The sequence below is a fragment of the Nonomuraea insulae genome (assembly GCF_042656245.1).
Map to the genome: position 1 here is coordinate 1 of NZ_JBHSPA010000024.1, position 56,020 is coordinate 56,020.

Consider the following 56,020-nt stretch of genomic DNA (forward strand, 5'->3'; position numbering starts at 1 on the left):
CCACGGCGACCTCACCGTCACCAACGCCCCCGACGGCGGCGCCATCTTCACCCTGCACCTACCCCACCAAACACCCGAACCCGACAGAACCCCCACAAGAGCACCCGACCCGGACGGAGCCCCCACATGAGCACCGGACCCGCCCGCCGCGCGCTCACCACAGGCCCCGCCTCACTCATCACCACGACCGCCCGCCGCACGCTCGCCGCGGACCTCGTATCCCTCGTCGCCGTGGCCGGCTGCGGCGTGCAACCCAGCGACGCCATCCCATGGAGTGGAGGCCTCGCGTCCACCACCACAACGATGAGCCTCTTGCCGGCCTAAAGATCCGAACTCCGTGCAGGTTTTAGGACGCGGAGAATCGCCAGCCTTCGGAGATGGTTGGCGCGTTGGTAGCCCCCCGTTGTGTGCCCTGGTCGTGGCATCGCTGGATCCTGTTTGGGATCGCCGGCCAGGCTCGCAACGTTTGGACGTCATAAACCACGTCGAACGCATAAACGCCGTACTCCCCGGTCACCCGGCTGTGCGGAGCGACGACAAGGCTGGCGTTCACGCCAATGGCAGTGGTCCGTTCCTGCACGATCTGGGTGCTGACGCTGGCCTGAAGGGTTTTGGCCAATTCCCCGGCGGTGCCCACCGTGGCCGTGATCTGGACCCGCCAAGTCCGTGACTGCGCTGAGGTGAATGTCGCGTTGATCGGTGTGTCGAGGGCGTTGTCGACGACTCGGGCGTCGCTGACGTTGAACGTCGAGGCCGCGGAGACCGCAGAGTATCGATATCCCTCGTAGATGGGTGCGCGGCCGACGAAGACCGTCCGCCACACGATGTCGGAGTAGTTGGGGCATGGAATCACCGGACCGTTGTCGGCGGCGTTCGCGACGCCTGGAGTGGTGACCACCGCCAGTCCGGAGAGCAGGGCGGCGAGCCCGGCAAACGCAGCGAGTCGCCTGCGCCACCTGTTCAGCTGCTCGACGATCACCCGATCATGCGCTTTGTTTCGCACGCCGACCACCTTTACTCCGCCTCGGCCAGTCCGGGTATTCGATGGGGTTTGGCCACCCGGCTGCGCTCTCGAATGCTGGGTTGGAGATCGCAAACATGCATACTGTGATCGTCATCAGGGTGGCTGTCAACGGCCTGAAACGAAAACCTGCCGCTGCTGTTTATGCTTCCTGAAGTGAGCGAACAGCCAAGTTACGGCAATGGGTCAACTCTTATTCCCGGCGGACGTAACATTCGTGAAATCCCCGAGGGATATCTCGCTCCCATTGCTCTCGCGCGTTTTCGGAAACACCCGTACAACTGTCGGTGGTTCATGGTGCGGCGGGACGTACGCGGGCCAGGGCCAGCCCCAGCGCCCCGAACGCGAGCAGTCCGATCGCCCCGAACACCCCGCCGAGCAGCGAATCGGGCAGCCGTCCCGACGCCGAGACGACGAGGTACAGGGTGGGCACGGCGGCGTTCAGCGCACCGTGCCCGATCACCGCCGGCCAGACGCTGCCGGTACGGAGCCGCAACCACCCGAGTACGGCTCCGATGACCACGCAGAACACGGTGAACGGCAGCACCGCCCAGGGGCCGAGGCCGGGGTAGTTCCAGCCGAGGAGGGTCAGGGGCGCGTGCCACAGGCCCCAGATGAGGCCGGAGGTCAGGATGGCGCGGCCGTACCCGAAAGGGAGCAGGCGGGGCAGCAGGAAGCCGCGCCACCCCCACTCCTCGCCGAATGCCGTCACCGACGTGAACAACGTCGTCACCACGATCCCGGTGAGGGTGCCGACGGCGGCTGTGGCATGCGTACCCTGCGGGAAGGCCAGCCGGTAACCGGAAAGCCCGGCCAGATCGGTGGGGAAGACCCCGAACAGCGCGCTGACCGCGATCACGACCGCGATCAGCACGGGGATCCCCGCCCAGGTGGCGGCGAGGTACCCGATGGTCCGGCCCGGCCTGTCCCCGAACGTCAGGCCGGTCAGGCGCGCCCACCGCCGCGCGGCCGGATCCTTCCGCAGCGCCGTCACCGACCACACGGCGAGCACCCCCAGCGTGGGTGACACCTGCATCGCGGCGAGGGACAGCGGAAGCGCGGTGCTCTGGAGCCCCTGGGTCCACAGGGGGATCGCGGCCAGCCACGCGCCACCGAAGGCGATGACCAGGTAGACGATGAGATCGACTCTGTTCCTCATGTCCGCAACGCTGCAGGTCGCCGGCCTCAGCGGCCAGTGAATAATTCACGACCTGCGCGGCCGGGCACGACGTTCGCCTACCCGGGCTCCGTCCATCACCTGACGGCCGCCCGCACCCACGTCCGGTGTGCTGCCGTCGCAGGGCACCCCGCTCGGGCAGAGCGTCGAAGGCAGCCAGGATCCGTGCCTCGCAGGCCTTGGTGATCTGGGCGCCCCGCCGGCGTGACTACGCCGGCTTGCCTGACAACACCTTCGCCAGGGCCTCGGCGATGTCGCGCGCGCCCGCCGGATCCATGAGCATCGACTGGCGCACCCACACCACGGTTCTGGCCGCCTCCTCCGCGGCCGGGCACGGCTCGGCGCGGGCCCCTTCGGCGGTGAGCGCGTCCATGGCGCCGAGCGGCGGGTATCCGGCGTCGAGCGGCGCGCCCTCCGCGGCCATGGCGGCGAGCAGGAACTCGCGGTCCACGCCGGGATCCACGCGGAGCATGAGGAGGTGACGGGAGTCGCGTGTCGTGCCTTCGGGCTGGGGCAGCACGCTCACCCCGGGGACGGTGGCCAGCTCGCGCTCCAGGGCGGCGCAGCAGGCGTTCCTGCGGTCGATCTCCTCGTCGAGGCGGTCCAGCCAGGGCAGCAGCAGGGCGGCCTGGATCTCGGTGAGCCGCAGGTTCCAGCCGACGGACGGGTGACCGTACCACTGGCCGCCGAGCTTGCGCCCGAGGTTGCAGGTCGACCAGATGCGCTCGTACACGCTCTCGTCGCGGCAGACGATCAGGCCGCCCTCACCCGCGGTCATCGCCTTGCTCGCCTGAAAGCTGTAGACGCCCGCGTCGCCAAGCCCGCCGACCGGGCGGTCCTTGTACGTGGCGCCGTGCGCCTGCGCGGCGTCCTCGACGACCGCGAGGTTGTGGCCGGTGGCGAGGTCGTTCAGCGCATCCATGGCGGCCGGGCTGCCCGCCAGGTGCACCGGCATGATCGCCGCCGTCCTGCCGGTGAGCGCGGCCCGTACGGCGTCAGGGGACAGGTGCAGGTCGGCGGGGTCCACGTCGACGATCACGGGCGTAGCACCGGCCAGCAGCACGGCGGTGGCCGAGGCCACGAACGTGTACGCCGGCACGATCACCTCGTCTCCCCTGCCGACCCCCAGGCCGCGCAGGGCGGCGAACAGGCCGAGGGTGGCGTTGCCGACGGCGACGCCGTACCGGACGCCCGAGCGGCGGGCGAACGCGCCGGTCAGGTCCGCCACGACGGAACCGCCCTGGGTGGCGCCCCAGAGGCCGCTCTCCAGGACCTTGGTGACGAGGTCGCGCTGCGCCGGGTCGAGGGGTGGCGGCCAGACGGGCCACGGGGTGGTGCGGACGGGGGTGCCGCCGTGGATGGCGAGCGTCATTCGAGTGGTCCCTTCGCGAGCGAGCCGTCGGGATCTGCCGACACGGCGGTGCCGGTGGGTGGGAGGCCGAGGAGGCGGGCCAGGTTCCCGCCCTGGATGAGGGCGCGGCTGCTGTCGGAGAGCGGCGCCAGGGCGACGCGGCCGTAGCCCGTACGCAGGTCGAGGAAGCAGGCGTCCGAGCCGAACAGCACCCGCTCTGGCCCCGCCAGCTCCGCCAGCCTGGCGAGCCAGCGGCCGGTCATCTTCGAGCCGCACGTCTCCAGGAACACGTTCGGATGATCGGACACGAGCCGGGCCGCGCGGCCGAACCCGTACGGCCATAGCCCCGTGTGCCCCATGAGCAGCCGGACGTGCGGATGCCGGGCGGCGACGGTGGCGAACTGGGCCGGGTCACTCCACGGAGAGTCGGTCTGGCCGTGCGCGAGGACGGGCAGGCCGAGCCGCCAGACCGGCTCGTACAGGGGGTCGTCCAGGCGGCACTGGTGCACGTCGGGGTGGAGTTTGACGCCCCAGACGCGACCCCGGTGGCCGGCCGGGTCGAGCGGCGTGCGGTGGTGCGGGTTGTAGACCTGCCAGACCCCGAAGCGTCCTGGGAAGCGCTCGGCGATCTCCAGGGCCAGCGCGTTGCCGCGTACGGCGTCCGGCCCGACGGCGAGCAGGTGGCTGATGCCCATCGCGGTGACGCCGATCCGGTCCATGGTGGCCACGAGGTGCTCGGCGGCAGGCCGCGGGATGAGGAAGTCGGGCCAGGTGCCCACGTGGCCGTGGGCGTCGAGGATCACAGCAGTTCCTCCAGCGACCCGGCGGCGATCCTGGCGACGTCCTCCGGGGGCAGGTCGAGGTGGTCGAGCAGGAAGCGAGGGCCGCAGTCGTCGGACACCGGCGCCCCGGTCCCGAACACCAGCCGCCCCGCCCCGAACCGCGCGGCCAGCCATTCGACGCCGCCCTGGGTGTTGACGGTGCCGATCTCGGCCCGCACGTTGGGCGCCTCGTCCATCAGCTCGGCCAGTGCGCGCAGCCGGCGGTAGCCGGGGTTGAGGAGCAGGATCCGCAGGTCCGGCAGGCGTTCCGCGAGGTGGCGGAGCTGGGCGGGCGAGGTCTCGTCCAGGTCGATCGCCACGGGCACGGCGATGGCGGCCAGCAGGCGCAGGGCGGCGGGGCCCGTGAGGTCGAAGCGGTGGCGTTCCGGGCATAGCCGGACCATCCGGACGCCCCACGCGGCCACCTCAGACGCCGGCCCGACCTCTCCCGGCACCACTACGGGCACCGGGATGAGCCGGGGGTCGCCGAGCGCGAGCAGGGCCTCGTTGCCCGCTCGCGGATCGGAGTAGAGGCTGAGCGTGTGGGTCACGCAGGCGCGTTCGATGCCCAGCCGGTCCATCTCGGGTCTCGGATCCTGCGGCAGGTCGTCGAACGGGACGGGACCGACCAGTCGATGGGCGTCGATCACATATTTCGGCACAGACCGAAAACCTAATCGGTTCTTTCAGTGACGGTCAAGGGCGGGCACCGCGGGTCAAGCCTGATCCGCGCCAGGTCCCGTCCCACCAGCGCCCACGCCCGCCAGGAGCCGGGCTCGAAGTGGAGCTGCGGGTTGGTGTACCACTCGTCGCCGAGACCGGTGGCCAGCAGCTTCTCCGTGGCGCCCAGTTCGTAGGCGTTCCCGCCGCCGAAGAACGTGGAGGCGAACACCTTGCCCCTGTGCGTGGTCAGCTCCCCGTACCCGGAGAGCTTGCCCTGCCTGATCACCTTCCTGGTCGCCAGGTCCAGCGCGATCCAGGTGCCCGAGTCGCGCTTGTAGACGGCGTACAACAGCCCGCCGTTGACCTTGATGTCCTGGAAGGTCCGGTGTCCCGCGATCGGATCCACCTGCCAGAGCACCTCGCGCTTCCTGAGGTCGAACGCGGCGACGGACGCGGACGTCCTGACCGGCGGGGTCCCGCCGCCGCCGACCACGTCGCCACCCAGGTAGACGATGCCGCGGCGCGGATCGAGCGAGAGGCTCATCAAGCTCTGGTCAGGGATGACGCCCTCGTAGACGTCGATGCGGCCGGTGCGGGGGTCGATCACGGACAGGGCGCCGTTCAGCTTGGCGCCGAGCGGGGCACTGGCGACGACCAGCTTGTCGGTGACGGGGTCGTACTCGATGTCCCAGGGGCGCTGCTGGCCGTGCCCGAGGTAGCCGACGCCGCGGACCTCGTCGGTGCGCAGGTCCACGGAGACGATCTGGCCGCTGGGGTAGATGGCGGCGTAGATCTTGTCGCCGCGCCGTACGAGGTCCTTGGGCTCACCGGGCATCCGGAACCTGCGCCGCTCCCCCGTCCGCAGGTCGCGCACCTCCATCGAGAAGTGGCCGCCGACGTAGAGCGCGCGGCCGGGGACGAGGAGCATGCTCTGCGGACGCTCGGAGCCGCTGGGCAGCCCGGCGTCGATCAGGTCGACGTACTCGGAGGTGCCGGTGCGCAGGTCCAGCCACCACATGCCGCCGCTGCCCGCGAAGCCGAGGAGGGTGTTCTCGTCGACCAGCTGCAGCCGCCTGGTCTCGTCGCCGAGGGAGGGCGGGTCGGCGACCTTGGTGAACGCGGTGTCGCCCGTCCGGTAGCGGTGGACCGCGCCGTCGGGGCGGGAGGTCGTGTACACGGTGCCGTCCTGGGCCTCGGTCAGCACGTCGATCGTGCCGCCTTCCAGGGTGGCGCGGCGCTCGTCCGTGCCGTCCGCGCGTACGTCGATCAGCACGTTCCCGCTCGCCGCCAGGACGCGGTCGCCGTGCGTCGCGACGGTGCCGATGCCGGTCGGGCCGGACGCCAGCTCCTTGACCTCGCCGGTCGCGCGGGTGATGCGGATGAGCTTGCCCTTGTCGAGCAGGCCCGCGTACACGTAGGTGGCGTCGGCGGCGACCGCGCGGACGTATCGCTCGCCCTGGGCCAGCACGCCGAAGTCGCGCACCGCGCCGGTGGCGGGCGTGTACTCCCAGACCCGGCCGTCGGGGTAGGTGCCCGCGTAGAGCGTGCCGTCGGGCGCGGCGGCCAGGCTCCAGACGAACCCGCCGTTCTTCCCGAACGTCCTCAGATGCCGCACCTCACCTGTGGCCGGGTCGAAGCTGTAGAGGTCGGGCACCGGGTACGTGCCGACGTAGATCTTCCCGCCGGACACCGCCGTGGCCCATCCACCCTCCGGCTCCCCCGTGGCCGGGCCGTCCGGCAGCGTGACGCTCCTGACGACCTTGCGGGTGGCGAGGTCGATCTCGGCCAGGACGGGCGGCTTCAGTCCCCTGGTGACGACGTACGCGTGGCCGTCGTGCACGGTGGCGCCGACGATCGCACCGGTCACCGACGCCGGGCCGAACCGCTCCACCGCCGGCGCCTCACAGGTCGCCGCCCGCGCGACCGGGCCCGTGAACAGCGCGGGTAAGAGAGCCGCCAGGATGATCAGGAGGGAGCGGAGCATGGGGCACCTCACGGTTCATTGCTGATCAATTTTGGTCCAGACCGTAACCTTATGCGCAACGTTTCGTCAATGGCATGATGTCGGCCATGGCGATTAAGGATGGGACCGGTACGCCTTTCGACGCATGGCGGCTGGTGGACGGGCTAGAGGTGGCGCTGGACGTGGACGTGTTGTTCGGGGCGTACCCGGACCGCGAAGGACCGCCGGGCACGCCCGCGTCCGTGCTGGGCACGCTGGGCGAGCACCGCATCAGGGCGGGGGCGGCGGCGAACCTGCGGGCGGCGCTGTTCGACGTGCGCTCGGGCAACGACGAACTGCTCGCCCTGGCCGCGTCTTCCACCGGAGCTCCGGCGTCGGTCGTGCCCGTCGGGGCCGTGGACCTGCGGGACCCAGTCGGCGCGGCGCGCGAGATGGACCGGCTGGCGCAGGCGGGCATGCGAGCCGTCCGGTTGTTCCCCGACGAGCAGGGGGTCGAGGCGGGTTTCCCCTCCGTCCGGCACGTCGCCCGCAGGGCGGCCGGTCTCGGGCTGACGGTGCTCACCGGCGGTGACGTACGGCGGTTCTGGCAGCCCTTCGCGGGGGCCGGGGCCACCGTGGTCTTCCTCGACACGCACTTCTACCACCTGGGCGACTTCCTCGTCGCCGCCGCCGACGAGCCCGGCTTCCACACCTCCACCCGCCTGCTCAACTCACCCGACGCACTGGAGCTGGCCGCCGCCGAGCTGGGCGCTGACCGCCTCCTGTACGGCTCCCGCACGCCTCACTACGAGCCCCTCGTCCCCCTGCTCCGCCTGGCCACCAGCGGCCTGAAGCCGGAGGAGATCGCGGCCGTCGCGGGCGGCAACGCGCGGCGGCTCCTGTCCGCCGAGGCCGCGAGGAGGCCGACGTCATGATCATCGACGTGCACGCCCACTGGGGCCCGTGGTTCTTCACCATGGACGTGGCCGAGGCGAATCTCGCCACCATGGACCGCTACGGCATCGACCGGGCGATCGTGTCCGCCACCGAGGGCGTCATCTACGACGCCCCGGCGGGCAACCGGGCCCTGGCGGCGCAACTGGAGAGGCAGGATCGCCTCCTCGGCTACGTCACCGTCAACCCGCGCCGGCTGCGGGAGGCGGCGGCGGACCTGCGGGCGTACCTGCCCGGCGGCAGGTTCGTCGGCGTCAAGATCCACACCGACTACACGGGCTCGCCGGTCGACTCCCCGCAGCTCCGCGAGGCCCTGACGCTGGTGGCCGAGACCGGCAAGCCCGCGCTCGTGCACACGTGGGGCGCCTCCGTGCTCGGCCTGGCGCGCCTGTGCCTGGACATCCCCGGCCTGCGGGTGATCGCCGGGCACATGGGGGCGGACGGCTTCAGGCACGCCATCGAGGCGGCCAACGCCTGTGACCGCCTCTACCTGGAGCCCTGCTGGTCGCACGCCCCGGCGGGCCGCATCGCCGAGGTGGTGTCCGCCGTAAACCCGGCCCAGCTCCTCTTCGGCACCGACGCGACCCTGATCGACCCTTCTTCGGCGTACGGCGCGGTCGCGGCGGCGGGCCTCACCGGCGAGATCGCCGAACGGATCGCCTGGCGCAACGCGACGGCCCTGTTCGGGCTCCAGGCGGGCCGTGACGGCGGCCTGGACGGGACGTAAGAGCGGCCTGCACGGGGCGGGAGGGTGGTCTGGACGGACGTAAGAGCGGCCTGCACGGGGCGGGAGGGCCGTCTGGGCGGGACGTGAGGGCGGTCTGGACATTACGGACCCGGCCGTTATAGCGTGCGGCGAAACTTCACAAGGGAGCACGCGCATGATCCCCCGCCGCCGTTTCCTCCTGGCGGCCGCCGCGACCACAGCGGCCGCCACCCTCACGGCCCAGCCCGCCCACGCCGCCACCGATAGGGACGTGACCTGGAGAATCCAACCTCAGCCAGCAGAAGGCACGATCACCGAGATGGGCCCCGCGAGTGTGGCCAGCCCGCTCGGCAACGGCGAGTTCGTCGGCGGCGTGCTGTACGCGGGCTCGCGCGGCCTGTCGCCCAACGTGGTCGGCGCATACGACCTGGCCAAGGATTCGGTCACGGCCCATTTCGACATCCCCACCGGCGTCGGCATCTGGGCGATGGCCAAGGTGGGCACCGACGTCTATGTCGGCACCCATGCCAGGTCCGACCTGTACAAGCTCGACACCGTCACCGGCCAGGTCACCAAGGTCGCCGAGTACCCCGACCACTACATCTGGACCATGACCGCCTCCCCCGACGGCAAGGTCTACATGGGCACGTCGGAGCCCGGCCGCGTATGGGAGTACGACCCGGCCACGGGCACGAGCCGCGACTTGGGCCAGCCCGCCCCAGGCGAGGCGTACGTGCGCAGCATTCAGGCCGACGACACCCACGTCTACGCCGGCATCGGCGCCAACGCCCACCTCATCGCGATCGACCGCGCGACCGGCGAGAAGCGTGAGCTCCTCCCGCAGGAGGTGGCCGACCGCGACTGGGTCTCCAGTATGGGCATGTCCGACACCCACCTGGCCGGCGGCATGAACTCGCTGGCCGAGCTGGTCGTGCTGGAGAAGGCCGCGCCGCAGAACTACAAGGTCGTCAAGGCCACCGCTCCCGGCGAGAAGTACGTCGTCTCGGTGCTGATCCACGACGGGTACGTCTACTTCGCCGGCCGTCCCTCGGGCACGTTCTACCGCTACCACCTGGCCACGGAGCAGCTGGAGGTGCTCGGCGTCCCGTACTTCGAGGCGCTCACCCACCGCCTGCTCGCGCACGAGGGCCGGATCTACGGCATTCAGGACAGCGCGGTCTTCGTCTACGACCCGGCGACCGGCTCGCTCGACTACGTCAACCTCGTGCAGCGCGGTTTCAAGTCGGCCCCCGAGGAGCCGATGTCGGTCCACTCCGACGGCCGGCGGGTCTATGTCGGCGGCAAGGGCGGCGCCGACCTGCACGACCTCGCCACGGGCCAGGTCACCAGGCTCGGCATCGCGGGCGAGCCCAAGACGCTGCTCACCGTCGGCCGCACCACGTACCTGGGCGTCTACACCCAGGCCGCCCTGTACGCGCACCGCGCGGGCGAGAGCGAGGCCGAACTGGTCGCGCGCACCGGCAACCAGCAGGACCGCCCGCGCGACCTGGCCCACGACGCCACGACGGGCCTGATCGTGATGCCCACCCAGCCGGAGCCCGGTCACATGAACGGCGCGCTCTCCCTCTATTCACCACGCACCGGCAAGTACGAGACGTACCGCCCGATCGTGGAGCGCCAGACCGTCTACTCGGTCGTGGCCAGGGGCGGCGTCGCCTATCTCGGCACCCTCATCCAGGAGGGCCTCGGCCTGCCGCCGGTCACGACGACCGCCCGCCTGGCCGCGTTCGACCTGGTCAGGCGGAAGCTCCTCTGGCAGGTGGAGCCCGTGCTGAACGCCCGCCAGATCTCCTCGTTGTCCTTCGGCAGGACCACGATGTTGTACGGCATGGCAAGCACGGGCGAGGTGTTCGAGTTCGACCTGCGGCGCAAGAAGGTCACCAGGACGCTCAAGGTCGGGGCGAAGGGCGGCGAGCTGTACGTCACCGGGCAGGTCGCGTACTGCACCGACGGCGACAAGATCTACAAGATCGACCTCAGGGCGTTCACCGCGGAGCCGATCGTGGAAGGACTGGCCGGGCAGTGGTTCGGCGGCGAGCCCAAGCTCGCGCTCGACCCCTCGCACCGGGCCCTGTACGCCGTGCGCGGCCGTGACCTGGTCCGGGTGGCCATCACCGGCCGCTGACGCCCCTCCCCCCGGGCCCGGGTCGCTCTCCAGGCCCGGGGTCGCTCTCCGGGCTCGGGGATGACGAGCGGCCACGCGGGTTTCGACGGGACCTGGCGAGCCGCTCAGCGGGAGGCGGCGACCACCGCGGCCCGCTCGCCTTCCGGCAGGGCCGGGCCGTAGGGGTCGTGCGCGAAGGACCACGGGATGCGGCCCTCGGCGGCGGCCAGCCAGAGCATGCGCCGCACATACCCTTCCATGGGATCGGTGAACGTGGCCGCCGCGAGCCGGTCGAGCCGCCCCGACGCCTCCTCGAAGGCCCGCAGATCGCTTCCCTCGAACGCCTTCATGACGGCGGCCGTCACGCCCACGCTGGCCGCCGCGATCCCGACGAGCGCCGCCTGCGCGCCCCAGAGCAACGATGGGCCGAACATGCGGTCCTCGCCGGTGATCGCCAGCCGGCCCGCCGCCCTGGTGAGCTCGATGGCGCGCTGGCAGCCCATCGCGTCCGACAGCAGGGCCGTCTTCAGGCCCGCGACGCCCGGGTGCTCCAGGAGCGCGCCCATCGTCGCGGCGGGGCACGGGAGGGTGTAGAGGTCGAAGGCGATCATCGGAAGGCGGGCCGCCCGCCATACCTCCTCGTGCAGCGCTACCCGGTCGCCCGCGGAGGGGAACACGAGCACGCCGTCCGCCCCCAGCTCGGCAGCCACCCGCGCCTGCTCAGGCGGGTCCTGAACGCCGTCAGGACCGGAGCCGCCCACGCCCACCAGCACAGGTACGCCCAGCGCGACCGCGCGTTCGACGACGGCGGCGCGGATCTCAGGCGCCAGGTACGGGCCGCGGCCCGTGTGGGCGAGGACGGCCAGGCCGGTGGCGCCGTCGGCCACCAGCCCCGCGAAGTACCGCGAGACCACGTCGAGATCGACCTCGCCCGACTCCGTCATGGGCGTGGCCGCGGCGGCGATCAGCGCCCCCCGGAGCCGGTCGCGAAGGTTTTGTGCCGAAATATCCACCCGACAGAGCTTATTTCAACCCGGTCATCGCGATGCTGTTGACCAGATACCGCTGGAGCAGGAAGAACACCAGCAGGCACGGCACCACGGACACCGCCGTCGAGGCCATGAGCACCGACAGCTGCAGCTCCTCCGTCCGCAGCGTGGTCAGCCCCACGGTCAGCGTACGGGTCGCGTCGCTCTGCCCGACGACCAGCGGCCACAGGAAGTCGTTCCAGTGCCACAGGAACACGAACACGCCGAGCGTCGCCAGGATCGGCTTGGTCAGCGGCAGCACGATCGTCCAGTAGACCCGCCACTCGGAGGCCCCGTCCACCTTGGCCGCGTCGAACAACTCGTCGGGCAGGCCCAGGATGAACTGCCGCATCAGGAAGACGGCCTGCGAGTTGGCCAGCGTCGGGACGATCAGCCCCCAGAACGTGTCCACCCCGTCCAGGCTGTTGACCAGCACGAACGTCGGGATGAGCGTCGCCTGGAACGGCACCATCATGGTGGCGAGGAACGTCCAGAACATCGCCTCCCTGCCGGGGAAGCGCTTCTTGGCGAAGGCGTACCCGGCCATGGACGAGGTGAGCAGGATGATCACCACGGAGACCAGGGCGTAGATCACCGAGTTGACCGTCCAGGAGACGAACCCGGACGACGACAGCACCCCGGTGATGTTGTCCAGCGTGAGCGACTCCGGCCACTGGTTCGGCACGGTGGGGCGGCCCGCCGGTGACAGCGCCACGATGAACATCGCCACGAAGGGGCTGACGGTCAGCACCGACAGCACCGCGAGCAGCGCCGCCAGCGGCCACCTGCCCCGCCACCACGGGCGGCGGGGCGCGCGGGCGGCCGCGACCTCGGTGACGGGACGGGACGCGGTGATCGTCATGTGTTCCCCCGATCCAGGAAGCGGCGCTGGACCAGCGACACGATGAGCACGATCGCGAACAGCACCATGCCCCACGTGGCGGCGTAGCCGAAGTCGAAGGACCTGAAGCCGTGGTCGTAGATGCCGAAGATGAGGGTGTAGGTGGCCCGGGCCGGGCCGCCGCCGGTCATCACGTACACGGTGTCGAAGGTCTGGAACGCGCTGATCGTCTCGATCACCACGACGAAGAAGATCGTGGGCTTGAGCAGCGGCAGCGTGATGCGCCTGAAGCGCTGCCACGCGCTCGCCCCGTCCACCGTGGCCGCCTCCAGGTAGGAGGACGGGATCGACTTCAGCCCGGCCAGCAGGATCAGCATCGAGTAGCCGAAGCCCTTCCACACCGACACCACGGCCAGCGCGGGCAGGATCACCGACGACTGCTCCAGGAAGGCGACCGGGCCGAGGTCGGCCTTGGCCAGCAGGCCGTTGATCAGCCCGTCGAACTCGTAGATCCAGCGCCAGATGATGCCCGCCAGCACGAAGCTGGTCACGTACGGCAGGAAGAGCATGCCGCGGAACAGCCCGCGCAGGAAGACCACCTGGTTGAGCAGCAACGCCGTGCCCAGCGCCACGAGCAGGGTGAGCGGCACGTAGATCACCACGTACACGAGCGTCACCCGCAGGCTCAGCCAGAAGTTCACGTCGTCGAGCAGCCGGGCGTAGTTGTCCGCGCCGATGAAGTCCCACTCGCCGCCGATGTTCCAGTTCGTCAGGCTCATGCCCGCCGCCCCCAGAGAGGGGAAGATCCGGAAGATCAGGAACAGCACGAGCACGGGCAGCACGAACAGCAGGCCGGTGACCGGGTCACGCAGGCGATGACGCACCAGGTGATTCCTTTCCTCAGCCGCCGCTGCTGAGCAGCGTGTCGGCCTCCTTGGCGGCCGCGTCGAGCGCGGTCTTGGCGTCCTCCTTGCCCAGCAGCGCCGCCTGGATGTGCGGGACGATGAGAGCCATCACCTGGCGGGCCTTGGGGTGGGTGTCGCCGGGGAAGGCGTACGGCAACGACTTGGCGAACTCCTTGGACGTCTCCGACTGCTCGGGCACCGTCACGTCGGTTCGCGCGGGGAAGAAGCCGGACTCCTTGGCCAGCTCGGCCGTGACCTCGGGTGAGGACAGGTAGGTGGCGACCTTCTTGGCCGCGTCCTTGTTCTCCGTGTGCTTGGCCAGCACCAGCGCGCCGGGGATGCCGAACGCGACCCGCTTGGAGCCTTCGAGCGGCAGGCCGACACCGACGTTCTCGGCGCCGATGGCGGTGGCGAGCTGGTCGACCTGTCCCGCGGTGGCCGCGTGGTACATGGCGGTCTTGCCGGCGGCCAGCGGGCCGCCCTCGACGTCGTTGCCCTTGCTGGCGGTGTTCTCCGGCAGGCCGCCGACGGCCTTCAGATCGAGCAGGAACTGCAGGCTCGCCAGGCCCTCCGGGCCGTTGAAGGCGACGGTCTTGCCGTCGGGGGCGAAGACGGTGCCGCCGTTGGCCCACAGGATCGGGTAGAAGCTCTGGTTGAGGCTGACGTCCGGCTTGCCCGGGTAGTCGAGCACGGCGACCTTCTTGGCGGCCAGCTTGGGCGCGGCCGCCTTGAGCTCGTCCAGCGTCTCCGGCACCTTCTCGACGCCCGCCTCGGCGAACAGCTTCTTGTTGTAGATGGGCGCGGTGATCGTCTGGTAGATCGGCACGCCGTAGAGCTTGCCGCCGACGGTCAGGGCGGTGAGCGAGTTCGGCAGGAAGGAGGACTTGGCCGGGGCGACGATGTCGTCCACCGGCTCGACCGTGCCCTGCTGGGCGTACTGCGGGATCTGGTCGGGACCGAGCACGACCAGGTCGAAGCCCTTCTTGGAGACCAGGGCGGTGGTGACCTTCTCCTGGCGGCCCTCCCACGGCTGCTGGTCGATCTTGAGGTCGATCGCCGCGTTCTTGGCCTCGAAGTCCTTTTCCACCTTGCCCCAGAACGCCAGGTTCTTGGCCTGGTCCCCGATGACGGGATACATCCAGAGGGTCACGGTGCTCTTGTCCGAGCCGCTGTCGGATCCGCACCCGGCGGCCGCGAGACTCAGGGCGGCCACGAGGCCGACTGCCGCTGCCTTCTTCATGGGCGGCTTCCTTTCGACTAATACCGGTCCTGACCGAAACCTAGTGAGGGCGTCTTGGCCGGGTCAATGCCTGATACATGAACGTAACTAGCTGCCTACGGTCGAGCCCGAAATTTCATCATTTCCTGGGCGATCAGTTCGACGTGCGCGGGCGTGTACCTCTCGTTCCAGTCGATGACCAGCAGGGTACGGTCCACCATGCGCTCGGCCTCCGGGCAGGGGCTCGGTTCGTAGCCGTCGAGCGGGTAGCGCGATGTGCCGTAGATGTCCGCCTCCCACACCGGCGCCCTGTTCAGCGGCTCGGCGAGATAGCCGGCCCGCGCCGGGATCCCGGCCGCCGCCAGGTGGGCGGCCAGCTCAGGAGCGTCGCCGCCGGGGCACACGATCGGGAAGAGCCACCAGGCGTGGCCGCCGGGGCTCGGCAGGCGTACCCCTGGCAGGTCCTTGAGCGCGTCCAGCAGGAGCGCGGCGGTGTGGCGGCGGGCGGCGAGCACGCCGGGGAGCTTGGCGAGCTGCGCGCGCGCCACGGCCGCCTGGAGCTCGGTCATGCGATAGTTGAGCCCGAACCCGGCGTGCGAGCGCCCGGCCGCGCGGTCCCAGCCCTTGTCGGAGAACAGCCGCATCCGCCTGGCCAGCTCGTCGTCATCGGTGATCGTCACACCGCCGTCGCCGCAGGTGATGTGCTTCCACTGCTGCAGGCTGAGACAGCCCACCTGGCCCGCGGTGCCCGCGAGCGCGCCGCCGGGGAGTTCGGTCAGCCACGCCTGCGCGCAGTCCTCGATGAGCACCAGTCCATGCTCGTCGGCCAGGTCGCGCAGCTCCCGGACCCTGGCGGGCGCGCCGAACAGGTGCACGGCCATGATCGCCCGCGTTCTGGGGCCGATGAGCGCGGCCACGGCCGCCGGATCGAGATTGCCGTCGGACGGATCCACGTCGGCGAAGACAGGAATGGCGTTCTGCGCCAAGATGGGGGCCACGGTCCCGAAGTCCGTGATCGGCGTCGTGATGATCTCGTCCCCTGGGTCAGGCGCGGCCGCGACGACCGACAGATGGAGGGCCGCGGTGCCGGAGCTGCAGGTGATCGCGTGGCGGACGCCGTACATCCGGGCCAGCTCGGCCTCGAACGCCCGCGCCTCCGTGCCCCAGACGGAGTTGAGCATGCCCGAGCGGATCACCCGCTCGGCGGCGGCGATCTCCTCGTCGCCGAGCGTACGGCCGTCGGCTTCTGCCATGGACGGGAACTTCACCGAGTACCTCACAAGTTATGATTGCGGTCTTGACCGAAATAATCGAGAGGGAGGCGTGCGTGGGAATCGTCATCGGAGTCGTGGGCCCGCACGATCTGGTAGACGACGTCGCGGCCGTCTGCGAGGAGCAGCCGGGCGTCAGCGCGCTGCGTCTCGACTACGACCATGAGTCGCAGGCGCCCGCGATCGTCGAGGCGCACGCCTCCGCCGTCGAAGGCTGGTTGTTCACCGGCATCGTGCCCTACATGCTCTCGCGGTCCGCCGAGGCTCTCACCCGGCCCGCCGCGTTCGTCGACTATTCGGGCGCGACGCTGCTCAACGCCCTCGTCCGCCTCCAGCACCAGGGCGAGGACGTCACCAGGCTGTCGATCGACACGCTGCCCGCCTCCGACGTCAGCGCCACGTTCGCCGAGGCCGGGCTGCCGAGCGGCGACCTGCGCACGCTCCCGTACCGGCCGGAGATGACCTCCAAGCGGGCGATCGCCTTCCACCGAAAGGGCCAGGCGCACGCGGTGATCACCTGTCTCAGCTCCGTGCACGAGGCGCTCCGCGACGAACTGCACGTGCTGCGCCTGGTGCCCTCCGTGCACTCCGTACGGGTGGCGCTGCGCCAGCTCCTGCTGACCGCGGAAGGACAGGCCCAGGAGGACGCCCAGATCGCGCTCGGGCTCATCGAGGTGGCCAACGAGGAAGGGCTGCTGCGCGAGGCCACGGCGCTCGGCGGCACGCTGGCCGCCTTCCGCGGCGGCACCCACCTGCTGGTGACGACCCGCGGGCCCCTGTACGACGCCACGGGAGGCTACACGGGGTTGCCGATGCTGGCCCGCCTGGCCACCCAGAACGACGTGGTGCGCGTCGGCTTCGGTCTCGGCCGCAGCGCGGCGGAGGCGGAGAGCCTGGCCAGGCGCGCCCTGGCCAGAGCACGCCGGATCGGCGACGTCGCCGCCGTGCTGTCGCTGCGCGCGGACACGGACATCGTTCTGGAGTCGGTGGCGGCCACGCCGACCGGCAGCCAGAACCTGTCGGTCATCGCCCGCCGGGTCGGCCTGTCGGTGCCCACGCTGGAGAAGTTGCTGGAGGCGCGGGCCGCCGCGGGCGACGAGCCGCTGACCACGCGGGAGATCGCCGACCGCCTCGCGGTCCAGCAGCGCACGGCCCGCCGCATGCTGCACCGCCTGGAGCTGGCCGGGCTGGCCGAACGCACGGGCAACCTCACCAGCGGCTCCAGCGGCCGCCCCCTGACCCTCTACCGCCTCACCCTCTGACCCACGGCGCAGGGGCACGGGCACGGGCACGGGCACGGGCACGGGCACGGGCACGGGCACGGGCACGGGCACGGGCACGGGCACGGGCACGGGCACGGGCACGGGCACGGGCACGGGCACGGGCACGGGCACGGTCAGGAGAGCCAGCGGTCGAGCCCGTCGGCGACGAAGTCGTCGTCCCTGAGCCACGGGTACGCGGCCCAGATCCGGTCGATCTCCGCGAGCTGACCGGGCGACAGGCCCTCGGCCGGATCGAGGCACCAGCGCCCCTCCAGCAGCCCCTGCCGCCGCAGCACCTCGTGGATCCCCGGGATGCAGCCGTGGAAGCCGTTGGCCGAGTCGAAGATGGCCGCGTTGGCGTCGGTCAGGTGCCCGTCCAGGGTGAGCAGCCGCCGCACCTCCGCGTCGTCGCCGGCGCGCGCCAGCTTGGCCTCCTCCAGCAGCTCCACGGCCCGCCGCACCCACACGGCCCACTGGCCGAGCAGCCCGCCGACGAACTCGACCTCCACCTCGCGCCCGTCCACCACCACCCGGTGCCCGGTGATGAGGTCGGCCAGGATGTGGTCGTCGTTGCCGGTGTAGAGCGCCACCTCGGCGGTTCGCCCGGCGCGTACGACGCCGTGCAGGACGTCCAGCGTCCTGTAGCGGTCGAAGGGCGCGACCTTGATGCCGACGACGGACTCAATACCCGCCAACCTTGTCCAGAAATTTCGTGACAAGTTGCGTCCGCCCACCGCCGGCTGCAGGTAGAAGCCGATCACCGGCAGCACCTCGCCGACCGCCCTGGCCCGCTCGATGAGCGCGTTCTCGTCCAGCTCCCGGTACGGGCTGAGCAGCACCATGTGGTACCCGAGCGACCTGGCCAGCTCCGCCTCCGCGACCGCCTGCGCGGTGGGGCCGGTCGCCCCGGCCACCAGCACCACCTCGCGCTCGGACTCCCCCGCCGTGCGCGCGGCCAGCTCCAGCACCGGCGCCAGCAGGCCGGTGCCGTGGATGGCGAACTGCGTCGTGTGCACGCCCACCGCCAGGCCGCCCGCTCCCGCCTCGACGTAGTAGCGGGTCAGCGCCCGCTGGCGGCGCTCGTCCAGCTTCCTGTCCTCGGTGAGCGCCAGCGGATGCGCCGGGATCACCAGACCGCGCCTGAACAGGTCGCGCACGGACGTCTGCGCCTCTGGAGCCGTGCTGAGCACGTGAGGTCCCCCTTCTCTCGAATGTGACACGCGAGCCGGATGCGCACGCGGGCCGGATGTTCACGCAGGCCGGATGTTCACGCAGGCCGGAAACGCGCTGCCGGTGGCGCGCGGGTCAGAAACGCCCGTCGCGGCGCTCGAACTTGGTCGGCTTGCCGAGCAGCTGCCCGCCCTCGGAGACCCACCGGGCGGTGTGCTCGATGAGCTCGGCGGGGGTGATCTCCGGATAACCGAACAGCCGGTGGCAGCGCGCCGCGTTCGACAGCAGCGCGGTCGGCGCCTCCTGCCCGGTGAACACGGGCTCCTTGCCGAGCGCGGCGCCGAGGTCCAGCGCGGCCCGGCGGACGGAGATCAGCTCGGGTCCCGTCACGTTCAGAACGGCAGGCGGCGTGTCGGCCAGGGCCAGCGACCGCAGCGTGACCTCGTTGGCATAGCCCTGCCAGACCACGTTCACCTGCCCGGTGGACAGGTCGATCGGCTCTCCCGCCAGGACCTTCTGCGCCAGGTCGACGAGCACGCCGTAGCGCAGCTCGACCGCGTAGTTGAGGCGGATGAGCGACAGGCGCGTCCCGTACGTCTCGGAGAAGTGCGTCAGCACCCGCTCCCGGCCCAGGCAGCTCATGGCGTAGTCGCCCACGGGCCCGACCGGAGAGTCCTCGGTGCTGCCGCCGCTCGTGACGGGGACGAGCGGGTAGACGTTCCCGGTGGACAGGGCGGCGATCCTGGCGTCCCTGAACCGGTCGGCCACCCGTCCCGGCAGGTACGTGTTGGTGAACCAGGTGGCGTGCTCGCGCCCCTGCGTGCCGAACTTCGCGCCGACCAGGAAGACGACGTTCGGCGCGTCCGGCAGCTCCCGCAGGGCGCGCTCGTCGGCCACGTCGGCGGGCACCACCGTGGCGCCCTCCCCGGCGAGCGCCTGCGCGAGCCCCGGCTCGGAGAAGCGGGACACGGCGATGATCCGCCGCTCGGAGCCCGCGGCCCTGGTGGCGTTGAGCGCCAGCCGGACCAGGCTGGGCCCGAGCTTGCCGCCGGCGCCCAAGATCAGAATGTCACCGTCGAGGCTGCTCAGATCCTCGACGAGCCCGGCACTCGGCCGCGCCAGCCGCTCTTCGAGTTCCGCTGTCGTCCGCACGCGGGTTCTCCTCCGTATGTCATTTACGGTCCAGACCGTAACTGTCCCAGACTTCGGCTGTCAACGGGGCGGCTGAGGTCAGGCGCTCCCGCGGGCCCTGGACCAGCCGACCCGGCTGCCAACGGCCGGCTGGGGTCAGGCGCTCTCGCGGGCCTGGACCAGCACCTCCAGGATGGCCCTGGTCTGCTCCCACGGCACCGGACTGGGCGCGCCGCCGAGCATCGAGAGGAACGCGTCGATCGTCCCCTCGTACCCGAGCCCCTTGAGCGGGTCGTCGCCACCCTCGATCGCGATGGTCTCCGAGCCGTCGCGTCTGTGCAGGGTGACGGTGTAGGACTCGCCTTCCGAGACGCCGAGGATCTCGACCGTCCCCGTGACGCCGTTCCCCCACCTCAGCGCCATGACGCCGGTGTCCTCCGAGCGCAGGTTCCGGTAGTGCCGGCTGGCCCCCGCGGCCCCTGCCAGCCGCACGTCGGGGCCGAGCAGGGCCACCAGCAGCTCCACGCCGTGGACGCCCATCGTCACCAGGGTCCCGCCGCCCTCGCCCGGCGTGTCCTGCCAGGCGTTGTAGCCGGTGTCCCAAAGTCCCACGTCATGCCGTACGGTCGCCCGCACGGCCAGCAACTCCTCCGGATCCACCCGGACCCCCGCGAAGGCGGGGGCGAAGCGCAGCACCGAGCTCGACAACACCCGCTCGTGGATCGCCAGCCGGTCGAGCGCGTCAAGCTGGGCCCGGGAGGCGGCGGCCGGCTTGTTCAGGAAACACGGCACACCGGTGTCCAGCACCTGCGCCAGCGCCCCGGGCACCTGCGGGTTGGGCACGGTCAGCACCACGCCGTCGGGGCCGGTGGCCAGCGCCTCACCGAGGCCGGCCGCCACCTTGGCCCCCGGATGCTCCTCGGTGAAGCGACGCAACCGTTCCTGGTCCGGCTCCCACACCACCAGCTCGGCGTGCCGGGCCAGGGTGCGGGCGTCAGCGTACGGGTGGCTGGTGGCGAGCCCGGCCAGAGCAACGCGCACGATCGTCTCTCCTTCTCATCGGAAAAGGAGACCATCATGGCAGTTCGGCCGTGCCCAACCGGTGTCCTACGGTGCGATCGACCAGAGCTGGCAGGGGTTGTTGAGCCACATCCACAGCCGGGCCGGCGTGCCGTTCGCCGTGCCGCAGTTCTCGTCGTCGAGCACCATGCCGCTGTTCTCGACCACGAGCTCGTACCGGCCGTTGCCCGCGGGGATGACCGCCCACTGCTGGCACGTGTTGCCGAGCGACGTCCACAGGTTGACGGCCGTGCCAAGGGCCTGTCCGCAGTTGACCGCGTCGAGCACCTTGCCGGCGTTGACGTTGGTGATCGTCCACTTGTTCGCACCGACGCTGTTGAAGCGCCACTGCTGGCACGTGTTGCCGAGCGCCTGCCACTGGTCGACCTGCGTGCCGTTGGCCGTGCCGCAGTTGACGGCGTCGAGTACCTTGCCGCTTGTGAGGTTCGTGAGCCGGTAGGTGGCCCCGTTCACGGGGAAGGTGACGCTCTTGCCGTAGCCGACGGAGACGACGTTGGCCTGCACCGCGTTCTCCGTGGCGTCGCTCGGATAGCCGCTGGTCATGACGCCTTCGAAGAACGATCCGACGGAGCCGTTGCTGTTGTCGCCGCCGATGCCGAGGATGATCGCGCCCTGCTTGGTCATCGGGCGGTAGCCCGCCTGGGTCGGCAGCGCCCCGTTGTACCGCGTCGCCAGGCTGCCGGACTGCGCGTTGCCGTCCTTGATGGCGTACGTCGAGGTGCCGTTGTTCTTCAGCACCGCCGTCACGAACGCGGAGCCGCGGCCGGTGTTCGCGGTCCAGGAGCCGTTGCCGCCGGCGAACAACCCGTTCTCGAGGTCGGCCGCGACGCGCGGTCCGCCCGCGCACGGTGCGAACCAGCACAGCGTGCCGAAGTAGATCGCGTCCATGTCGCCATTGCCGGTGTCCAGGTTGTTGGTCTCGGCGTTGCCGTAGTCGAAGCAGCACCGGTTGTTGACGTGGGTGCCCTCGGTCACCATGTACATGCCCTCGGGCTGGCTGCCGGTGGCGACGCCGTTCGTCGCGTTGTTGCGGTAACCGTTGCCCGCGGAGATGTAGACGCCGTAGACCTTGTGGCCGCCCGCCGTCACGGGCAGAGCCGCCGCGTTCGCGCCCTGGTCGGCTGTGGGATTGGCGCCGCCGCCTGGAGCGATCGTGAGGTCGTTGTGGCGCGAGGTCTGGTCGTAGATACGGACGATCGTGCAGTACGTGCCGGAGCAGAAGGAGTCCTGGGTCGCGGCGTTCGCGTAACCGCCGGCGCTGAGCACGCCGATGTTGGCCGTCGCACCGTCGGACCAGCGCCGCACCTGGTAGAGCGCCCCGTTGTAGGAGCCGAAGAGCGCACGGGTGGTGCTGTGAGCGGCGACGCACGGCGTGCCGCCGCTCGCGTAGATGTCGCAGGACAACGTGCCGGCCGCCTGTGCCGTGCCCGGCACGGCGACCAGCGCGGTGACGACGAGCGCCGCGAAGGAGGCGACGGTGAGGGCCGTTCGCCGCCAGTGCTGCAGAGACCAGGAACCCATGGTGTGCCTTTCGTGTGCGGCGAGGCAGCGCAGTGCCCGGCGGTGACCGTTGGGGGGCGACATGGTAGCGCTAACATCCGCATCGATTGTTAGCGCTAACATTTTTGTCCACACAGGCGTTTCGGTTAGCGCCCAAAGTGTCATCAACGACGCGGCGACTGTCAATACCCGGCGATGGACATACCGGCGACATACCACCCGTCTCTACTGTGACTGTCCCGCTGGCTCACGACCGACGAGGCCGGCCCTCGCCGGCCGCACCTGATCTCGCTGGCACACATCGAGAGCGGGGAACCGCCGGAACGCGGGCGAGACTCGTGGTGCTACGGCGCCGCGGGTGCGGCCCGTGCGGTGTATCTGGCCGGCGCCGCGCTGGACCGCGCGGACTGGCGCGCCGACGCGCATGCCGCCCTTCGTGGTGCGCTGAGCGCGGCGAGCGACGAGCTCGTCCATGACTCCGGGCTGTGCCACGGCTCGACCGCCCCGGCTTCCTGGAAGGCGCCGCGGGCATCGCCCTCGCCCTCCACACCTACGCCACGGGGACCACCCCGATGACGTCGTGGGACAGCGCCCTGCTGAGCTGACACCATCCATACCACGGCGGTATGGGCAAATTGGGAGGTATCACTTAGGTCATCCGCGGTGCGAATCTGAGTGCATCCCCAGCCGGCCGGGGCTCGTCCACTCCACCCCCCTTGAGGAGCAACGAGCGTGAACCCCAAGCTCAGGTTGGGCGCTGCCGCCGTACTCGCGTTAGCCCTGGCCATCACCACACCGGCGGGCGTCACAAGCGCGAACGCCCAGGTGGCCGACCCGCCCTCACCCTCGGAGCGCGGCGCCGCGGTGGCGACCGCGCAGAGCGTCGTCGCCTCCAGCCGGACGCAGCTCCTGGCCGCCGACCAGGACGCCTTCTCGCTGTCGTCGGCCATCGCCGGCGTCAACGGCATACAGCACCTCACCTACACGCGTACCCACGCCGGCCTGCCCGTCTTCGGCGGCGAGGTCATCGTCACGACCGGCAAGTCCGGCAAGGCCGTCAGCACGATCGACACCGGCCAGCAGGCGAAGATCGAGCTGGACACCAAGCCGCAGATCGCCGCGCAGGCGGCGGCGGACACCGCCCGCAACGTGGCGCCCAAGGCCACCTCGATCAGCACGCCGGCTCTCGTGGTGCACGCCGCCACGGCCACGCCACGCCTGGCGTGGGAGGTCGTGGCCGCCACCGACGACCAGTCCAGCATCGTGCACGTGTACGTGGACGCGCGTGACGGCCAGGTCATCGACCAGTGGGACCAGGTGGTCGACGGCACCGGCAACAGCTTCTACAACGGCAGCGCGGTCACCATCGACACCTCCCCGTCGTACGTGATGCGCGACCCCACGCGCACCGGCGTCCAGTGCGGCGGCCAGAACGGCGCGGTGTACACCAAGTCGACCGACAGCTGGGGCAACGGCAGCGGCACGAACCTGGAGACGGCCTGCGTCGACGCGCTCTTCGCGGCCCAGCGCGAGTGGAACATGCTCCGTGACTGGCTCGGTCGCAACGGCATCAACGGCTCGGGCCGCGGCTACCCCGCGAGGGTCGGGCTGAACCAGGCCAACGCCTTCTGGAACGGGTCGTACGCCTCCTTCGGCCGCAACTCAGCCAGCAGCCAGCAGGCCACTTCGATGGACGTCGTCGGGCACGAGTTCGGCCACGGCATCTTCCAGTTCTCCGGCGGCAGCGGCGGCAGCGGCAACGAGTCCGGCGGCCTGAACGAGTCGACGGGTGACATCTTCGGCGCGCTGACCGAGGCGTACGTCAACGAACCGGCCAGCCTCGACCCGCCCGACTACCTGGTCGGCGAAGAGGTCAACCTGTCGGGCCGCGGCGCGATCAGGAACATGTACAACCCGTCTGCGCTGGGTCACCCGAACTGCTACAGCTCCTCCATCCCCGGCACCGAGGTGCACGCGGCGGCCGGACCGCAGAACCACTGGTTCTACCTGCTGGCCGAGGGCACGAACCCGAGCGGAAAGCCGGCCAGCAGCCGGTGCGACGGCGGCGCGGCCATCACCGGCGTCGGCGTCCGCAAGGCGGGCCAGATCTTCATGACCGGCCTGAACATGAAGACGGCGCCGTGGACGCACGCCAAGGCGCGCGTGGCCACGCTGCGGGCAGCCAGGACGCTCTACACCGGCTGTGTGGAGTTCAACGTCATCAAGGCGGCCTGGAGCGGGGTGAACGTCCCCGCGCAGAGCGGCGAGCCGACCTGTCCCTGAGCACGATGGCAGCCCTGTTCAGCGCGGATCGTCCGTAATCCGCCTGAGCAGGGCGCTGACCAGCTGACCAGCTGACCAGCTGACCAAAAGGCCGGGCTGCCCGCCGGAGGGTCAGCAGGCGGTCAGGGCGTGGCGCCACACCTCGTCCAGGGCCATCTGGATCGCGCCGGTGAGCACCGTGCCCTCGGCCAGCTCCGACAACTCCACGCGCGGCGGGGTGAGGGTCAGGCCTTCGAGATGCCGGACGATCGCCTCCAGCAGGACCGCGCCGGCCCGGGCGATGCCGCCGCCGATCACGATCGCGTGCGGGGAGAGCACCAGGACGGCGGGCGCGACCGCCTCGGCGAAGACGGCGGCGACCCGGTCGACGACCTCGGCGGCGACGGGGTCACCCGCGGCGGCGGCCGCGAAGACGGCGGCGGCGTCCGTCACACGGGCGAAATCGGATCCCGGATGCTCCGCGGCGTGACGGCGGGCGAGCTCGACGATCGCCTCGGCGCCGATCGCGCGCTCCAGCGGCCCACGACCGTCCCCGGCCGTGTCGAGGGGGGTGGCGGACGGGCGGATGAACCCGATCTCACCGGCCTGGCCCGCGCCCCGGTGCAGGCGCCCGTCGATGACGACGCCGGCCCCGAGCCGCTCGCCCCACTGAACCGCGAGCAGGGTGCCCGCGCCGGCGTGCCGGCGGGCGGCCGCCAGCGCGGCGAGGTTGGCGTCGTTCTCCACCGTGACCGCACACTGGAAACGGTCCCGCAGGCGGCCCGCGAGGTCGATCTCCGACCAGCCCGGCACGCTCGGGGCGAACAACACGCGGCCGGTGCCCTCCTCGACGATGCCCGGGGTCGCCGCGGTGACGGCCATGACCTGCTCGGCGGCCAGGCCGGCGGTCGCCAGGGCTTCGCCCGCCGCCTCGTCCACCGCCTTGAGCAGGTGCTGGGCGTCACGGTGGCCGACCGCCCGGCGAACCACGGCGAGGCGCTCACCGGTCAGGTCGGCGATGCCCGCCGTCACGGTGTGCGGGCCGACGTCCAGGCCCAGTACGGGTGCCGCCCGGCCGTTCAGCGAGAACCGCGTCGCCGGTCTGCCCACCGTGGCAGGCCGCGGCGCGTGCTGCCGCAGCCAGCCGGAGGCCAGCAGGTCCTCCACGGCCTGGGCGACCGTCGGGCGGGTGAGCTCGGTCAGCCGGGCGAGTTCGGCCACCCGTACGGGCTCGGGCGCGCGCCGCCGGACCGCGTCGAGCACCGCGGCCCGGTTCATCCTCCGCAGCACCGGCGTGCCCGGCGGCCGTTCTGCCTGCATCCACGCCCCTCGCTGTCCGTTTCATGAAACATCTGCCGCGAGATCTTGACCTTCGGTCGCTCGCAGCTGAGTATATTTTCGCAGCGATCTTACGAAAAGTCCTTTACTTAATGGACTTTGCTCGCCCCCTCGGAGGTGGCCGTCCCCATGCCCCGCGCCCCGCAGAGTCCCGCCCTCCGGTTACGGCCGTGCCTGGCGGCGCTCGCCGTCCTGCTCACGATGCTCGCCGCCCCGTTCGTCGCCCAGCCCGTGGCGGCGGCCGGCACGCCCTCGCAGCCGGCGCCCACCCGCCTCGACGGCCCGGCGGCGCAGGCCCTGGAACGGCTGATCGGCGCCGCACGCGCCAGGCAGGTCACCTTGCGCGCGATCGACAAGGGCGCGGGACGGGACCGGTTCGAGGTGTACGCCGAGCGGGGCCGCCTCGTCGTCGCCGGCACGACACCCGCGGTTCAGCTCACCGGCTTCGGCTACTACCTGCGCCGGGTGGCGCACGCCGACATCGCGATCAACGGCTCTCAGACCGACCTGCCCCAGCGCCTCCCCCTGCCCGCGGCTCCCCTCGCCGAGGACTCCTCGGTGGATCACCGCTTCGCGCTCAACGACACCAACCAGGGCTACGCGGGACCGTATCTGAGCTGGCAGGAGTGGCAGCGGCGGATCGACGTCCTCGCGCTGCACGGAATCAACGAGGTGCTCGTCTACGAGGGCCAGGAGGCGGTCTACCAGCGCACCTTCATGGAGTTCGGCTACACGGACGAGCAGATGCGCGCGTGGATCCCGCAGCCGGGCCACCAGGCCTGGTGGCTGCTGCAGAACATGTGCTGCACCGACGGCCCCATCTCCCAGCAGCTCATCGACCAGCGGGCCGAACTCGGCCGCAAGATGGCCGACCGCCTGCGTTCGCTGGGCATGGTTCCCGTGCTGCCCGGCTACTTCGGCACCGTGCCGACCGACTTCAAGCAACACAATCCGGAGGCCAACACCGTCCCGCAGGGCACCTGGAACAAGCTCGAACGCCCCCACTGGCTCGACCCGACAGGCCCGATCTTCGAGCGCGTCGCGGCCGCGTTCTACCGGGTGCAGACCGAGTTGTTCGGCCCCAGCACCATGTACAAGATGGACCTGCTGCACGAGGGCGGCACGCCCGGCACGGTCAACGTCGCGCAGGCCTCACAGGCGGTGCAGCGAGCCCTGAACACCGCCCACCCCGACGCGATCTGGACGATCCTGGGATGGCAGAGCAACCCGCTGCCGGCGACGCTCCAGGCCATCGACCGCAGCAAGATGTTCATCGTCGACGGCATCAGCGAGGAGTCCGGCACCACTGACCGGGACAAGGACTTCCTCGGCACCGGGTACGCGTTCGGCACCATCTGGAACTTCGGCGGCCACGTCAACCTCGGCGCCCGGCTGACGGTGTGGAACGAGAAGTTCCACGCCTGGCGCGACAAGGCGGGCACGGCGATGAACGGCATCGCGCTGATGCCGGAGGCGATCGACAACAACCCGGCCGCGCTCGCGTTCTTCACCGACCTGCCGTGGCAGGACGGCCGGGCCGACATGGACCAGTGGTTCGACGACTATGCCACCGCCCGGTACGGCGGCGGCGACCCGCACGCCAAGGCGGCCTGGCGGATCCTCCTCGACACCGTCTACAGCTGGCCCGCCACCGCCGACACCCGGCACGTCACCGGCCTGTACGACGACCAGCCCGGCCTGGCGAACACCGGCTACCCCCTGCAGTACGACATCGCCGCCTTCGACAAGGCGCTGGACGAACTGCTCCAGGTCGACCGGCGCCTGCGCGGTAACGGCGCCTACCGCTACGACCTCGTGGACGTCGCCCGGCAGGTGCTGGCCAACCACAGCCGGCTGCGACTGCCCGAGATCCGCGCCGCCTACCGCGCCAAGGATCTCGACCGCTTCGAGCGCCTCACCGGCCAGTGGATGGACGAGATCCGGCTGATGGACCGGCTGCTGGGCACCGACGAGCACTTCCTGCTCGGCACGTGGCAGAAGGAGAGCCGCCGGCAGGCCGCCACCCCCGCCGAGGCGGCGACCCTGGACTACAACCTCAAGTCGCTGGTGACGCTCTGGTCCGCCGACTCCGACCTGCAGGACTACGCCCGCAGGGAGATGAACGGCCTCGTCGGGCAGTACTACGCGAAGCGGTGGCAGCTGTTCTTCGACAGCCTGAAGGCCGCGCTGCGCTCGGGCGCCGACTACCCCGAGCCGATCGACTGGCGGGCCGTCGCCCAGGACTGGGCCAAGGCCGGCACCAAGCTCGCCTCCGAGCCACGTGGCGACGCCTACACCGAGGCGGCCGAAGTGGCCGGACTGCCGGACGGCGCGGTGAGCGTCGAGATCGACCGCAAGGGGGTCAAGCCGGGTGAGACCGTGCAGGTCACGGCCGTGTTCACCAACGACAACACGTTGCGGCCCACCGGCCGGGTGACGCTCCGGCTCGACGCCCCGCGGGGATACCGGGTGCGGGCGACCTCCCCGGACCGCGCCGACCGCATCGCCCCGGGCGACCGGCTCACCGTGACGTGGACGGTCACCGTGCCGGCCTCCGAGGCCCCGGGCACGACCCCGGAGCTGAAGGTCACCTCGGCGGACGCCGGCCGGCGCGACACGGCCTCGGCCCAGCTGCTGATCGCCGGAGCCGTGCCCTCGTCGTACCGGACGACGAGCAACACGCAGGCCGAGTTCGCCGCCACCGGCGACGGGATCGCGATCGCGGCGGGTGGCGCGGACCTGTGGCGGGAGACCAACGAGCTGGCCACCGCCTACCGCACGCACGCCCTGGCCGACGGGCAGCAGGTCGAGAGCACGGTGCTCCGGCAGGACGGCGCGTCCGACTACACCCGGTCCGGGCTGGTGGTGAGCGGCGACCTGGGCACCTCAGGCTCGGCCGGGTACGCCAACATCGCCCTCACTCCCGGTCACGGCTGCGTCTTCAGCTGGGACTCCGACGGCAACGGTCAGCTCGACGCGAACGCGGAGGTGGGCGGGTTCGCGCCGCCCGTACACGTGCGCATCGGCAGGTCCGGCGACCGGCTCACCGCCTCCTGCAGCAGCGACGGCGCCAACTGGGCGGTGATCGGGTCGGCCGCCGTACCGGGCGCCGACACGGCGCTCGACGCCGGGCTGTTCGTCAGCGCGGCCAACCGGCACACCGGCCGGCAGGCGATCGCCGTGCTGACCGAACCCGCGCCGGCCCCGTCCACCGCGCGCGACGGCTCGGGTGACACGCTGCAGAGCCTCCGCAAACCGGTCACGGCGCTGAGTTCGGAGCCGAACCGCGGCCCCGGGTACGCCAACGACGGCAACCGGGCCAACTCACCGTACTTCGCCAGCCAGATGACCTGGGACACCACCTGGTGGAGTGTCGACCTCGGGGCAATCGACGACATCTCACGCGTCAACGTGCGCAACTACGTCGGGGGCGGGCGCTACTACGAGTACCGGCTGGAGGGCAGCCTCGACGGTGTCACCTGGTACACCCTCGGAGGCCGCCGGGGTCCCCGCGCCGCGACCGACGCCGGGGACACGATGACCACCGAGGCCAGGGCCCGGTACGTCCGGGTGGTCGGCACGCACAACACGGCGAACCTGTCGTTCCACCTCACCGAGGTCAGCGTGTACGGCACACCGGCACGCTGAGCCGTCTGACCGGAACCACGTTTCGTTCCTCCTGGTCGGAAAGTACTAAGGCTTGCGGGTACACGACGACCAGAGGGACATGGATATGAGCGCCAACGACAAGATCCGTAACAAGGCCCAGGAGCTCAAGGGGAGGGCGAAGGAGAACGTCGGTGACGCCACCGACGATGAGGAACTGCAGGCAGAAGGCCGTGCCGACCAGACCAAGGGCGGTCTGAAGCAGGCCGGGGAGAAGGTCAAGGACGCCGGCAAGAAGGTCAGGGACACCTTCAAGAAGTGAGTTCTCACTCCTGTCGCTGAGCGGGGCTCGGCAGCCCCGCTCAGCGACACCCTGGACGGCCGGCAAGGGGCGGCCCTCATTAACCCCTATTACCTGCCTGTTTTACGGATATATAGTGTTGAGTTCGCGAGGGATGACTCAAGAGGCGGGATGACATTGCCGACAGATCCGTTCACCACCGCCGGCGACCAGGAGCTGGGCAGGCTCCTTCAAGGCTTCCAGCAGGATCTGGCGGCGCTGGAGGAGCTGCGCGACCGGATCGCCTCCGTCGAGGGCCGGGGCGAGGCGGCCGACGGGCGGGTCGTGGTGAACGTGACGCAGACCGGGGCGCTCGCCGGGATCACGATCGATCCGCGCGCCATGCGGCTCAGCTCCGACCAGCTCGCGGCCGCGATCATGGAGGCCTCCGCACGGGCGGCGCGCGATGCCGAGCACGAAGCCGGCGATCTGGTGGCGCCGTTCATCGCCGGCACGCTGCTGGACGACGACCGTACGGACGGAACCCGGCGGCGTTGAGGATCAGCCCCGGCCGCGCGAGCATCTACGGCGTCGGCACGCTCGGCATCGCCGCCTTCGTGTTCGAGATGCTGGCCGTCGACTACCCCGAGGGCGATCCGGACAAGGCGCGCCAGGCCGCTGCCGTCTGGGCCCGCCTGGCCGACCGCATCCAGCAGAGCCCCGGCCACACGTACCCGGCCGCTCAGTCGGTGTGGCGCAGGAACGAGGGGGGCGGGGTGGAGGCGTTCAAGTCCGCGGTCACCGCCGGGCTGTACCCACAGGCCGAGGAGAACGGGTACGCCGCCAGGCTCGCCAGGCGGTGCCGTGACAACAGCGCCGCCTGCCTGGACTTCGCCGAAACGATCAAGGTGGCCCGGGACGCGTACTGGACGCTGGCCCTGGCGAACCTCGCCAGTTTCGTCTTCATCACCACCTTCCCCTGGCAGGCGGGGGCGGCGTACCAGATCACGCAGATCCTCATCCGGCGGGCGCAGGCCCGGCTGCTGGCGAAGCTGCTGGAACACAGCATCGCCAAGATCGTGCTGAGCAAGCTGACGGAGTACACGATCGGCAGCGCCTTCTTCGCCGTGGGCGACGTGGCGGTCGTGGCGGGGGTCAAAGCGGCGCGCGGCGAGGACCCCGGCTCGCTCGGGGAGAACGCCAACCAGGCGCTGAAGGAGTTCGCCGCCTCGGTCGCCTTCTACGGGGCGTTCGACGCGGCCGCGCCCCTGGCCAGGAAGGTGACCTCGAACGTGGACGTCCAGTATTTCCTGAGCCGCCTGGCCGGCGGGTCGGTCGGATACGGCCCCTCGTACGACGCCATGAACGGGGAGTCGGGCGAGGAGCTCATCCCCACCTGGAAGCAGACCCTGGGCCGCGTGCTTCTGTACTTCACCATGGCTCACAAGCCTGCGGGGGGCTGAGAACGGCATGGAGTTCGACAAAACACAGATCCGCTCGGCGGCGGCCGCGTTCGACCTCGAAAGGGGTGACCTGGCCAAGTTCGTCGCCGAGGCCGCCGCGGACCTGAACGCCATCGGCGACTTCTGGGGCGGCACCACGGAGGGCACGACGTTCTTCAAGGGCCAGGGCGGCGCCAGCGGTTACGAGGCGGTCACCGGTCAGATCATCGAAGGCATCGAGGTGCTCCTCGACGCGCACCACGAGATCGCCGAACGCCTGCGCCTCATGACCGACAACGTCGAGGTGGCCGACTGGGACAGCGTGGCCGCCATCCTGTCGAAGCTGCCCCCGGCCGATCCCGACCAGCCGATCTGGGGTGCGGGCTGACCACGACCGATGCCCACACCTCCGAACACGACGTGGTCACGTCCGTCCTGACCGTTTCACCGCACGCATGACTGCAAGGCGCCAGCGGCAGTGTCGGCGATGGGCTCAACATCGACGACGTCGTGGTCGCCGACGAGTAGTCGCGCACCGTCATTCCTCGGGATACCTTCCGTTCTGGAACAACTACCCTCCGGAGTAATTGTGGCGCCGCTGGGCACATCCAGGCGGCGACCGGCGGGCTGCTGCTGCCGTCGTTCTGTGACTGGTACGGCATCACGGCCCGCGAGCGCGCGGTGATCGAGCTCCTGTACGGCGGCGCCGCCCCCAAACAGATCGCCCGACGGCTGGACGTGTCGCCGCACACGGTCAACGACCACCTGAGGGCGGTGTTCCGCAAACCGGCGCCCGCGGCCGGGACGAGCTCATGGCCGCCCTCACCGCCTGACCTCCCCGCATCCTCTGAGCCGCGGCTTGACCTTGACACGGTGACAAGGTCTTCACTGTTGCCCAGGAGGTGGTCCCGATGACCATGCAGAAGCAGGACACGGATACGATCCGAGCTTTCGAGGGGCTGGCGGACAGCCACTCGTCAGTGCGGCTGCGGGCGGCGATGGCGGTCGGCACGACGCCTGATCCGCGCTTCATCGGCAAGCTCATCGAACGATGCGCGATCGAACCCGAATTCCATGTACGCGATATGCTGACCTGGGCACTCACCCGCCATCCGGCATCCATGACGGTTCCGGAGCTGCTCAAGGAGCTCCGCTCGGAGCGTGCGCAGGCACGAAGCCAGGCGCTGCACACGCTGTCCAAGATCGGGGATCGGCGAGCGTGGCCGGCGATCACACCGGCGCTTCTGTCCGACGCCGATGATGAGGTGGCGCGGAGCGCGTGGCGGGCAGCGGTCGTGCTCGTGCCCGAAGGGGAGGAGCACGAGTTGGCCGCGGTGTTGTCGACGCAGCTCGGGCGTGGCGAACGTGAGACGCAGCTGAGCCTCAGCCGGGCGCTGGTCGCGCTCGGTGAGGTGATCGTGCCCACGCTGAGCGCCGCGATGACGCATCTCGACCCGCGCGTGCGCGCCCACGCGATCGCCACCGAACGGCTGTTGAGCGACCCGGATACCGGATTCGAGTTCGCGATCGAGGAGGCCAAGCGCGTCGTAGCCCTCGGCGGCAGCGGCAAGGAGGAGTGATGGGCAGTGTTGATCGGTGATGTGGCACGACGGTCCGGGGTCAGCGCCCGCATGCTCAGGCATTACGACTCGCTCGGCCTGGTGCGGCCGACGGGTCGTACCGGCGCGGGCTATCGCGAGTACTCCGGCGAGGACATCCGGCGGATCTTCCAGATCGAGAGCCTGCGCTCATTGGGGCTGTCGCTGCGTGACGTCAGTCGCGCGCTCGATGATCCCGGCTTCGCGCCCTCTGAGCTCGTCGACGACCTCATCCGCCAGACGCGAGAACGCATCGCGGCTGAGACGGAGCTGCTCACGCGACTGCGCCGGATCGACGCCGTAGAACCCGCCGGCTGGGAGGACGTCCTCCAGATCGTCGCGCTCCTGCAGGCGCTGGGGTCGAAGAGCGCCGGCAGACGCCAGCGCGCGGCCTTGTCCTCGGTCGAAGAGGCGCCGATGCCGGTGGAGGCACTGGTCGAGGCGGCACTGAGCGAGACGGACCCGAACGTCGCCGGAGCCCTTCGCTGGGCTTTGGCGCAATCGGGCGATGACGGCTTGACGCTGCTGGCGGAGGGGCTCGGCTCGCCAGTGGCCGAGGTGCGCACGCGTGCCGTCCAGTCCATCGCCGAGATCCCGGACGATGCGGCGACCACACTGCTGCGGGGCTCGCTCACGGACCCCGACGTCGCGGTCCGCAGGTACGCGGCTCTGGCGCTCGGGTCACGGGGAGTGGCCGGCGCGATCCCGACGCTCATCGACATCGTCGTCGAGGGGACGAACGACGTCGACGCGGCCGACGCCCTGAGCGCGCTGGCGAGTCGTCCCGCGCTGGCGGATCAGATCGCTACCGGCCTCGTTGACCGCCTCACCCACAGCGGCGTCGAAGCGTCTGCGCGGCGACGGCTGACACAGGCGCTCGCGGACATCCCGGGAACCACAGCCTCACGAGCCCTCGCGGATCTGTCACATGACCACGACCGGGCCGTCGCGCTGACCGCGACATACATTCTCGGGATCCGCGACGCACGATGACGGATCCTTCCTGGGCTGCCACGTGCGATACCGGACCACGAGGGCGCTGCCCCCGGCCAAGACGACTCGCCGAGGATGGAGTCGCGAGTTCTCATCTGATGGCAAAGAGTGATCGGGTGGCTGTCCGTTCTCACTACGTCCAGGCGTAGCGTGCCGCTATGGATGGTGGACCGGCTCGGTTCGGCGGGCGAGATGATGTTGTCCTGGTGGTAGTCCTGGACTGCGCCGATCTGGACCGATCCGCGGCGTTCTGGTGCGGAGCACTCGGCTACACCGCTGAGTCAAGCTCGACCGGGCGCTATCGGCGGCTCCTACCCCCGGGAGGGAACGGCGTCGAGCTGCTGTTGCAGCAGGTTCCGGAGCCGAAGGTGACCAAGAACCGGGTGCATCTGGATCTGCGGGTACCTGACCTGGAGGCGGAGGTGGCCAGGCTGGTGGCCTTGGGAGGGCGGCGCGTAACCAACGATCCGGTCGAGGAAGACGGCTGGGCTTGGCATGTGCTCATTGACCCCGACGACAACGAGTTCTGTGTGTTGCAGCCGTCAGAGAAGCTCGCCGGCTATTGATCATGACGACTGGCCGGCTGGTGGACGTGGCCGGGCAGTCTGTGCAGGGCGGCGTACAGCCGGACGGCGGGGCCGTCCGCTCTCCCCGAGGCGACCACGTGCTGGAGCCGGGGGTCTGCCGGCAGTTCGACGAGTGGATCTCAGGTGCGGGCTGGAAGAATCGGCGGGTGACAAACGATTTTCCTGAGGGTTTGACCGTGCGCCGCCCGGCCCGGCCCACGCTGCGTCTGACGGTCCTGCCGACGGTGTTCACCATCGAACATCTCGCGGATCGTCGTCATCCCCGTGACGACTCCTGGCACGCACTCGTGCGCACGTCCGAGGGGCTGACCGTGATCAGGGAGGCCTCCGGGCAGACCGCCACGGCGGACCGCTGGATCGGCATCTATGACGCCGACGCGGGACACGGCCTGGATGTCCCCGGTCTTCTGGCATCTGTTGTCCAGCCCCTCGCCGAGTCCGAGGTGCCGGTCTTCGTCGCCTCCACCTACCAAGCCGATCTGGTCCTGGCGCCCGAGCCACAGCGCGACCGCGTGGTCGCCGCCTTGCGGGCCGCCGGCCACGAGATCACCGGCCGGTAGCCCGGCGGAAGGACCGGTGCCGTCAGAGGGTGGGGAGCTCGGCGAGGAACGTCGTCAGGGCGCGGGTGACGTCGTCCGGTCGTTGCAGCGGTGGCAGGTGGCCGGTTTCCTGGAGGTCGACGCGGCGGGCGCCGCGGATGCCCGTCGCGAGCAATGTCGAGACCTCCTGGATGGCGGGCACGTCCGACAGACCATTGATCACCAGGGTGGGAGCTGTGATCTCGGGCAGGCGGGTGGCGGCCGGCGGGGTGAGGAAGCGTTCGGTGGAGCGGGGGCCGATCCAGGAGCGTTCGAACACCAGGCGGCACATTTCGACGGCGGCCGACCACACCTCGTCGGTGAGTGCGGCGCGGTCGCGGTCAGGCCCGGCGACCTGCCAGAGCGTGTGGGCCTCGGCATACGCGCGCACATCATCCGGGTCCACGTGGCCGGAGGTGCCCGCGCGGTAGCGGGCCAGGCGGTCGGCGGGCACCGAGGTGTGGACCCGGTCGCGCGCCTGGTCGAGCATCTCGCGCGGCCACTGGTGACCGGCCAGACCGGAGCCGATCAGGGCGAGCGCGGCCACGCGGGACGGGGCGGCCAGGGCGGCCTCGGTGGCGTACGCGCCGCCCATCGAGCTGCCCGCCAGCGCCGCCCGCTCGACCCCCAGCGCGTCCATGACGGCGAGCAGGTCCTCGTGGTGGCACACGTCGCCCTCGGCGTCGCCGGAGCGGCCACAACCTCTCTGGTCGTAGCGGATCACGCGGTAGCGCTCCGACAGCACCCGGAACTGGTGGTCCCACATGCGCATGGCGGCCACCCCCGCATGCATCAGCACGACAGTGCCCGCCGGGGTATGGGGGCCCGCCTCCTCGTACGCGATCTTGACGTTGTCAATGATCAGCATGCCGCGACGCTACTCCGGGAGGAAGGCGGCAAGGCGGTTGTTTCGCCGGGGGCGCAGCTCCTCCGTACAGGCGCCGATGCGCCTCAGGGGCTGGTCACAGTACGCGCTCCAGCTCCGACAGCCGCGCGGCCAGAGTGGTGATCGCGGTCTCCAGCCACTTCTCCCCCTGGGCCGCTGTGGCGCGGGCCGGGTCCTCGACGTAACCGTCGACGTCGCGCCAGAACGTGGCCGGCTGCACGAGCACGTTGAAAGCCCGTAACGCACCACTGCCGCCGAGGCCGCGTCCGTGCACGCCCCCTGGTTGCCGCCGTGCCCGTTGACCAGCACCAGCCTGCGCCCGCCGCACTCGGCCACGCTCCTGGCCAGATCCAGCAGCACGGCCAGCAGCGTCTCAGGACGCAGCGACAACGTGCCACCGAAGGGCAGATGCTGGTCGGAGGCCCCGGTCATCACCGTCGGCGCGAGCACCGTCCGCGCCGACGTGATGTCGAGTGCCCGCTCCACCACGGTGGTGACCAGCAGCGCGTCGGTCCATGTGGGCAGGTGCGGCCCGTGCTGCTCGACCGCGCCCACCGGCAGCACCACGAGCGAGTCCGGCAGGAGGTCGGTCAAGCGTTCCCTGGTCAGCTCCGTCCAACGGGTGATCACAGCGTCACTGTCCTTTCTTCACGGGCCGACTCGTAGATCGCGTGCGTTGCTGCCAGCGTACGTATCGCGGTGTGGGGTTGCTCCTACCGCGGCCTCGTCTGCCTGATCAGCGTGGCTCCCCAGATCCGTGGGGAGCGACCGGTGCTGTTTCGGCCCGGTCCGGGACTGACCGCAACACCCGGCGGCGCGGCCGTAGCGACCCGCCCAGCAGGACGATGAGCCCGGCGGCGGTGATGGCGGCGCCGATCCAGAGCGGCGAGACGAACCCGAGTCCGGCGCCGAGGCCCAGCCCGCCCAGCCAGGCGCCGAGCGCGTTGCCGATGTTGAAGGCCGCGATGTTGGCGCCGGAGGCGGCCCTCGAGATCACCCAGCCGTTCGAGCGAGCCCGCACCGAACTGCTGTATGGCCAATGGCTGCGCCGCTCTCGCGGGAAAGCCGTCGCGGCCACCTACCTCACCCGTGCCCTGGACGCCCTGGACCTGCTCGGCGCCCGCCCCTGGGCCGCCCACGCCCGCGCCGAACTGGAGGCCACCGGCGCCAAGCCGCCACAGGAAAGCCGCAGCACCCGGACATCCCTGACCACGCAGGAACTCCGGATCGTCTGCCTGGCCGCCGACGGCCTGTCCAACAAGGAGATCGCCGCCCAAATGATCCTCAGCCCACGCACCGTCGGCTATCACCTGTACAAGGCCTACCCCAAGCTCGGCGTGACCTCCCGAGCCCAGCTCCCCACGCTGAACCTCGGCGCTGTCGGCGTGTCCACGGGGAGAGGATGATCAGCCGCGCGGAGCGTACATGATGATCGCGACGCCCACCAGACAGATCAGCGCCCCGAGCACGTCCCAGCGGTCGGGGTGGAAGCCGTCCACCACCATGCCCCAGGCCAGCGAGCCGGCGACGAAGACGCCGCCGTAGGCGGCCAGGATGCGGCCGAAGTTCGGGTCGGGCTGGAAGGTGGCGACGAATCCGTACGCGCCGAGCGCCACGATCCCGGCGCCGATCCACAGCGGCCCGCGCTGTTCGCGCCACCCCTGCCAGACCAGCCACGCGCCGCCGATCTCGGCGACGGCGGCCACGACGAACAGGGCGACGGAGCGCAACACGGTCACGCTGATCATCCTAGGACGCGGCGGATCTCCTCCAGCGGGTACGGCGTCTTCCTGCTCTCGCTCTGCAGGCCGCGGTAGAAGCCGTTCATCACGGTGGCGAGCGGGCTGTGGCGGGAAAGGATCTCGGCGATCCCGCCGGGAGTCCCGATGGGCCGCTTCCCGCCGGCCCAGGACCGCACCAGCGCGGCCCGCTCGTCCCTGTCCCGTTCGTACAGGGCCGCGGCCAGCCAGTTCACCAGGTACGAGATCGTATACGCCTGGTCGTAGGTGCGGTGCACGTCCAGGAAGTCGCGCTCCTCCGGCGACAGGGCGAACCGGGTGGAGGTGGCGAGCCCGAAGTCGGCGAAGTAGAGGCGCTCCCCGTCGGTCATGATGTTCTCGAAGTGCGCGTCGAAGTGCAGGAGCCCGCGGGAGTTCATGAAGGACACGCCTTTGCGCAGGCCGCGCTCCACCACGGAACAGGCCGCCTCGATCCCCCCGTTCACCTGCGTGGTGAGCCATTCGTGCAGGTTGTGCGGGAGGTGTTCCATGAACAGGGTCAGGCTCGCCGAGGAGGTGCGCAGGGCTTCGATGCGGCGGCGCACCCCGGCCCCGCCTCCCCAGTACGCGACCGCCCGATCGACGTCGGCCAGCTCCTCGACCGGGGCGGGCGCGGAGTGCGGGAGCACGCGCCAGTGGTACATCAGCGGAAATCCCGCGAACTGTCCCGTCAGCACCCAGTTCGTGGTCATCGTGTGGGCCGCGAGCTCCCGCCAGGCGCCGAAACCGGGCGAGCCGATGCCGTACTGGCAGAAGGCCGGCAGGTCGTACACGTTGGCCGTGGAGCGGACGTTGGCGGGCTCCCGTTCGAGGTCCGTGAGCGCCACCCGCTTGACGAAGACCGGCCTGCCCTCGACCTCCAGCAGCACCGACGTGCCGCCGATGCCGGTCCCGAGCGGGACGGCGGACTCCAGCAGCGCGGCCAGCTCGTGGTCGCCGCGCAGAGCCAGGGAGGTGGAGACGTCGCCGTAGGCGGCCAGTCGCGAATGTTGTGACACCGGCTTCAGCTCGCCACCCTGCCCGCTCCTCACCTCCGCACCACTGGCCCGGACAGTGTACGGCCATCGGGGCGGCTCGCTCACCTGCCGCAGGTGAGGATCACCAGCGTCAGGATCGCGCTCATGAGCACCACCATGGCCAGCACGGCGGCCACTTCCCATCGGCTGACGTGCGCGGCGAAACGTTGCGGGCCCTCCTGGGCGGCCTTGGCGTTGAACTCGTCGAGCCGGCTGGCCAGCCGCGCCCCGCTGTGCTGCAGCTCCAGCTCGATCTCCGCCAGGATGAGCCGCTCCTGGGGCGACAGGCCGTCCACGGAGCTCACACCGGCTCCATCGTGCCGCCGCCATGGGGATAGTGCAGGTCGAAGGCGGGACGCTCGGACCGGATGCGCGGCAGCGAGGTGAAGTTGTGCCGCGGCGGCGGGCAGGAGGTCGCCCATTCGAGCGAGCCGCCGAACCCCCAGGGGTCGTCCACGGTGACCTTCTCGCCGTGCCGCGCGGTGTACCAGACGTTGTAGAGGAACGGCAGTGTCGAGGCGCCGAGGATGAAAGCACCGATCGAGGAGATCAGGTGCAGGTCGGTGAAGCCGTCGACGGCGCTGTAGTCGGCGTAGCGGCGCGGCATGCCGGCCACGCCGAGCCAGTGCTGAACGAGGAACGTCGTGTGGAAGCCGATGAACAACAGCCAGAAATGCCACCGGCCGAGTCTGTCGTTCAACATCCGGCCGGTCATCTTCGGCCACCAGAAGTAGAACCCGGAGAACATCGCGAACACCACCGTCCCGAAGACCACATAGTGGAAGTGGGCCACCACGAAATAGCTGTCCGTGACGTGGAAGTCCAGCGGCGGCGAGCCGAGGATCACCCCGGTCAGCCCGCCGAGCAGGAACGTGATGAGGAACCCGATCGCGAACAACATCGGTGACTCGAACGTCAGGTGCCCCCGCCAGATCGTGCCGGTCCAGTTGAAGAACTTCACCCCGGTCGGCACCGCGATGAGGAAGGTGAAGAAGGAGAAGAACGGCAGCAGCACCTGCCCGGTCGGGAACATGTGGTGCGCCCAGACGGTCATGGACAGCCCGGCGATCGCGATGGTCGCGCCGACCAGGCCGATGTAGCCGAAGACGGGCTTGCGGCTGAAGACGGGCAGCACCTCGGTGATGATGCCGAAGAACGGCAGCGCGATGATGTAGACCTCGGGGTGGCCGAAGAACCAGAACAGATGTTGCCAGAGCATGGCGCCGCCGTTGTTCGGGTCGTAGACCTGGGTACCGAGCTTGCGGTCGGACTCCAGCACGAGCAGGGCGGCGGCCAGCACGGGGAAGGCCATCAGCACGAGCACGCTGGTCAGCAGCACGTTCCAGGTGAAGATCGACATTCGGAACATGGTCATGCCGGGCGCCCGCATGCACACGATCGTGGTGATGAAGTTGACCGCGCCGAGGATCGTGCCGAGCCCGGCCATGCTCAGCCCCATGACCCACAGGTCTCCCCCGACGTTGGGCGTGAAGATCGCGTCCGACAGCGGCGTGTAGGCGAACCAGCCGAAGCTGGCCGCTCCCGACGGGGTCAGGAAGCCGCTGACCGTGATCAGGCCGCCGAACAGGAACAACCAGAAGCTGACCGCGTTCAGGCGGGGGAAGGCCACGTCGGGCGCGCCGATCTGCAGCGGCATGACGACGTTGGCGAACCCGGCGAACAGCGGGGTGGCGAAGAGCAGCATCATGATCGTGCCGTGCATGGTGAACAGCTGGTTGTACCGCTCGTTGGTCATCAGCTGCAGGTCCGGCTGGATCAGCTCGGCCCGGATGAGCAGCGCCATCACGCCCGCCAGCAGGAAGAACAGGAACGAGGCGATCAGGTACATGTAGCCGATGACCTTGTGGTCGGTGGTCGACAGCCAGGCCACGATCAACCGGCCCTTGCGCGTCGGCTGGACCGGCGCCGGGGCGGAGGTCAACGATCGTTCAGTACGCGGTTCGTCAATGGTCACCGGAGATCCCCCATTTGCCCCGTCGTGCTCCCGGCGCTGCGTTTACGCAGGTCAGCGCAGGTATGACGGGATTTACCCCCTCCGCTGGGACCTATGCTCCACCGCGCTCGCGATCCCCTCCAGCACACAGCTCAGCCCGAACGCGAATCGCCCGCCGGGCCGGAAGGCGACCTCACGCACATCCTGGCCGGGGCCCTCAACCGGCCCACTCGCGAGGGGGCCGTGTCGGGAGGATGAGGCGGCCGGATACGCTCCTGAACGTCCAGTTTGGGAGGGAATGGGTTGTCGGGGGTTGTCGCGGCGTTCGCCGCCTTGGTGTCGGTTGCCGTGCTCGGCTACGTCATCGGAGTCATCGGCCTGCTACGGGCCAGCGACGAACTGGTGTTGTCACGGCTGGCGTTCTTCGTGGCGACCCCGGCGCTGATGTTCGCCACCGTGTCGCGCGCCGACCTGGCGGCGCTGTGGTCGCCGGTGCTGCTGACCGAGGTGATCGCGGTGGCGTTCACGCAGCTCGTGTTCGTGCTCGTGGCGAAACTGGCCTGGAAACGTACCGCGCGGCAGGCCACGATCGGCGCGCTGGCCTCCTCCTACGTCAACGCCGGCAACCTGGGCGTGCCGATCTCCCTGTACGTGCTCGGCGACGCCGCCCTCGTCGCCCCCATCCTGCTGTTCCAGCTGCTCGTCCTGACCCCTATTTCCTTCCTCATCCTCGACAAGGGCGCCCGCTCGCCGAAGGCGGCCCTGCTGCTTCCCCTGCGCAACCCGCTCACGGTCGCCTCATTACTCGGCCTCGCGCTCGCGCTCAGCGGCGTCTCGCTTCCGGTCATGGTCATGCGCCCGATCGACCTGCTCGGCGGCGCGGCCGTGCCCGTGGCGCTGCTGGCGTACGGCCTCAGCCTGTACGGCTCGCGCCGCGCGGCCCCCACCCCCGAGGAGGACGGCGTCGGCAGAGACATCTTCCTGGCGGTGGCGCTCAAGGCCTTCGCCCAGCCCGCGGTGGCGTACGTGATGGCCCGCTACCTCCTCGGCCTGGACGGCACACAACTCCTGGCCGCGACCCTGTTCGCCGCGCTGCCCACCGCACAGAACATCTACGTGTACGCCGTCACCTACGACACCGGCAGGCGGCTGGCCCGCGGCACCATCCTGCTGACCACGGGCCTGTCCATCCCGATCATGACCGCCATCGGGGCTACGCTGGGGTGACACGGAGGCCATCGCGTGTGACGGCGCACATTTCCGGCCTCGGCGATCTTCCTCCGGGTTGCTGCCGAGCTGGAGAACGCTCTCGTCAGTGCTTGTCGTTTCCCGTTGTTTCTCGTCCTCGCGCGGAACGAAGGCGGCGAGGACAGGCGACCGCGCCCAGCAGCGCCACGATGTCCTTGATGGACATGTCGGCCGGGGAAGTCGTCCACCAGGGACCAGTCATCGGACCAGGCGTGCGGGCTGCTGATGTGGTCGGGCCACAGGTGCCGCGCGATGGTCGTCTTGCCGGCTCCCGAGGAACCGATGATCAGGCCGACGCTCCACGGCCGGTCTTCGATCGGCAAGTCCATCGCCCAGGAGTTGCTCAGCCGCTCCTCCACGGGCACATCGGACAGCTGCAGCACTGGTCTTGTGGACCGGTGCCGATACGGTGATCTCGGCTCCGCACAGCACGACCTCTCAAGGGGTAGCGGGCGGCGGGGTTTACATCAGGGCGCGGACGTTCCAGCCCTGACCGGCGAGCTGGTTGAGGAGCTGCACCTGCTGCGCTTCGCTGTCACAGGTGACGACCACACCCCACACCGAAGGCCGCGTGTACGTCTCGGCGTCGTCCGGTTCGGGCAGCTCTTCCTCGTCGCGAGCGCCGGTACCCGCCTGATCGGCGCCGCCACCGCCCTGAGCCGGGGCGCGATCGGAGGTGAGAGCCACCGCGTTGTCGGAGGCGATCGCTTCGGTCAGGTCGTCGAAGTCCTGCTCCGTCCACCCGGCGCCGTCGAGGTGGTCGAGACTGCGCAGCAGTTCGGCAAGGGCCTGTGCCGCGCGGTTGTCCGCCAGGAGGATACGAAAGCGCGGCGTCTGGTGCGGGCTGTCGGGGTGCGGTTCGAGGTCGCCGACGGCAACCATGCGGTAGGTCTGGTCAACAACGTGACTGAACACAGCACCTCCGGGCGGAAAGATGATGGAATGGAGGTGAATGGCGCTAATGAGGCGCTTTCGGATCTTGATATGGCGTGGGATGCTTCACGCCATGACCGCAGCCAACAGAGAGCCACAGCCGAACAAGCCGGGGCCGGTCGACAAGTTGAGCTGGTTCGATCTGCTTGACCTGTCCAAAGGCCGCACAGGACTTCGGCATGTGGGAACCGTCGCTGTTGTCGGCGGCGTCCTGTTGGCTCTGATTCAGGTGAATGACGGCTTGGACGCTCGCACCCAGGTATGGGTGCTGATCTTCATGGGAATCGCCGTGGTCGGTGCGCTGCTCCGGATTGAAGCTGCCATCCGCGACCGATCCCGGCACTGACACGGGCCCCTAGACCTACGGCCGGTAGCCGTTCCGGGCCTCGCATCTGCGACATCTTCGCGCCGAGTGCGATCAGCGCGGCGGTCTGCCAGGTGCCTTTCTGGACCACCTCGTCGTCAACGCGGACGGACCAGGAGTCGATGGAACGGCCCGCCCAGTACGGGATGCCGGGGGTGGCCGTCCACTGCACCAACCAGGACAAGCGGTCACGCCACAGCCGGCCAAGACGTTCCCGCCGGAGCTGCAGCCGCACCCCGTGCTGGTCGCCCTCGGGCATCCGAACGAGGCCCACCTGCTCGTACGAGTACCTCGTAGGCCCGAACAGCTTCTCCATCAGGTCGAAACTGAAATGGTGCTGCTGCCCACGCGGATCGGTGGCCGGCCAGGAGTTGACGCGGCCCCACAGCGCCCACCTGACCCGCCGGTCCAGGAAGGCCAGGCGGACCTCGCGCGAGTCGTAACCGGTCGGATTGAGTCGGCGCTGCACCCACGTGCCGAATCCCTCGGTGTGCACGTAGATGGCCAGCAGGCGGCCACAACGGGGATTATGTTCCTGTCTTATCGATCTTGAAGTCGTTGTGGCAACGCTGCCACGGGCCGGAGCTTTCCTTTGCCGCCGCCCGGGAACTCACGCATTGGCGTATCCGCTGGACACGGCCCTAGGAGGCCCGCACACATGGACAGAGAGTTCCTTCAGCGCAAGGTGAGCGCGTGGCTTGAAAGCCTCGACCACGACGGAGACGGCGTTATCACGCAGACCGACATCGACACGGTGGACGACCGGGCACTCAAGGCTTTCGGCCTGGTGGCAACATCAACCCAAGGCAAGGCCCTGAAGGCCGCCTCCGAGAAATTCTGGAAGGACGTAGCCGGGGCCGCCGACACTGACCGCGATGGCCGGATCAACCGGGAGGAGTTCTCCCAAGCTGCCGATAGCTTCACGCCAGCAGTACAGCCCTGGATCGAGGCCCTTGTTGTCGCGGCCGACAGCGACGGCGACGGGCAGCTCACCGGCGAGGAGTACAAGGCCCTCATGGTGGCGCTCGGCACCAACGTCGATGGCGGTTCCATCAGCACTGGCCTCAGCCCTCTCTCCGTCGAGGAGGCGCAGCGTTCCGCGCTGGAAGCCTTCGCCGACAACCAGCCCTACAGTCCAGCGACCTGGACATTCGGCAAGTTCTGACCGCCGCCCGTGTCCGAGCCCGAGCGCCGCTGGTCGGCGTTCTGGGCTCGGCCCACCGGAAGCTGGCGGATCACTCACTGACCGTAGCCGGGCGAGCCGGCCGCTGGTTGCCGCCCCGCGGCCGCAGCGGCGCCCCGCCTCCTCCAGCAGCCGGTGAACGAACCCGTACGAACGGCCGATCTCCTCCGCGATGCCGCGGACCGAAGCGCCCGCGCCGTACCGCTCCTTCACCGTCCCAGCCAGCTGGGCCCGCTCCAGGCCGACGACGCGCTTGTTCTTCGCGATCTTCATGAGGGGAACTTCTTACTCATGGTGGGGGCAGAGCGGAGATCGCCAGCCATGAGCCGAAGAGGGCGGCATGGTAAGACACCACACCCTGAAGGGGGCCCCTCGTCGTATGAGCGGCCCTGATCATCACTGATTGATGGATAAACCACAGAGGGCCCAGGCAGGCGGACACCTACGTGAGCACCTTCAGGTGATCACCGGCCACGAGTAATCGTCAAGACCTGAGATCAATACAGCATCTCCCGCCGCTGGTCATAGCGCACGCAGATCAGGTGCACATAGGCAGAGTCACGATGGGTCCAGGAGAAGCAGTCCAGGACGAGCGCGGGCCGTCAAGGCGCTGGCTGGATACCTGGGGCACTCGGATCCCGGATACACGCTGCGGACCTACACGCATACACCGGCAGGCGGCTGGCCCGCGGCACCATCCTGCTGGCCACGGGCCGTCCATCTCGATCATGACCGGGATCGGCGCCGTACTCGGCTGAAAAACAATCTTGAGGGCGGATGTCGATCCGCGCCCGGGGGGTTCGACGCGTTGGTGCCGGACAACGACGGAAGGACCGCCACCATGCAGAAGATCACCACCTACCTGTGGTTCGACAACCAGGCCGAGGAGGCCGCCACCTTCTACACCTCGCTCTTCGCCGACTCCAAGATCCATCATGTCCAGCGCTCCGGCGAGGGCGGCCCCGGTCCGGCAGGGACGGCGATGATGGTCACGTTCGAGCTGGCCGGGCAACATTTCCTGGCGTTGAACGGCGGCCCCGCGTTCACCTTCAACGAGGCCATCTCCATCTTCGTCGACTGCGAAGGCCAGGAGGAAGTGGACGAGTTGTGGGCCAAGCTCATCGCGGACGGCGGCGAGGAGTCGCAGTGTGGCTGGCTGAAGGACCGATGGGGCCTGTCGTGGCAGATCATCCCCAAGCAGCTGCCCGAACTCCTGCAGCACCCCGACCCGGCCGCGGCCCAGCGGGCGATGAAGGCCATGCTGGAGATGCGGAAGATCGACGTGGCGGCGCTGCGCGAGGCGGCCGACGGGCGCTGACTCCCCCGGCGCCGCGCGACGCGGGCGACGGGCGCTGACTACCCCGGCGCCGCGCGAGGCGGCCGAGGGGCGCTGACTCCGCTGGCGGGGGCACCGGGTGCCCCCGCCGGGCGGCCATTCGCATAATGTTCCCTGCATGATCGAAGCCCCCATGAACGTCTACGCGCGGCCCCAGTTCTGGTGGCGGGCCGCGATGGTGGCCGTGGGCGTCGTGGGTCTGCTCACCGGCAACCATCGCATCCACTTCTTCACCACCCAGAGCAACCTCATCGTGCTCGGCTACTACGCCGGCGTCCTGTACTGGATGGCGCGGCGCCGTACCGCGGACCCCGCCGCGCCCCGCCTGCGCGGCGCGGTCACGCTGTGGATCATGATCACCTGCCTGGTGTCGCATTTCGTGACCAACCACGGCGAGAACCCGCTGCCCGGCCTGTTGGCCGGCGGCGTGGCCGGCGACCCGGCGACGCTGCTGGCCAACCGGTCGATCTTCCTGCTGCACTACGTGGTGCCGCTGATGGCGCTGGCCGACTGGGCCGCCTTCGGGCCGCACCGGGTCGTGCCGTGGCGGAACCTGCCGCTCTGGCTGCTCTATCCCCTGGGCTACGGGGTGACGTCCGTACTGCGCGCGGTGCTGTTCCCGACGGCGCCGAACCGGTACCCGTACTTCTTCCTGGACCCGACCGCGCACGGCTACGGCTGGGTCTTCCTGCAACTGGCCCTGCTCGGCGCGGGTTTCCTCGCCCTCGGGGCACTGCTCCTGGGGCTGGACCGCCTGGTGTCCCCGCGCGGCGCCGCCGTGACGGCGCCCGCGACGGCGCGGGAGGAACCCGCGGGCTCTGACCACGAAACACGCGTACTTCCGGGGGCTTGACCTCCTCCCCGGTCTGAAGGCCGAGGGTTCTCCCGTCGCGTCGCGGTTAAGCGGCGCGCGGGGGTTGACGCTTCGCAGACCGGGCGAGCCTGAGGTCTCCACGTCCTGACACCGCAAGCCCTGCGGCGTTGTTGATGTTGATCGCGGCGTTGGTGTCGGCATGGCCGACCCACCCGCACACGGGATTAACGCAGGCCAACACGGTGCCGTTGCGGCTGGCCGGGTCGCGGTGCCCGCACCGGTGGCAGGTCTGTGAGGTACCCGGCGCGGCAACCTTCACGACCTGCCCGCCCCGGTCGGCGCTCTTGTATTCGAGCAGGGTGACGGTCCGGCCCCACGCCTGGCCGCTGATCGACCGGTTCAGGCCCGCCTTCTGGGCGACGTTCCTGCCAGGGGCCTCGACCGTGCCCTTGGCGGATTTGACCATGTTGAGGATGGCGAGTTTCTCCACCTTGATCACAGCGAACGTGCCGGCGAGTTCGGTGGTGGTCTGGTGCTGCCAGTCGACGGCTCTGCGCTTGGCTTTCGCGCGGAGCCGGGCGATCTGGTCGTAGGTGCGCTGTTCGCGTCCCGAGGGGCTGGTCTTCCTGGGCCGGGCCGCGCGCTGACGGGCCGACTTCTTCTCCAGGCGGCGTAGGTGTTCGGCCTCGCGGTCGGTGAGCCAGGGGCCGTGCTCGCGCATGCTCCCATCGGACAGGGCCAACGCGACCGTGATGCCCCGGTCGATCCCGACCTGCTCGCCCTGGTGCGGGGCAGCGGGTTCGACCAGAGTTTCGGTGCGGAACACGATGCTCCACCCGAACGCGTCCTTGACCAGGCGGGCTCCGGTCACCTTCCCTGCCGGGGAGTTCTTTCCGAGGCCGGGCAGGTCTTTGGTCCACTGGAACCGGACCCGGCCCACCATCGGGAGGGTGAGCTGTCCCCACGTGGCCGACAGGCGGACGATCCGCATGTTGCGGACCTGCGGCACGTCGACCGCCGGCCGAGGCCGGTTCTTCTTGGACTTGAAGGTGGGCCGCTTGGCAGGGTGGCCGGGGTTGAAGAAGTTCTCCCACGCCTGCCGATACGTTTTCAGGACGGCCTGGGCGGCCTGGGCGGGCAAGGCCGCCAGGAACGGAAGATCCGTGCGGGCTTGGCGGATCGCCTGATCGGCCTGGGCCAGGGTCGGTCTTCTGCCGGGGAAATGCGTCCAGTAGGCGTGCAGGCAGTTCCATAGGGTGATCGCGGCGGACGCCTGCTCCGCCAGCAGCGCGGACTGCTCGCAGGTCAGCTCCAGACGGGCTTTATGCCCGCGCTGCCGTTTGACCGACTCCCGCCCGCTCATGACCATAATCCTACCTGATCTAGTATTGGGTTATGGCCGAATACAGCGAGATAAGGACCGGCAGACACTGTGTTTTCCTGCTGCACGCTCACTTGGTTTTCGTGACCAAACTCCGGCACCGGATCTTCACCGACACCCACCTGACCCGCATGGAAGAGATCATGCGGGACGTGTGCGCGGACTTCGAAACCGAACTGACCGAGTTCAACGGCGAAGACAACCACGTCCACCTGCTGGTCAACTTCCCGCCCAAGGTCGCCCTGTCCAAGCTGGTCAACTCACTCAAGGGGGTGGCATCCCGGCGGATGCGCCAAGAGTTCCCCGACCTGGCCGCCCACTACTACCGAGCCAACAAGCTGTGGTCCGGCTCCTACTTCGCCGGGAGCGTGGCGGGCGCCCCGCTGTCGATCGTGCGCCAGTACATCGAGCAGCAAAACCGCCCGGTCTGACCACGGCGACGCCGGTCCGCCTGGCGGCGAAACGGCCGTTCCTGCCCCGCTACGCGAGAGAGTCCGTTTCACCCCCGGCCTGAAGGCCGGAGCACTACGGACAAATCCGGTAGCCGCGCCGCTCCGTACCACCGGCGTGGTAACGCGCGTTGTCTCCGCCCGTACGACGACACGGCCCGCCCCCTGCGGGGATGCTCGATATCCGCACGCACACATCTGAAGGGCACGGTACATGTCGTCTGTGATCCGGCACATCACCCCCGTCTCGCCGCAACGCGCCAAGGGCGTCGTGGCCGAGGTGTACGCGCAGGTCAACGCCGAGTTCAGCAGCATCGGCCCGGCGGTGATGATGATGTCGCCCGCCGGGGAGCTGATGGCGGCCGGCTGGTCGCTGATGCGCGAGTCGCAGCTCGCCGGGGATGTTCCGCCGGTGGAGAAGGCGGTGGTGGCGCTGGGGGCGGCGCGGGCCAACGGGCTGGAGTACGACGTGCAGGCGTTCCTGTCGGTGCTGCGGCTGCTGGGCGAGCCGGAGCTGGCAGCCGCCGTCGAAGGCTGGGACCGCCCGGCCGACGACCGGCTCGCCGCCCTGCTGAGCTGGGCCGCCTCCACCGGCGTGGCCGACCAGGACCCCTCGCCGTGGCCGTTCTCTTCCGAACCGGCCGCCGAGCATCTCGGCACGGTGTTGTTCACGCACTTCATCGACCGCGTGGCCGCCGCCATGCTGCCGGCTGGGCTGACCCCGGGCACCCTGAACCCTAACGACGAGCCACCCTTCGAGGGCGCCCCCGTCCTGCGGGACCTGCACCAGGAGCTGCGTCCGGGTGCCACGCTGCCCCTGCTGGCGGGGCTGCCCGCCGATGAGGAGCCGAAGTGGGCGGCGGGCCTGCCGATCGGCACCGCCTACGCTGCCCTGGCCGCCACCGCCGCCCAGGGCAGCGGCCTGCTGTCGCCCGAGGCAGCGGGCGTCGTCGCATCGGTGATCGCCGGACATCGGGGGCGGCGATCACCGATCGGCTCATGGCTGGACGAGGCTCTGTCGAAGGGGGAATGCCTGTCGGAGCAGGAGCGGGCAGGCGCTCGGGTGGCGATCCTGGCCGGACTGGCGCCGGAGGCCATCACCGACGAGGACGTGGCCGCCTGGCGCGCCACCGACCGCCGCCTCAGCGACCACTGCACGGTCTACCTCCTGGCCTATGGCGCCATGACGGCCGTCACCCACGTGGAAGCCGACATCAGCGCCTGACGGGCCCACGCTTGATGTCAACCTTGCTTGAGGTTCTAGCGTGGCCTGCGAGCCTGTTCGCGCAAGCAAGGAGAACCACGATGCGGCTGACCACCGGCCTGCCCACCGATCCGAGGGGCGTCCCCGACCTTGAGAAGGCGCGCCACCTCGAACAACTCGGCTACGACGCGGTGGGCATGGCGGACGTGATCATCGGCGACGGCACGCCGGGATTGGACTCCGCGATCGTCCTGGCCGCCGTCGCGACCGCCACCGAACGCATCGGCCTGGAGTTCGGCGTGCTCACCCTGCCGCTACGGCCGGTGGCGCTGGTGGCCGCGCAGGTGCAGAGCCTGCAACACCTGTCGGGCGGCCGGGTGGTGCTCGGGGTCGGAATCGGCGGTTTCCCCGGCTCGCCGTTCTGGCGCGCGGTCGGCGCGCCGCTGACCGGCCGGGGGCGATGGACCGACGCCGCGCTGGAGGCGCTGCCGGGTCTCATCCAGGGCAAGCCCACCCTGGTCGGCGACGACGAGGTCACCCTGGGCCCGCCCGCCACCGTTCCGCCGATCCTGGTCGGGGGCAACTCGGAGGCGGCCATGCGCCGCGCCGTCCTGTACGGGGACGGCTGGACGCCCTCCCTGATCAGCCCCGCCGGCCTGGCCTCCAAGGTGGCGCGGCTACGGGAGCTGGCCGGGGAGCTCGGCCGCCCCGTACCGTCGGTGAACGTGGGCGGTCACGCCATCCTGGTGGACGACCGGGCCGCCCTGGAGTCCTTCCTCGGTGTCCTGACCGGCCCGCATGGCATGCCGGAGGAGGAGGCGCGCGACATCCCGGTCACCGGCGACGCGGCACGGGTGGCGGAGCGGCTGGCCGCGTACCGGGAGGCGGGGGCCGACGCGGTGAGCCTCGGCCTGGACGGCCGGGACTGGATGCGGCAGGCGGAGATCCTCGCGCAGGCGCGAGAGCGGCTCACCCCCTGACGCCCGCTCCGCCTGAAGATCATGACGAGCTGACCGCGCCGACGCCGAACAGCGCCTTGACGTCGCCGTAGAACGCCGGCAGCGGGGACACCTGGAAGGGCCGCAGGTTCAGCAGCACGCTGGGGGCGCCGCGCCGGTGCAGCCGTACGTGGACGGGCGCCCGGCCGGGGTGGGTGGTCAGGATGTCCTTGAACTCCTGGACGACCCGGGGATTGAGCTGCGCCTCCTGAATCGTGATCACCACGGGCGGGTCGGCGTCGCCCTGGGCGAGCAGGCTCAGCTCCTCGGCGTAGACGCTCACCGCCTCATCCCGTACGTTGATCCGCCCCCGCACGCAGACCACCCGGTCCTGGGCCAGCACGTCCTCGTACAGCGTGTAGGTCTTGGGAAAGACGAGGCACTCCACGGCGGCGTCGTGATCCTCGACGGTGACGATCGCCCACGGGCTGCCCTGTTTGGTGACCTTGCGCTGCAGGCCGGAGATGATGCCGCTGATCCTGGTCGTCCCGTCCTGCCGCCCGGAGGCCAGCAGGTCGGCGATGGTGGTGTCGCGGTGGGCGTCCAGGATGTGTTCGGCGCCGTAGAGGGGGTGGCTGGAGACGTACAGGCCGAGCATCTCGCGCTCGTAGGCGAGCAGGTCCGCCTGGTCCCACTCCCCTGGCGGGATCGCGATCGAGAACGCGCCCGTCTGCCCGGGTTCGCCGAACAGGGAGTCCTGGCCGTGGGCGGCGTTGCGCTTGAGGTCGATGACCGCGTCGATGGCCTGCTCGTGCACGGCGACCAGGGCTTTCCTGTCGTGCCCGAGGCTGTCGAAGGCGCCGGCCTTGGCCAGCGACTCGATGACGCGTTTGTTGCAGACGAGGGCGGGCACCTTGGCGAGGAAGTCGTTGAAGCCGGTGTAGGGGCCCCGCGCCTCGCGGGCGGAGACGATGGCGTCCACGACGTTGGCGCCGACGTTGCGTACGGCGCCGAGGCCGAAGCGGATGTCGGTGCCGACGGCGGCGAAGTCGAGCCGGCTGGCGTTGACGTCCGGTGGCAGCACCTTGATGCCCACCCGCCGGCAGTCGGCCAGGTAGACGGCCATCTTGTCCTTGTCGTCGCCGACGGAGGTGAGCAGCGCGGCCAGATATTCGCTGGGGTAGTTGGCCTTGAGATAGGCGGTCCAGTAGGAGACCAGGCCGTAGCCGGCGGTGTGCGACTTGTTGAATCCGTAGCCGCTGAAGGGCACCAGCACGTCCCAGACGGCCTTGATCGCCTCGCCGGCGAAGCCGCGCTCGCGCATGCCCGCCGCGAAGCGGTCCCATTCGGCGTCCAGGACCTCCTTCTTCTTCTTGCCCATGGCCCTGCGCAGCATGTCGGCGGCCCCGAGGGAGTACCCGGCGAGCTGCTGGGCGATGGCCATGACCTGCTCCTGGAAGACCACCAGGTGGTAGGTGTCGCCGAGGATCGGCTCCAGCACGTCGTGCAGGTCGGGGTGGATCGGCTCGACCGGCTGCTTGCCGGTCTTGCGCAGGGCGTAGTTGGTGTGGGCGTTCATCTCCATCGGGCCCGGCCGGTACAGCGCGTTCACGGCGGCGATGTCGGTGAACGTGGTCGGCTGCATCAGCTTCAGCAGCACCCGCATGCCGCCGCTGTCGAGCTGGAAGACGCCGAGGGTGTCGCCGCGCGCCAGCAGGTCGTACGTCGTCGCGTCGTCCAGCGGGATCTGGAGGATGTCGATCTCCACGCCCCGGTTGGCGCGCACGCCCGCGATCGCGTCGCCGATCACCGTGAGGTTGCGCAGGCCGAGGAAGTCCATCTTCAGCAGGCCCATCTCCTCGGCCTGCGTGAAGGGGAACCCGGTGACGACCGGCCCGTCGGCCTTCGGCTTGGCCAGCGGGACCACGTCGATCAGCGGCTCGCTGGACAGGATCACCCCGGCGGCGTGGATGCCGGTGCCGCGGGTCAGGCCCTCGATGCCGGCCGCGGTGTCGACCACCCGCCTGACGTCGGCGTCCTGCTCGTACATGGCCCGCAGCTCGGCCGCCTCGCCGTGGCGCGGGTGGCTGCAGTCGTGGATGGCGGCCAGCGGGATCTCCTTGCCGCCGACCGCGGCGGGGAACGCCTTGGTGATGCGGTCGCCCAGCGCGTACGGCAGGCCGAGCACGCGGCAGGAGTCCTTGATGGCGGCCTTGGCCTTGATGGTGCCGAAGGTGACGATCTGGCAGACCCGGTCGTCGCCGTACCTGCGGGTGACGTAGTCGATCATCTCGTCCCGGCGGCGGTCGTCGAAGTCGAGGTCCACGTCGGGCATGGAGATGCGCTCGGGGTTGAGGAACCGTTCGAAGATCAGCTTGTGCTCGATGGGGTCGAGCTGGGTGATGCCCGTGCAGTACGCGACGATCGAGCCGGTGGCAGAACCGCGGCCGGGGCCCAGCCCGATGCCGTGCTCCCGCGCGTACTCGCAGATGTCGGCCACCACCAGGAAGTAGCCGGGAAAGCCCATGGTGTCGATGACCGACAGCTCGTAGTCGATGCGCTCCAGCACCTCGGGCGACGGCCGGTCGCCGTAGCGCCGCCGCGCGCCGCGCAGGCTCTCCGCGCGCAGCCAGCTCGACTCGCTCTCGCCCTCGGGGACGGGGAAGCGCGGCGTCAGGTCGCGGTGGGCGAACACCTCGCCGTAGTCGCCGACCCGCTCGGCGATCAGCAGCGTGTTGTCGCACGCGCCCGGCACCTCGCCGTCCCACAGGGCACGCATCTCGGCCGCGGACTTGACGTAGTAGCCGCTGCCGCTGAAGCGGAAGCGGTCGGCGTCGTCGAGCCGCTTGCCGGTGCCCACGCACAGCAGTACGTCGTGCGCTCTGGCCTGGTCCTCGGTGACGTAGTGGGAGTCGTTGGTGGCCAGCGGCGGCAGGGCGAGCGTGTCGCCGAGCCTGAGCAGGTCCTCGCGGACCCGGCGTTCGATGGCCAGGCCGTGGTCCATCAGCTCCAGGAAGTAGTTGCCCGCGCCGAAGATGTCGCGGTAGCGGGCGGCGGCCTGGACGGCCTCCTCGTACTGGCCGAGGCGCAGCCGGGTCTGCACCTCGCCGGACGGGCAGCCGGTCGTGGCGATGATGCCCCGGCCATGCTCGGCCAGCAATTCGTCATCCATACGCGGATATTTCTGGACATGTCCTTCGAGCCAGGCGCGTGACTGCAGCCGGAACAGGTTCCGCAGGCCCTCGGCGCCGTCCGCCCACATCGTCATGTGCGTGTACAGGCCGCGCCCCGACACGTCGCCGCCCGCGCCGGTCGCGTCGTCGGACCTGCGCAGCGAAAGGTCGTCGCTGTAGAACACCGGCCGGCGGTGCCGCCGCGAGGCGGGGGCGACGTAGCTCTCCATGCCGATGACCGGCTTGATCCCCGCCTTGCGGGCCGCGTGGTAGAACTCGTACGCGCCGTGCACGTTGCCGTGGTCGCTCATCGCCACCGCCGGCATCCCCTGCCGCGCCACCTCCCCCATCAGCAGCCCGACCTTGGCCGCCCCATCCAGCATGCTGTACTCCGTATGCACATGCAGATGCACGAAGGACTCCGCCAAACCACACCTCCCGGTTGTAAGCTTCGCTCGCGGAAGAGCATTCGACCGGAAGGCAGAGACGGTTGTCCAACAATCAACACGCCGATTTCTCACAACAATCAGTTGTCGAGGGAGATCTCGACCTCGGCGCGATCCGCGCGTTCGTCGCCATCACCGAGGACCGCTCCTTCAGCGACGCCGCGGCCCGCCTGGGAATCAGCCAGCAGGCCGTGTCCAAACGCATCGCCAAGCTCGAATCCGACCTCGGCGTCCGGCTGTTCTTCCGCACCCGCAACGGAGCCGACCTCACCCAGGACGGCAGCGCCCTCCTGCACCACGCCCGCGCCCTCGTCGGCCTCGCCGACCAGGCACTCGACTCTCTGCGCGGCCGCCGCCGGGCGCTGCGCGTGGACGTCCTGGACACCCGGCTGGCCGCCACCGACCTGATCCGCGCCTTCCACCACGACACCCACGACGCCGGCATCGAGATCACCACCTCCAACGGCCTCAGATCCGCCCGCGACGCCGTCGCCCGCGGCACCGTCGACGCCTCCTTCGTCCGCGTCGCCGCGCCCCTCGGCGACGACCTGCGGAACGTGCCCGCCTATCTCGAACCCGTCCACCTGCTCATCGGCCGCGACCACCCCCTCGCCGACCGGCGCGAGGTAGGCGTCAAGGAACTGTCGGGATCGACCGTGTGGATGCCCGGCAACGCGCCCGACAGCGAATGGGCCGACTACTACCGCCTGCTGGGCGCCGCGTTCGGGTTCGGCATCGACGACTCAGGACCGGACTTCGGGTGGGAGTACTTCGTGGAGGAGGTCGGCGCCGGTGACCGGCTCGGGCTGGTGGGGCAGGGGTGCCGGGTGCCGTGGCATCCCCGTACGGTGCAGATCCCGGTCGTGGACCCCGTACCCGTCTATCCGACCTCGCTGCTGTGCCACCGCCAGAACCCGCACCCCATGCTGGCCCGGCTCCTCGCCTTCGTCGAGGACCGCTTCCGCCCCTTCGACCCGCACCGTCAGTGGCTGCCCGCCTCCGACCGCTCCGCCTTCCAGCCGGCGAGGAGCTGAAGGGCCTGCGCGGTCTCCGAGCCCGGCTCGACGTTGTAGACGCACAACGTCTGGTCGGGGTCGCCGGGAGGCTGGAACGACTCGTAGGAGAAGTGCAGGTCGCCGACGAGGGGGTGGTGGTAGTGCTTGCCGCCGTGCGTACGGCGCAGCACGCGATGGTCGTTCCACCACACGCCGAACTCCGGCGAGCGCAGCGTGAGCTCGCCGACGAGGTCCGCCAGCCGCCGATCGTCGGGATAGCGGCCGGCGTCCAGGCGCAACATGGCGACGGTCTCGGCCGCGACCCGCTCCCACTCACCGGTACGGTCCCGCGCCCGCGGATCCAGCAGGTAGTACCGGGCGAGATTGCGCCGTGGCACGGGAAGGGCGTCGAAGTCCGTCAGCACCTCGCGGGCCAGCCGATTGGCGGCCAGGACGTCCGTACGGCGGCCGAGGATGAAGGCGGGCACGTGGGCCAGGGTCTCCAGCATCAGGTGCAACCCCGGCCGCACCCGCTGCGGGCCTGACGGGGCCCGGCGGACGGGGCGGGCCAGCAGGTCCACGAGGTGCTCACGCTCGGCGAGGTCGAGCTGGAGTGCCCGCGCCAGGGCCTCGGTGACCTCGCGGCTGCGGTCCATGCCTCCAGTGTGGCCGCTTCGGGGTGTCCTGGATGCCGTGGGGCTGGCCCTGGGGGTACCAGTCTCGCGGTTACCTGCCTGGTCAGGGCACGGTAGGGCGCCCTTCGAGGGGCATGGCGGGTGGTGTGCTGATGAGGGAGCACCGCGCTCCCGTACCTGTTCGGAAGGTGTGCACCATGACCACGCGAACCTCTGCCCGTCCCCTCTCCGGCCGCGTCGCGGTCGTCACCGGCGCCTCCAGCGGCATCGGCGCGGCCACCGCCGAACACCTGGCGGAGCTGGGCGCCCGGGTCGCCGTCCTCGCACGGCGCGCCGACCGGCTGGAGGATCTGACCGCCCGCATCCGGAAGAACGGCGGTCAGGCCCTCGCGCTCGCGGTCGACGTGACCGACGCGGCGGCGGTACGGGCGGCCGC

The 56,020-nt window shown here is 70.1% G+C and carries 54 protein-coding genes and 2 pseudogenes (1 of these 56 cut by a window edge); 28 read left to right on the forward strand and 28 right to left on the reverse strand.

Features of this window, described 5'->3' with window-relative positions; genetic code table 11:
• Nucleotides 1–126 precede the first annotated feature (126 nt).
• Nucleotides 127–324: a hypothetical protein gene (locus ACFPZ3_RS20405; RefSeq protein ID WP_379515751.1), complete on the forward strand. Its 198-nt coding sequence runs from the start codon at nt 127–129 to the stop codon at nt 322–324.
• Nucleotides 325–346: 22 nt separating this feature from the next.
• Here ACFPZ3_RS20405 and ACFPZ3_RS20410 read toward each other — a convergent pair whose 3' ends face one another.
• From ACFPZ3_RS20410 to ACFPZ3_RS20435, 6 genes are all read right to left on the reverse strand, one after another.
• Nucleotides 347–1,003: a hypothetical protein gene (locus tag ACFPZ3_RS20410; protein WP_379515752.1), complete on the reverse strand. Its 657-nt coding sequence runs from the start codon at nt 1,001–1,003 to the stop codon at nt 347–349.
• A 310-nt stretch (nt 1,004–1,313) separates the two neighbouring features.
• Nucleotides 1,314–2,180, reverse strand: coding sequence for a CPBP family intramembrane glutamic endopeptidase (locus ACFPZ3_RS20415; RefSeq protein ID WP_379515753.1), 867 nt, complete (start codon nt 2,178–2,180; stop codon nt 1,314–1,316).
• A gap of 226 nt (nt 2,181–2,406) precedes the next feature.
• The gene (locus ACFPZ3_RS20420; RefSeq protein ID WP_379515754.1) at nt 2,407–3,570 is read right to left on the reverse strand and encodes a DegT/DnrJ/EryC1/StrS family aminotransferase; all 1,164 of its coding nucleotides are present in this window, start codon (nt 3,568–3,570) and stop codon (nt 2,407–2,409) included.
• Entirely contained in the window at nt 3,567–4,352 is a 786-nt protein-coding gene (locus tag ACFPZ3_RS20425) for an amidohydrolase family protein (protein ID WP_379515755.1), read from the reverse strand. Before ACFPZ3_RS20425 ends, ACFPZ3_RS20420 begins: the two co-directional genes overlap by 4 nt.
• Nucleotides 4,349–5,032, reverse strand: coding sequence for an amidohydrolase family protein (locus ACFPZ3_RS20430; RefSeq protein ID WP_379515756.1), 684 nt, complete (start codon nt 5,030–5,032; stop codon nt 4,349–4,351). Before ACFPZ3_RS20430 ends, ACFPZ3_RS20425 begins: the two co-directional genes overlap by 4 nt.
• Before the next feature lie 11 nt (nt 5,033–5,043).
• On the reverse strand, nt 5,044–7,017 hold the full coding sequence (locus ACFPZ3_RS20435; RefSeq protein WP_379515757.1) for a hypothetical protein: 1,974 nt from the start codon (nt 7,015–7,017) through the stop codon (nt 5,044–5,046).
• A gap of 86 nt (nt 7,018–7,103) precedes the next feature.
• Here ACFPZ3_RS20435 and ACFPZ3_RS20440 point away from each other — a divergent pair, with 86 nt between their 5' ends.
• From ACFPZ3_RS20440 to ACFPZ3_RS20450, 3 genes are all read left to right on the forward strand, one after another.
• Nucleotides 7,104–7,910 (forward strand): amidohydrolase family protein, encoded by an 807-nt coding sequence (locus tag ACFPZ3_RS20440; protein ID WP_379515758.1) that lies wholly within the window; start codon nt 7,104–7,106, stop codon nt 7,908–7,910.
• A complete protein-coding gene (locus tag ACFPZ3_RS20445; protein ID WP_379515759.1) occupies nt 7,907–8,656 on the forward strand; it encodes an amidohydrolase family protein in 750 nt (249 codons plus the stop codon). Before ACFPZ3_RS20440 ends, ACFPZ3_RS20445 begins: the two co-directional genes overlap by 4 nt.
• Nucleotides 8,657–8,810: 154 nt before the next feature.
• Nucleotides 8,811–10,781, forward strand: a complete 1,971-nt coding sequence (locus ACFPZ3_RS20450; protein WP_379515760.1) for a ligand-binding sensor domain-containing protein — start codon at nt 8,811–8,813, stop codon at nt 10,779–10,781.
• Nucleotides 10,782–10,885: 104 nt separating this feature from the next.
• Here the strand turns inward: ACFPZ3_RS20450 and ACFPZ3_RS20455 are convergent, their stop codons facing one another.
• The 5 genes from ACFPZ3_RS20455 to ACFPZ3_RS20475 all read right to left on the reverse strand — a co-directional run bounded on the left by ACFPZ3_RS20455 (nt 10,886) and on the right by ACFPZ3_RS20475 (nt 16,006).
• Nucleotides 10,886–11,773: a dihydrodipicolinate synthase family protein gene (locus tag ACFPZ3_RS20455; protein WP_379515761.1), complete on the reverse strand. Its 888-nt coding sequence runs from the start codon at nt 11,771–11,773 to the stop codon at nt 10,886–10,888.
• A gap of 10 nt (nt 11,774–11,783) precedes the next feature.
• The gene (locus tag ACFPZ3_RS20460; protein WP_379515762.1) at nt 11,784–12,650 is read right to left on the reverse strand and encodes a carbohydrate ABC transporter permease; all 867 of its coding nucleotides are present in this window, start codon (nt 12,648–12,650) and stop codon (nt 11,784–11,786) included.
• The gene (locus ACFPZ3_RS20465; protein WP_379515763.1) at nt 12,647–13,513 is read right to left on the reverse strand and encodes a carbohydrate ABC transporter permease; all 867 of its coding nucleotides are present in this window, start codon (nt 13,511–13,513) and stop codon (nt 12,647–12,649) included. Before ACFPZ3_RS20465 ends, ACFPZ3_RS20460 begins: the two co-directional genes overlap by 4 nt.
• A 16-nt stretch (nt 13,514–13,529) precedes the next feature.
• Nucleotides 13,530–14,774 (reverse strand): extracellular solute-binding protein, encoded by a 1,245-nt coding sequence (locus ACFPZ3_RS20470; RefSeq protein ID WP_379515764.1) that lies wholly within the window; start codon nt 14,772–14,774, stop codon nt 13,530–13,532.
• Between the two features lie 95 nt (nt 14,775–14,869).
• Nucleotides 14,870–16,006, reverse strand: coding sequence for a DegT/DnrJ/EryC1/StrS family aminotransferase (locus ACFPZ3_RS20475; RefSeq protein WP_379515765.1), 1,137 nt, complete (start codon nt 16,004–16,006; stop codon nt 14,870–14,872).
• A gap of 74 nt (nt 16,007–16,080) precedes the next feature.
• Between ACFPZ3_RS20475 and ACFPZ3_RS20480 the strand changes: the two genes are divergently transcribed.
• Nucleotides 16,081–17,286 carry a hypothetical protein gene (locus ACFPZ3_RS20480; RefSeq protein ID WP_379515766.1) on the forward strand — a complete coding sequence of 402 codons (1,206 nt, stop codon included), beginning with the start codon at nt 16,081–16,083 and terminating at the stop codon, nt 17,284–17,286.
• Between the two features lie 134 nt (nt 17,287–17,420).
• Here the strand turns inward: ACFPZ3_RS20480 and ACFPZ3_RS20485 are convergent, their stop codons facing one another.
• The 4 genes from ACFPZ3_RS20485 to ACFPZ3_RS20500 form a co-directional block, all read right to left on the reverse strand.
• Nucleotides 17,421–18,476: a dihydrodipicolinate synthase family protein gene (locus tag ACFPZ3_RS20485; protein WP_379515767.1), complete on the reverse strand. Its 1,056-nt coding sequence runs from the start codon at nt 18,474–18,476 to the stop codon at nt 17,421–17,423.
• 115 nt (nt 18,477–18,591) lie between these two features.
• Entirely contained in the window at nt 18,592–19,608 is a 1,017-nt protein-coding gene (locus tag ACFPZ3_RS20490) for an NAD-dependent epimerase/dehydratase family protein (protein WP_379515768.1), read from the reverse strand.
• A 135-nt stretch (nt 19,609–19,743) separates the two neighbouring features.
• Nucleotides 19,744–20,628 carry a Gfo/Idh/MocA family protein gene (locus tag ACFPZ3_RS20495; protein WP_379515769.1) on the reverse strand — a complete coding sequence of 295 codons (885 nt, stop codon included), beginning with the start codon at nt 20,626–20,628 and terminating at the stop codon, nt 19,744–19,746.
• 66 nt (nt 20,629–20,694) lie between these two features.
• Nucleotides 20,695–22,188 carry an arabinofuranosidase catalytic domain-containing protein gene (locus ACFPZ3_RS20500; protein WP_379515770.1) on the reverse strand — a complete coding sequence of 498 codons (1,494 nt, stop codon included), beginning with the start codon at nt 22,186–22,188 and terminating at the stop codon, nt 20,695–20,697.
• A gap of 351 nt (nt 22,189–22,539) precedes the next feature.
• On the opposite strand from ACFPZ3_RS20500, the pseudogene ACFPZ3_RS20505 reads away from it, so the two are divergent.
• Both ACFPZ3_RS20505 and ACFPZ3_RS20510 read left to right on the forward strand, forming a co-directional pair.
• Nucleotides 22,540–22,605: pseudogene (locus ACFPZ3_RS20505) on the forward strand (hypothetical protein); the annotation flags it as partial.
• Between the two features lie 294 nt (nt 22,606–22,899).
• Nucleotides 22,900–24,450: a M4 family metallopeptidase gene (locus ACFPZ3_RS20510; protein WP_379515771.1), complete on the forward strand. Its 1,551-nt coding sequence runs from the start codon at nt 22,900–22,902 to the stop codon at nt 24,448–24,450.
• A gap of 111 nt (nt 24,451–24,561) precedes the next feature.
• Here ACFPZ3_RS20510 and ACFPZ3_RS20515 read toward each other — a convergent pair whose 3' ends face one another.
• The gene (locus ACFPZ3_RS20515) at nt 24,562–25,749 is read right to left on the reverse strand and encodes an ROK family transcriptional regulator (protein WP_379515772.1); all 1,188 of its coding nucleotides are present in this window, start codon (nt 25,747–25,749) and stop codon (nt 24,562–24,564) included.
• Between the two features lie 147 nt (nt 25,750–25,896).
• On the opposite strand from ACFPZ3_RS20515, the gene ACFPZ3_RS20520 reads away from it, so the two are divergent.
• The 10 genes from ACFPZ3_RS20520 (at nt 25,897) to ACFPZ3_RS20565 (ending at nt 34,833) form a co-directional block, all read left to right on the forward strand.
• Complete coding sequence (locus ACFPZ3_RS20520; protein ID WP_379515773.1) at nt 25,897–29,415, forward strand: alpha-N-acetylglucosaminidase TIM-barrel domain-containing protein; 3,519 nt, start codon at nt 25,897–25,899, stop codon at nt 29,413–29,415.
• A gap of 85 nt (nt 29,416–29,500) precedes the next feature.
• Nucleotides 29,501–29,695, forward strand: a complete 195-nt coding sequence (locus tag ACFPZ3_RS20525) for a CsbD family protein (RefSeq protein WP_379515774.1) — start codon at nt 29,501–29,503, stop codon at nt 29,693–29,695.
• A gap of 150 nt (nt 29,696–29,845) precedes the next feature.
• Nucleotides 29,846–30,211, forward strand: a complete 366-nt coding sequence (locus ACFPZ3_RS20530) for a YbaB/EbfC family nucleoid-associated protein (protein ID WP_379515775.1) — start codon at nt 29,846–29,848, stop codon at nt 30,209–30,211.
• Nucleotides 30,208–31,116: a WXG100-like domain-containing protein gene (locus tag ACFPZ3_RS20535; RefSeq protein ID WP_379515776.1), complete on the forward strand. Its 909-nt coding sequence runs from the start codon at nt 30,208–30,210 to the stop codon at nt 31,114–31,116. Before ACFPZ3_RS20530 ends, ACFPZ3_RS20535 begins: the two co-directional genes overlap by 4 nt.
• A gap of 7 nt (nt 31,117–31,123) precedes the next feature.
• Nucleotides 31,124–31,483, forward strand: coding sequence for a hypothetical protein (locus ACFPZ3_RS20540; RefSeq protein WP_379515777.1), 360 nt, complete (start codon nt 31,124–31,126; stop codon nt 31,481–31,483).
• 272 nt (nt 31,484–31,755) lie between these two features.
• Nucleotides 31,756–32,010 carry a response regulator transcription factor gene (locus ACFPZ3_RS20545; protein ID WP_465263561.1) on the forward strand — a complete coding sequence of 85 codons (255 nt, stop codon included), beginning with the start codon at nt 31,756–31,758 and terminating at the stop codon, nt 32,008–32,010.
• Complete coding sequence (locus ACFPZ3_RS20550) at nt 32,007–32,675, forward strand: HEAT repeat domain-containing protein (protein ID WP_379515779.1); 669 nt, start codon at nt 32,007–32,009, stop codon at nt 32,673–32,675. Before ACFPZ3_RS20545 ends, ACFPZ3_RS20550 begins: the two co-directional genes overlap by 4 nt.
• Nucleotides 32,676–32,681: 6 nt before the next feature.
• Entirely contained in the window at nt 32,682–33,686 is a 1,005-nt protein-coding gene (locus tag ACFPZ3_RS20555) for a HEAT repeat domain-containing protein (RefSeq protein ID WP_379515780.1), read from the forward strand.
• Between the two features lie 206 nt (nt 33,687–33,892).
• On the forward strand, nt 33,893–34,252 hold the full coding sequence (locus tag ACFPZ3_RS20560) for a VOC family protein (RefSeq protein WP_379515781.1): 360 nt from the start codon (nt 33,893–33,895) through the stop codon (nt 34,250–34,252).
• 2 nt (nt 34,253–34,254) lie between these two features.
• Nucleotides 34,255–34,833 (forward strand): ACT domain-containing protein, encoded by a 579-nt coding sequence (locus ACFPZ3_RS20565; protein WP_379515782.1) that lies wholly within the window; start codon nt 34,255–34,257, stop codon nt 34,831–34,833.
• Between the two features lie 22 nt (nt 34,834–34,855).
• Here ACFPZ3_RS20565 and ACFPZ3_RS20570 read toward each other — a convergent pair whose 3' ends face one another.
• The 3 genes from ACFPZ3_RS20570 to ACFPZ3_RS20580 form a co-directional block, all read right to left on the reverse strand.
• Nucleotides 34,856–35,719, reverse strand: a complete 864-nt coding sequence (locus tag ACFPZ3_RS20570) for an alpha/beta fold hydrolase (RefSeq protein ID WP_379515783.1) — start codon at nt 35,717–35,719, stop codon at nt 34,856–34,858.
• 9 nt (nt 35,720–35,728) lie between these two features.
• Nucleotides 35,729–36,367 carry a creatininase family protein gene (locus ACFPZ3_RS20575; RefSeq protein WP_379515784.1) on the reverse strand — a complete coding sequence of 213 codons (639 nt, stop codon included), beginning with the start codon at nt 36,365–36,367 and terminating at the stop codon, nt 35,729–35,731.
• A 106-nt stretch (nt 36,368–36,473) separates the two neighbouring features.
• Nucleotides 36,474–36,734: a hypothetical protein gene (locus ACFPZ3_RS20580; RefSeq protein WP_379515785.1), complete on the reverse strand. Its 261-nt coding sequence runs from the start codon at nt 36,732–36,734 to the stop codon at nt 36,474–36,476.
• Here ACFPZ3_RS20580 and ACFPZ3_RS20585 point away from each other — a divergent pair.
• Nucleotides 36,703–37,143, forward strand: coding sequence for a helix-turn-helix transcriptional regulator (locus ACFPZ3_RS20585; protein ID WP_379515786.1), 441 nt, complete (start codon nt 36,703–36,705; stop codon nt 37,141–37,143). The genes ACFPZ3_RS20580 and ACFPZ3_RS20585 overlap by 32 nt on opposite strands.
• Here ACFPZ3_RS20585 and ACFPZ3_RS20590 read toward each other — a convergent pair whose 3' ends face one another.
• From ACFPZ3_RS20590 to ctaD, 4 genes are read right to left on the reverse strand one after another with little or no spacing between them, the layout of a single operon-like run.
• Complete coding sequence (locus ACFPZ3_RS20590) at nt 37,144–37,476, reverse strand: YnfA family protein (protein ID WP_379515787.1); 333 nt, start codon at nt 37,474–37,476, stop codon at nt 37,144–37,146.
• A 5-nt stretch (nt 37,477–37,481) separates the two neighbouring features.
• Entirely contained in the window at nt 37,482–38,546 is a 1,065-nt protein-coding gene (locus ACFPZ3_RS20595) for a protein kinase family protein (protein WP_379515788.1), read from the reverse strand.
• Nucleotides 38,547–38,593: 47 nt separating this feature from the next.
• A complete protein-coding gene (locus ACFPZ3_RS20600) occupies nt 38,594–38,836 on the reverse strand; it encodes a DUF3040 domain-containing protein (RefSeq protein WP_379515789.1) in 243 nt (80 codons plus the stop codon).
• On the reverse strand, nt 38,833–40,500 hold the full coding sequence (gene ctaD / locus ACFPZ3_RS20605; protein WP_379515883.1) for an aa3-type cytochrome oxidase subunit I: 1,668 nt from the start codon (nt 40,498–40,500) through the stop codon (nt 38,833–38,835). The genes ACFPZ3_RS20600 and ctaD overlap by 4 nt, the downstream gene beginning before the upstream one ends.
• Before the next feature lie 288 nt (nt 40,501–40,788).
• On the opposite strand from ctaD, the gene ACFPZ3_RS20610 reads away from it, so the two are divergent.
• Nucleotides 40,789–41,712, forward strand: a complete 924-nt coding sequence (locus tag ACFPZ3_RS20610) for an AEC family transporter (protein ID WP_379515790.1) — start codon at nt 40,789–40,791, stop codon at nt 41,710–41,712.
• A gap of 483 nt (nt 41,713–42,195) precedes the next feature.
• Here ACFPZ3_RS20610 and ACFPZ3_RS20615 read toward each other — a convergent pair whose 3' ends face one another.
• Nucleotides 42,196–42,648, reverse strand: a complete 453-nt coding sequence (locus tag ACFPZ3_RS20615) for a hypothetical protein (protein WP_379515791.1) — start codon at nt 42,646–42,648, stop codon at nt 42,196–42,198.
• 91 nt (nt 42,649–42,739) lie between these two features.
• Here ACFPZ3_RS20615 and ACFPZ3_RS20620 point away from each other — a divergent pair, with 91 nt between their 5' ends.
• Both ACFPZ3_RS20620 and ACFPZ3_RS20625 read left to right on the forward strand, forming a co-directional pair.
• Nucleotides 42,740–43,012: a hypothetical protein gene (locus ACFPZ3_RS20620; protein WP_379515792.1), complete on the forward strand. Its 273-nt coding sequence runs from the start codon at nt 42,740–42,742 to the stop codon at nt 43,010–43,012.
• Nucleotides 43,013–43,688: 676 nt separating this feature from the next.
• Complete coding sequence (locus tag ACFPZ3_RS20625; RefSeq protein WP_379515793.1) at nt 43,689–44,195, forward strand: EF-hand domain-containing protein; 507 nt, start codon at nt 43,689–43,691, stop codon at nt 44,193–44,195.
• A 165-nt stretch (nt 44,196–44,360) separates the two neighbouring features.
• Here ACFPZ3_RS20625 and ACFPZ3_RS20630 read toward each other — a convergent pair.
• Nucleotides 44,361–44,486, reverse strand: a pseudogene (locus ACFPZ3_RS20630) (helix-turn-helix domain-containing protein); the annotation flags it as partial.
• Between the two features lie 568 nt (nt 44,487–45,054).
• On the opposite strand from ACFPZ3_RS20630, the gene ACFPZ3_RS20635 reads away from it, so the two are divergent.
• Nucleotides 45,055–45,531, forward strand: coding sequence for a VOC family protein (locus tag ACFPZ3_RS20635; RefSeq protein ID WP_379515794.1), 477 nt, complete (start codon nt 45,055–45,057; stop codon nt 45,529–45,531).
• 136 nt (nt 45,532–45,667) lie between these two features.
• Nucleotides 45,668–46,402, forward strand: coding sequence for a Pr6Pr family membrane protein (locus ACFPZ3_RS20640; protein WP_379515795.1), 735 nt, complete (start codon nt 45,668–45,670; stop codon nt 46,400–46,402).
• 46 nt (nt 46,403–46,448) lie between these two features.
• Here the strand turns inward: ACFPZ3_RS20640 and ACFPZ3_RS20645 are convergent, their stop codons facing one another.
• A complete protein-coding gene (locus tag ACFPZ3_RS20645; RefSeq protein ID WP_379515796.1) occupies nt 46,449–47,726 on the reverse strand; it encodes an RNA-guided endonuclease InsQ/TnpB family protein in 1,278 nt (425 codons plus the stop codon).
• Nucleotides 47,727–47,758: 32 nt separating this feature from the next.
• On the opposite strand from ACFPZ3_RS20645, the gene tnpA reads away from it, so the two are divergent.
• The 3 genes from tnpA to ACFPZ3_RS20660 all read left to right on the forward strand — a co-directional run bounded on the left by tnpA (nt 47,759) and on the right by ACFPZ3_RS20660 (nt 50,377).
• Nucleotides 47,759–48,175: an IS200/IS605 family transposase gene (gene tnpA, locus ACFPZ3_RS20650; RefSeq protein ID WP_379515797.1), complete on the forward strand. Its 417-nt coding sequence runs from the start codon at nt 47,759–47,761 to the stop codon at nt 48,173–48,175.
• A 232-nt stretch (nt 48,176–48,407) separates the two neighbouring features.
• Entirely contained in the window at nt 48,408–49,418 is a 1,011-nt protein-coding gene (locus tag ACFPZ3_RS20655) for a carboxymuconolactone decarboxylase family protein (protein WP_379515798.1), read from the forward strand.
• An 80-nt stretch (nt 49,419–49,498) separates the two neighbouring features.
• On the forward strand, nt 49,499–50,377 hold the full coding sequence (locus tag ACFPZ3_RS20660; protein WP_379515799.1) for an LLM class flavin-dependent oxidoreductase: 879 nt from the start codon (nt 49,499–49,501) through the stop codon (nt 50,375–50,377).
• 19 nt (nt 50,378–50,396) lie between these two features.
• Here the strand turns inward: ACFPZ3_RS20660 and dnaE are convergent, their stop codons facing one another.
• Complete coding sequence (dnaE, locus tag ACFPZ3_RS20665; RefSeq protein WP_379515800.1) at nt 50,397–53,936, reverse strand: DNA polymerase III subunit alpha; 3,540 nt, start codon at nt 53,934–53,936, stop codon at nt 50,397–50,399.
• A gap of 62 nt (nt 53,937–53,998) precedes the next feature.
• Here dnaE and ACFPZ3_RS20670 point away from each other — a divergent pair, with 62 nt between their 5' ends.
• Nucleotides 53,999–54,988 (forward strand): LysR family transcriptional regulator, encoded by a 990-nt coding sequence (locus tag ACFPZ3_RS20670; RefSeq protein WP_379515801.1) that lies wholly within the window; start codon nt 53,999–54,001, stop codon nt 54,986–54,988.
• Here the strand turns inward: ACFPZ3_RS20670 and ACFPZ3_RS20675 are convergent.
• Nucleotides 54,937–55,605, reverse strand: coding sequence for an MmyB family transcriptional regulator (locus ACFPZ3_RS20675; protein WP_379515802.1), 669 nt, complete (start codon nt 55,603–55,605; stop codon nt 54,937–54,939). The two genes, ACFPZ3_RS20670 and ACFPZ3_RS20675, sit on opposite strands and share 52 nt — an antisense overlap.
• A gap of 176 nt (nt 55,606–55,781) precedes the next feature.
• Here ACFPZ3_RS20675 and ACFPZ3_RS20680 point away from each other — a divergent pair, with 176 nt between their 5' ends.
• Nucleotides 55,782–56,020 carry the 5' portion of an SDR family oxidoreductase gene (locus ACFPZ3_RS20680; protein ID WP_379515803.1) on the forward strand. It continues 538 nt past the right edge of the window, so only the first 239 of its 777 coding nucleotides appear in the window; the start codon lies at nt 55,782–55,784; its stop codon lies beyond the right edge, outside the window.

What these genes read in the sequence shown, in the direction of transcription:
- ACFPZ3_RS20405 (WP_379515751.1), top strand. Translation starts at nt 127, where the DNA reads ATGAGCACCGGACCCGCCCGCCGCGCGCTCACCACAGGCCCCGCCTCA.
- ACFPZ3_RS20415 (WP_379515753.1), bottom strand. Translation starts at nt 2,180, where the DNA reads ATGAGGAACAGAGTCGATCTCATCGTCTACCTGGTCATCGCCTTCGGT.
- ACFPZ3_RS20420 (WP_379515754.1), bottom strand. Translation starts at nt 3,570, where the DNA reads ATGACGCTCGCCATCCACGGCGGCACCCCCGTCCGCACCACCCCGTGG.
- ACFPZ3_RS20435 (WP_379515757.1), bottom strand. Translation starts at nt 7,017, where the DNA reads ATGCTCCGCTCCCTCCTGATCATCCTGGCGGCTCTCTTACCCGCGCTG.
- ACFPZ3_RS20440 (WP_379515758.1), top strand. Translation starts at nt 7,104, where the DNA reads ATGGCGATTAAGGATGGGACCGGTACGCCTTTCGACGCATGGCGGCTG.
- ACFPZ3_RS20445 (WP_379515759.1), top strand. Translation starts at nt 7,907, where the DNA reads ATGATCATCGACGTGCACGCCCACTGGGGCCCGTGGTTCTTCACCATG.
- ACFPZ3_RS20450 (WP_379515760.1), top strand. Translation starts at nt 8,811, where the DNA reads ATGATCCCCCGCCGCCGTTTCCTCCTGGCGGCCGCCGCGACCACAGCG.
- ACFPZ3_RS20460 (WP_379515762.1), bottom strand. Translation starts at nt 12,650, where the DNA reads ATGACGATCACCGCGTCCCGTCCCGTCACCGAGGTCGCGGCCGCCCGC.
- ACFPZ3_RS20470 (WP_379515764.1), bottom strand. Translation starts at nt 14,774, where the DNA reads ATGAAGAAGGCAGCGGCAGTCGGCCTCGTGGCCGCCCTGAGTCTCGCG.
- ACFPZ3_RS20475 (WP_379515765.1), bottom strand. Translation starts at nt 16,006, where the DNA reads ATGGCAGAAGCCGACGGCCGTACGCTCGGCGACGAGGAGATCGCCGCC.
- ACFPZ3_RS20500 (WP_379515770.1), bottom strand. Translation starts at nt 22,188, where the DNA reads ATGGGTTCCTGGTCTCTGCAGCACTGGCGGCGAACGGCCCTCACCGTC.
- ACFPZ3_RS20515 (WP_379515772.1), bottom strand. Translation starts at nt 25,749, where the DNA reads ATGCAGGCAGAACGGCCGCCGGGCACGCCGGTGCTGCGGAGGATGAAC.
- ACFPZ3_RS20520 (WP_379515773.1), top strand. Translation starts at nt 25,897, where the DNA reads ATGCCCCGCGCCCCGCAGAGTCCCGCCCTCCGGTTACGGCCGTGCCTG.
- ACFPZ3_RS20525 (WP_379515774.1), top strand. Translation starts at nt 29,501, where the DNA reads ATGAGCGCCAACGACAAGATCCGTAACAAGGCCCAGGAGCTCAAGGGG.
- ACFPZ3_RS20530 (WP_379515775.1), top strand. Translation starts at nt 29,846, where the DNA reads ATGACATTGCCGACAGATCCGTTCACCACCGCCGGCGACCAGGAGCTG.
- ACFPZ3_RS20540 (WP_379515777.1), top strand. Translation starts at nt 31,124, where the DNA reads ATGGAGTTCGACAAAACACAGATCCGCTCGGCGGCGGCCGCGTTCGAC.
- ACFPZ3_RS20550 (WP_379515779.1), top strand. Translation starts at nt 32,007, where the DNA reads ATGACCATGCAGAAGCAGGACACGGATACGATCCGAGCTTTCGAGGGG.
- ACFPZ3_RS20565 (WP_379515782.1), top strand. Translation starts at nt 34,255, where the DNA reads ATGACGACTGGCCGGCTGGTGGACGTGGCCGGGCAGTCTGTGCAGGGC.
- ACFPZ3_RS20570 (WP_379515783.1), bottom strand. Translation starts at nt 35,719, where the DNA reads ATGCTGATCATTGACAACGTCAAGATCGCGTACGAGGAGGCGGGCCCC.
- ACFPZ3_RS20585 (WP_379515786.1), top strand. Translation starts at nt 36,703, where the DNA reads ATGTTGGCGCCGGAGGCGGCCCTCGAGATCACCCAGCCGTTCGAGCGA.
- ACFPZ3_RS20620 (WP_379515792.1), top strand. Translation starts at nt 42,740, where the DNA reads ATGACCGCAGCCAACAGAGAGCCACAGCCGAACAAGCCGGGGCCGGTC.
- ACFPZ3_RS20625 (WP_379515793.1), top strand. Translation starts at nt 43,689, where the DNA reads ATGGACAGAGAGTTCCTTCAGCGCAAGGTGAGCGCGTGGCTTGAAAGC.
- ACFPZ3_RS20635 (WP_379515794.1), top strand. Translation starts at nt 45,055, where the DNA reads ATGCAGAAGATCACCACCTACCTGTGGTTCGACAACCAGGCCGAGGAG.
- ACFPZ3_RS20640 (WP_379515795.1), top strand. Translation starts at nt 45,668, where the DNA reads ATGATCGAAGCCCCCATGAACGTCTACGCGCGGCCCCAGTTCTGGTGG.
- ACFPZ3_RS20645 (WP_379515796.1), bottom strand. Translation starts at nt 47,726, where the DNA reads ATGAGCGGGCGGGAGTCGGTCAAACGGCAGCGCGGGCATAAAGCCCGT.
- tnpA (WP_379515797.1), top strand. Translation starts at nt 47,759, where the DNA reads ATGGCCGAATACAGCGAGATAAGGACCGGCAGACACTGTGTTTTCCTG.
- ACFPZ3_RS20655 (WP_379515798.1), top strand. Translation starts at nt 48,408, where the DNA reads ATGTCGTCTGTGATCCGGCACATCACCCCCGTCTCGCCGCAACGCGCC.
- ACFPZ3_RS20660 (WP_379515799.1), top strand. Translation starts at nt 49,499, where the DNA reads ATGCGGCTGACCACCGGCCTGCCCACCGATCCGAGGGGCGTCCCCGAC.
- ACFPZ3_RS20675 (WP_379515802.1), bottom strand. Translation starts at nt 55,605, where the DNA reads ATGGACCGCAGCCGCGAGGTCACCGAGGCCCTGGCGCGGGCACTCCAG.